Origin of the sequence: Streptomyces sp. NPDC012769, assembly GCF_042901205.1 — a bacterium.
Taxonomy (GTDB): domain Bacteria; phylum Actinomycetota; class Actinomycetes; order Streptomycetales; family Streptomycetaceae; genus Streptomyces.
Genome location: NZ_JBIBCP010000009.1, coordinates 1 through 56,108, shown reverse-complemented (window position 1 = coordinate 56,108; position 56,108 = coordinate 1). Strand labels below are relative to the sequence as shown.

General features: G+C 71.9%; 54 protein-coding genes and 1 pseudogene (1 of these 55 running past the window's edge). 27 read left to right on the top strand and 28 right to left on the bottom strand.

The window, feature by feature from the left end:
* On the bottom strand, positions 1-1,134 hold the 5' portion of the coding sequence (locus tag ACFY7C_RS34790) for a GNAT family N-acetyltransferase (RefSeq protein WP_389658951.1). It extends 123 nt beyond the left edge of the window; the window shows 1,134 of its 1,257 coding nt (coding positions 1-1,134); the start codon lies at positions 1,132-1,134; the stop codon falls past the left edge of the window.
* A gap of 147 nt (positions 1,135-1,281) precedes the next feature.
* Positions 1,282-1,899 carry an ABC transporter substrate-binding protein gene (locus ACFY7C_RS34785; protein ID WP_389658948.1) on the bottom strand — a complete coding sequence of 206 codons (618 nt, stop codon included), beginning with the start codon at positions 1,897-1,899 and terminating at the stop codon, positions 1,282-1,284.
* A 139-nt stretch (positions 1,900-2,038) separates the two neighbouring features.
* On the opposite strand from ACFY7C_RS34785, the gene dtd reads away from it, so the two are divergent.
* Entirely contained in the window at positions 2,039-2,464 is a 426-nt protein-coding gene (gene dtd, locus ACFY7C_RS34780; RefSeq protein ID WP_389658946.1) for a D-aminoacyl-tRNA deacylase, read from the top strand.
* Between the two features lie 67 nt (positions 2,465-2,531).
* Here dtd and ACFY7C_RS34775 read toward each other — a convergent pair whose 3' ends face one another.
* The 6 genes from ACFY7C_RS34775 to ACFY7C_RS34750 form a co-directional block, all read right to left on the bottom strand.
* Positions 2,532-3,497, bottom strand: a complete 966-nt coding sequence (locus tag ACFY7C_RS34775) for a YgfZ/GcvT domain-containing protein (RefSeq protein WP_389658942.1) — start codon at positions 3,495-3,497, stop codon at positions 2,532-2,534.
* 9 nt (positions 3,498-3,506) lie between these two features.
* Positions 3,507-3,944, bottom strand: a complete 438-nt coding sequence (locus ACFY7C_RS34770; protein ID WP_389658939.1) for a Fur family transcriptional regulator — start codon at positions 3,942-3,944, stop codon at positions 3,507-3,509.
* 38 nt (positions 3,945-3,982) lie between these two features.
* Entirely contained in the window at positions 3,983-4,555 is a 573-nt protein-coding gene (locus ACFY7C_RS34765; RefSeq protein ID WP_389658936.1) for an FABP family protein, read from the bottom strand.
* Between the two features lie 262 nt (positions 4,556-4,817).
* Positions 4,818-5,690, bottom strand: coding sequence for a hypothetical protein (locus tag ACFY7C_RS34760; protein WP_389658933.1), 873 nt, complete (start codon positions 5,688-5,690; stop codon positions 4,818-4,820).
* Entirely contained in the window at positions 5,687-6,535 is an 849-nt protein-coding gene (locus ACFY7C_RS34755) for a hypothetical protein (protein WP_389658930.1), read from the bottom strand. Before ACFY7C_RS34755 ends, ACFY7C_RS34760 begins: the two co-directional genes overlap by 4 nt.
* Complete coding sequence (locus tag ACFY7C_RS34750) at positions 6,532-7,386, bottom strand: hypothetical protein (RefSeq protein WP_389658927.1); 855 nt, start codon at positions 7,384-7,386, stop codon at positions 6,532-6,534. Before ACFY7C_RS34750 ends, ACFY7C_RS34755 begins: the two co-directional genes overlap by 4 nt.
* A 123-nt stretch (positions 7,387-7,509) precedes the next feature.
* Between ACFY7C_RS34750 and ACFY7C_RS34745 the strand changes: the two genes are divergently transcribed.
* On the top strand, positions 7,510-7,872 hold the full coding sequence (locus ACFY7C_RS34745) for a DsrE family protein (RefSeq protein WP_389658924.1): 363 nt from the start codon (positions 7,510-7,512) through the stop codon (positions 7,870-7,872).
* A 19-nt stretch (positions 7,873-7,891) separates the two neighbouring features.
* Here ACFY7C_RS34745 and ACFY7C_RS34740 read toward each other — a convergent pair.
* The 9 genes and pseudogenes from ACFY7C_RS34740 to ACFY7C_RS34700 all read right to left on the bottom strand — a co-directional run.
* Positions 7,892-7,975 (bottom strand): annotated as a pseudogene (locus ACFY7C_RS34740) (DUF3099 domain-containing protein); the annotation flags it as partial.
* A gap of 104 nt (positions 7,976-8,079) precedes the next feature.
* On the bottom strand, positions 8,080-8,343 hold the full coding sequence (locus ACFY7C_RS34735) for a DUF3099 domain-containing protein (RefSeq protein WP_389658921.1): 264 nt from the start codon (positions 8,341-8,343) through the stop codon (positions 8,080-8,082).
* A 120-nt stretch (positions 8,344-8,463) separates the two neighbouring features.
* Positions 8,464-8,751, bottom strand: coding sequence for a DUF1416 domain-containing protein (locus ACFY7C_RS34730; RefSeq protein ID WP_265867432.1), 288 nt, complete (start codon positions 8,749-8,751; stop codon positions 8,464-8,466).
* A 54-nt stretch (positions 8,752-8,805) separates the two neighbouring features.
* A complete protein-coding gene (locus ACFY7C_RS34725) occupies positions 8,806-9,651 on the bottom strand; it encodes a sulfurtransferase (RefSeq protein WP_389658917.1) in 846 nt (281 codons plus the stop codon).
* A gap of 159 nt (positions 9,652-9,810) precedes the next feature.
* Complete coding sequence (locus ACFY7C_RS34720; protein ID WP_385144913.1) at positions 9,811-9,891, bottom strand: putative leader peptide; 81 nt, start codon at positions 9,889-9,891, stop codon at positions 9,811-9,813.
* A 205-nt stretch (positions 9,892-10,096) separates the two neighbouring features.
* Entirely contained in the window at positions 10,097-10,789 is a 693-nt protein-coding gene (locus ACFY7C_RS34715; protein ID WP_389658914.1) for a DUF2993 domain-containing protein, read from the bottom strand.
* A 105-nt stretch (positions 10,790-10,894) separates the two neighbouring features.
* The gene (locus tag ACFY7C_RS34710; RefSeq protein WP_389658911.1) at positions 10,895-12,064 is read right to left on the bottom strand and encodes a hypothetical protein; all 1,170 of its coding nucleotides are present in this window, start codon (positions 12,062-12,064) and stop codon (positions 10,895-10,897) included.
* Between the two features lie 10 nt (positions 12,065-12,074).
* Positions 12,075-12,329 carry a MoaD/ThiS family protein gene (locus ACFY7C_RS34705; RefSeq protein ID WP_356699266.1) on the bottom strand — a complete coding sequence of 85 codons (255 nt, stop codon included), beginning with the start codon at positions 12,327-12,329 and terminating at the stop codon, positions 12,075-12,077.
* A gap of 56 nt (positions 12,330-12,385) precedes the next feature.
* Positions 12,386-13,258 carry an alpha/beta hydrolase gene (locus ACFY7C_RS34700; RefSeq protein ID WP_389658908.1) on the bottom strand — a complete coding sequence of 291 codons (873 nt, stop codon included), beginning with the start codon at positions 13,256-13,258 and terminating at the stop codon, positions 12,386-12,388.
* 220 nt (positions 13,259-13,478) lie between these two features.
* Here ACFY7C_RS34700 and ACFY7C_RS34695 point away from each other — a divergent pair, with 220 nt between their 5' ends.
* The 5 genes from ACFY7C_RS34695 (at position 13,479) to ACFY7C_RS34675 (ending at position 18,690) form a co-directional block, all read left to right on the top strand.
* Entirely contained in the window at positions 13,479-14,255 is a 777-nt protein-coding gene (locus tag ACFY7C_RS34695) for a response regulator transcription factor (RefSeq protein ID WP_389658905.1), read from the top strand.
* Between the two features lie 61 nt (positions 14,256-14,316).
* Positions 14,317-15,339, top strand: a complete 1,023-nt coding sequence (locus ACFY7C_RS34690; RefSeq protein WP_345486672.1) for a LacI family DNA-binding transcriptional regulator — start codon at positions 14,317-14,319, stop codon at positions 15,337-15,339.
* Between the two features lie 113 nt (positions 15,340-15,452).
* Entirely contained in the window at positions 15,453-16,502 is a 1,050-nt protein-coding gene (locus ACFY7C_RS34685; RefSeq protein WP_389658901.1) for a S1C family serine protease, read from the top strand.
* 20 nt (positions 16,503-16,522) lie between these two features.
* Positions 16,523-17,248 carry a response regulator transcription factor gene (locus ACFY7C_RS34680; RefSeq protein ID WP_389658898.1) on the top strand — a complete coding sequence of 242 codons (726 nt, stop codon included), beginning with the start codon at positions 16,523-16,525 and terminating at the stop codon, positions 17,246-17,248.
* Positions 17,245-18,690 carry a sensor histidine kinase gene (locus tag ACFY7C_RS34675; RefSeq protein ID WP_389658895.1) on the top strand — a complete coding sequence of 482 codons (1,446 nt, stop codon included), beginning with the start codon at positions 17,245-17,247 and terminating at the stop codon, positions 18,688-18,690. Before ACFY7C_RS34680 ends, ACFY7C_RS34675 begins: the two co-directional genes overlap by 4 nt.
* On the opposite strand, the gene ACFY7C_RS34670 is transcribed toward ACFY7C_RS34675, so the two are convergent.
* The 4 genes from ACFY7C_RS34670 to ACFY7C_RS34655 form a co-directional block, all read right to left on the bottom strand.
* Positions 18,655-19,527, bottom strand: coding sequence for a phosphatidylinositol-specific phospholipase C (locus ACFY7C_RS34670; protein WP_389658892.1), 873 nt, complete (start codon positions 19,525-19,527; stop codon positions 18,655-18,657). The two genes, ACFY7C_RS34675 and ACFY7C_RS34670, sit on opposite strands and share 36 nt — an antisense overlap.
* Positions 19,528-19,681: 154 nt before the next feature.
* Entirely contained in the window at positions 19,682-23,035 is a 3,354-nt protein-coding gene (locus tag ACFY7C_RS34665; protein ID WP_389658889.1) for a FlgD immunoglobulin-like domain containing protein, read from the bottom strand.
* A 94-nt stretch (positions 23,036-23,129) separates the two neighbouring features.
* On the bottom strand, positions 23,130-26,360 hold the full coding sequence (locus ACFY7C_RS34660) for a FlgD immunoglobulin-like domain containing protein (protein ID WP_389658886.1): 3,231 nt from the start codon (positions 26,358-26,360) through the stop codon (positions 23,130-23,132).
* Between the two features lie 200 nt (positions 26,361-26,560).
* Positions 26,561-28,396 (bottom strand): bifunctional metallophosphatase/5'-nucleotidase, encoded by a 1,836-nt coding sequence (locus tag ACFY7C_RS34655; RefSeq protein WP_389658883.1) that lies wholly within the window; start codon positions 28,394-28,396, stop codon positions 26,561-26,563.
* 242 nt (positions 28,397-28,638) lie between these two features.
* Between ACFY7C_RS34655 and mshD the strand changes: the two genes are divergently transcribed.
* The 11 genes from mshD to pstB all read left to right on the top strand — a co-directional run bounded on the left by mshD (position 28,639) and on the right by pstB (position 40,051).
* Complete coding sequence (gene mshD / locus ACFY7C_RS34650; protein ID WP_389658880.1) at positions 28,639-29,565, top strand: mycothiol synthase; 927 nt, start codon at positions 28,639-28,641, stop codon at positions 29,563-29,565.
* Positions 29,566-29,655: 90 nt separating this feature from the next.
* Positions 29,656-30,039 (top strand): GntR family transcriptional regulator, encoded by a 384-nt coding sequence (locus ACFY7C_RS34645; protein ID WP_389659246.1) that lies wholly within the window; start codon positions 29,656-29,658, stop codon positions 30,037-30,039.
* Positions 30,036-30,875, top strand: a complete 840-nt coding sequence (locus tag ACFY7C_RS34640; protein WP_389658877.1) for an ABC transporter ATP-binding protein — start codon at positions 30,036-30,038, stop codon at positions 30,873-30,875. Before ACFY7C_RS34645 ends, ACFY7C_RS34640 begins: the two co-directional genes overlap by 4 nt.
* Positions 30,872-31,858 (top strand): ABC transporter permease, encoded by a 987-nt coding sequence (locus ACFY7C_RS34635; protein WP_389658874.1) that lies wholly within the window; start codon positions 30,872-30,874, stop codon positions 31,856-31,858. Before ACFY7C_RS34640 ends, ACFY7C_RS34635 begins: the two co-directional genes overlap by 4 nt.
* Positions 31,859-32,090: 232 nt before the next feature.
* Positions 32,091-34,331 carry an RNA degradosome polyphosphate kinase gene (locus ACFY7C_RS34630; RefSeq protein ID WP_389658871.1) on the top strand — a complete coding sequence of 747 codons (2,241 nt, stop codon included), beginning with the start codon at positions 32,091-32,093 and terminating at the stop codon, positions 34,329-34,331.
* Positions 34,318-35,307, top strand: coding sequence for a CHAD domain-containing protein (locus ACFY7C_RS34625; RefSeq protein ID WP_389658868.1), 990 nt, complete (start codon positions 34,318-34,320; stop codon positions 35,305-35,307). Before ACFY7C_RS34630 ends, ACFY7C_RS34625 begins: the two co-directional genes overlap by 14 nt.
* Positions 35,304-35,717: an NUDIX hydrolase gene (locus ACFY7C_RS34620; RefSeq protein ID WP_389658865.1), complete on the top strand. Its 414-nt coding sequence runs from the start codon at positions 35,304-35,306 to the stop codon at positions 35,715-35,717. Before ACFY7C_RS34625 ends, ACFY7C_RS34620 begins: the two co-directional genes overlap by 4 nt.
* 227 nt (positions 35,718-35,944) lie before the next feature.
* Positions 35,945-37,081, top strand: coding sequence for a phosphate ABC transporter substrate-binding protein PstS (gene pstS / locus ACFY7C_RS34615; protein ID WP_389658863.1), 1,137 nt, complete (start codon positions 35,945-35,947; stop codon positions 37,079-37,081).
* Positions 37,082-37,208: 127 nt separating this feature from the next.
* Entirely contained in the window at positions 37,209-38,183 is a 975-nt protein-coding gene (pstC, locus tag ACFY7C_RS34610) for a phosphate ABC transporter permease subunit PstC (RefSeq protein ID WP_389658861.1), read from the top strand.
* Entirely contained in the window at positions 38,180-39,250 is a 1,071-nt protein-coding gene (pstA, locus tag ACFY7C_RS34605; RefSeq protein WP_389658858.1) for a phosphate ABC transporter permease PstA, read from the top strand. The genes pstC and pstA overlap by 4 nt, the downstream gene beginning before the upstream one ends.
* Before the next feature lie 24 nt (positions 39,251-39,274).
* Positions 39,275-40,051, top strand: coding sequence for a phosphate ABC transporter ATP-binding protein PstB (gene pstB, locus ACFY7C_RS34600; RefSeq protein ID WP_389658855.1), 777 nt, complete (start codon positions 39,275-39,277; stop codon positions 40,049-40,051).
* Positions 40,052-40,149: 98 nt separating this feature from the next.
* On the opposite strand, the gene ACFY7C_RS34595 is transcribed toward pstB, so the two are convergent.
* Both ACFY7C_RS34595 and ACFY7C_RS34590 read right to left on the bottom strand, forming a co-directional pair.
* On the bottom strand, positions 40,150-41,148 hold the full coding sequence (locus ACFY7C_RS34595; RefSeq protein WP_389658852.1) for an anion permease: 999 nt from the start codon (positions 41,146-41,148) through the stop codon (positions 40,150-40,152).
* A gap of 6 nt (positions 41,149-41,154) precedes the next feature.
* Entirely contained in the window at positions 41,155-41,775 is a 621-nt protein-coding gene (locus ACFY7C_RS34590; protein WP_026277555.1) for a DUF47 family protein, read from the bottom strand.
* 193 nt (positions 41,776-41,968) lie between these two features.
* Between ACFY7C_RS34590 and ACFY7C_RS34585 the strand changes: the two genes are divergently transcribed.
* Positions 41,969-42,328, top strand: coding sequence for a metal-sensitive transcriptional regulator (locus tag ACFY7C_RS34585; protein WP_389658850.1), 360 nt, complete (start codon positions 41,969-41,971; stop codon positions 42,326-42,328).
* A 151-nt stretch (positions 42,329-42,479) separates the two neighbouring features.
* On the opposite strand, the gene ACFY7C_RS34580 is transcribed toward ACFY7C_RS34585, so the two are convergent.
* From ACFY7C_RS34580 to ACFY7C_RS34565, 4 genes are all read right to left on the bottom strand, one after another.
* Positions 42,480-42,650: a hypothetical protein gene (locus tag ACFY7C_RS34580; protein ID WP_389659264.1), complete on the bottom strand. Its 171-nt coding sequence runs from the start codon at positions 42,648-42,650 to the stop codon at positions 42,480-42,482.
* A 119-nt stretch (positions 42,651-42,769) separates the two neighbouring features.
* The gene (locus tag ACFY7C_RS34575; protein ID WP_389658847.1) at positions 42,770-43,588 is read right to left on the bottom strand and encodes a hypothetical protein; all 819 of its coding nucleotides are present in this window, start codon (positions 43,586-43,588) and stop codon (positions 42,770-42,772) included.
* Positions 43,589-43,889: 301 nt separating this feature from the next.
* Complete coding sequence (locus tag ACFY7C_RS34570) at positions 43,890-44,606, bottom strand: phosphatase PAP2 family protein (RefSeq protein WP_389658844.1); 717 nt, start codon at positions 44,604-44,606, stop codon at positions 43,890-43,892.
* A 187-nt stretch (positions 44,607-44,793) separates the two neighbouring features.
* Positions 44,794-45,822 carry an NlpC/P60 family protein gene (locus ACFY7C_RS34565; RefSeq protein WP_389659243.1) on the bottom strand — a complete coding sequence of 343 codons (1,029 nt, stop codon included), beginning with the start codon at positions 45,820-45,822 and terminating at the stop codon, positions 44,794-44,796.
* Between the two features lie 310 nt (positions 45,823-46,132).
* On the opposite strand from ACFY7C_RS34565, the gene ACFY7C_RS34560 reads away from it, so the two are divergent.
* From ACFY7C_RS34560 to ACFY7C_RS34535, 6 genes are all read left to right on the top strand, one after another.
* Entirely contained in the window at positions 46,133-46,441 is a 309-nt protein-coding gene (locus ACFY7C_RS34560) for a hypothetical protein (RefSeq protein ID WP_046908545.1), read from the top strand.
* A gap of 115 nt (positions 46,442-46,556) precedes the next feature.
* Positions 46,557-47,351 (top strand): hypothetical protein, encoded by a 795-nt coding sequence (locus ACFY7C_RS34555; protein ID WP_389658841.1) that lies wholly within the window; start codon positions 46,557-46,559, stop codon positions 47,349-47,351.
* A complete protein-coding gene (locus tag ACFY7C_RS34550; RefSeq protein ID WP_389658839.1) occupies positions 47,341-48,708 on the top strand; it encodes a hypothetical protein in 1,368 nt (455 codons plus the stop codon). The genes ACFY7C_RS34555 and ACFY7C_RS34550 overlap by 11 nt, the downstream gene beginning before the upstream one ends.
* Entirely contained in the window at positions 48,705-50,258 is a 1,554-nt protein-coding gene (locus ACFY7C_RS34545; protein WP_389658836.1) for an SCO6880 family protein, read from the top strand. The genes ACFY7C_RS34550 and ACFY7C_RS34545 overlap by 4 nt, the downstream gene beginning before the upstream one ends.
* 20 nt (positions 50,259-50,278) lie before the next feature.
* Entirely contained in the window at positions 50,279-51,673 is a 1,395-nt protein-coding gene (locus ACFY7C_RS34540; protein ID WP_389658833.1) for an ATP-binding protein, read from the top strand.
* Between the two features lie 28 nt (positions 51,674-51,701).
* Positions 51,702-53,282 carry a type IV secretory system conjugative DNA transfer family protein gene (locus ACFY7C_RS34535; protein WP_389658830.1) on the top strand — a complete coding sequence of 527 codons (1,581 nt, stop codon included), beginning with the start codon at positions 51,702-51,704 and terminating at the stop codon, positions 53,280-53,282.
* A 22-nt stretch (positions 53,283-53,304) separates the two neighbouring features.
* Here ACFY7C_RS34535 and ACFY7C_RS34530 read toward each other — a convergent pair whose 3' ends face one another.
* Positions 53,305-53,865, bottom strand: a complete 561-nt coding sequence (locus ACFY7C_RS34530) for a GNAT family N-acetyltransferase (RefSeq protein ID WP_389658827.1) — start codon at positions 53,863-53,865, stop codon at positions 53,305-53,307.
* A gap of 205 nt (positions 53,866-54,070) precedes the next feature.
* Here ACFY7C_RS34530 and ACFY7C_RS34525 point away from each other — a divergent pair, with 205 nt between their 5' ends.
* Positions 54,071-55,309: a sensor histidine kinase gene (locus ACFY7C_RS34525; protein WP_389659240.1), complete on the top strand. Its 1,239-nt coding sequence runs from the start codon at positions 54,071-54,073 to the stop codon at positions 55,307-55,309.
* Positions 55,306-55,980, top strand: a complete 675-nt coding sequence (locus ACFY7C_RS34520) for a response regulator (RefSeq protein ID WP_389658824.1) — start codon at positions 55,306-55,308, stop codon at positions 55,978-55,980. Before ACFY7C_RS34525 ends, ACFY7C_RS34520 begins: the two co-directional genes overlap by 4 nt.
* Positions 55,981-56,108 lie beyond the last annotated feature (128 nt).

The window sequence follows — 56,108 nt, the reverse complement described above, 5'->3', positions numbered from 1 at the left end:
GCCGAACGCCAGCGGCGCCAGGTCCGCCACGTCCAGGACCAGATCGGCCGGCGCGGCCGTCGGCGTCACGGACGCCCCCTCCGGGCCGGCCTCCAGGAGATACCGCCCGCCCGCGAACCCGGCCGCGTCCCGCACGTCCAGGACGAGCACGCCCTCCGTCGCGTACGTCCGCGGCTCGAAGACCTTCGCCACGTCCAGGACCCGCAGCCACAGCATGTCGGCGTGCGTCAGCACCTGCGCCGCGCGCGGATCGGGCAGCAGCAGCGGCAGCACGTCGTCCGGCGCGCGGTTGCCCGACTTCACCCTCTGGATCCAGTCGATCGAGCACACGTACCGCCACAGCGCGCGCTCGGCGGCCGGGGTGGCCGCGACCAGATCCCGCACGCTCGCCGTGTTGACCGGCTGCTTCGCGTCGCTCCACTTGTCGTCGGCCCGGTAGGCGACATAGCCCTCGGCCTCGCCCGACTCCGAGCGGTAGACGGCGTAGAACGGCTCGGTCCACGGATCGGTGGTGTACGCGTTCCCGGTGCCGACGTCCCAGCCGCGGGCCGTGCGGTCGGTCACCCCGGCCCGCCGCGCGGCGACGCGGCGGTGCAGCTCCGGGCCCACCTTGCGGATCTCGTCGCCGTCCGACAGGTCGATCCGGCCGCCCTCGTCCCCCGCACCCGCCCCCGGGCCGGGCCGGTGACGGTCGAACCCGGCCCTCGTCACATCGATGGCCCACACGGTGGTCCAGCTCGCCACACCGAAGCCGAACCGCCCGTAGATCGGATACTCCGCGGCGATCAGCGTCGCGCAGGCGTCGCCCCGCTCCTTCGCCGCCGCGAGGTCGGCCGCCATCATCCGGCCGAGCAGCCCGCGCCTGCGGTGGGTCGGCGAGACCGTGACACCGGTGACGGCGTCGGCCACGAGGTCCGCGCCGCCGACCGTGCTCACCCGCTGCCCGTACGACTGGAAGGTGGCGATGATCCGGCCCCGGTCGAAGGCGCCGTACGTGCGGGACAGATCGGTGTGCGGCAACCGGTCCTTGATCTCCTCGTCGGGCACCACCGGTGGCAGGAGGAAGCCGATCCGCTTGGCTCGCTGCCACTCCCCGAACTCCGACTCGTCTATCGCGCGCACCTCAAAGCTCATCCTTCGAGGCTATGCGGGCGCCCACGGCCCCCGCACCCGACTTTTCGCGCGCCCGGAAGCCTCCGGAACAGCCTCCGGAACAGCCCCCGGAACGACCCCCGGGACAGCCCCGGAGCGACCCGCGGAACAGCCCCGGAGCGGCGCGGCTCACGCCAGCAGGTCGTCGACCTGCGCCTCGCCCTCCCGGTAGCGGCGGGCGATCTCCGCGCTGCAGTCGTCCGCGGTCCGCTGGAGCTGCTGCCGGCGCCGCGACACCTGCTGCTCGTAGCCCGCGAGCCGCCCCATCGCCGTGTGCAGCTCCTCGTCCGTACGGGCCGTCAGGTCCGACAGCTCGACCTCCGACAGCATCTCGGCCGCGAGCCGCCGGTACTCCTCACTGCGTGGCGTCGACAGCGTCACGTGCCGCGCCGAACGCGCCACCGCCCCGGGCCGCGACGGTGTGTCCGCCAGGATCTCCGAGAGCCGGTCGAGCACCGGCGCCTCCGGATCGCTGCGCCGCGCCAGTTCGGCCCGCAGGATGTCGATCCGCCCCTGCAGCATCCGCCGCACATAGCTCAGATCGGCCTCGTCGCCCTGTGCCTCGCGGCGCAGCGCCCGCAGCTCGGGCAGCCGCAGCGCGGCCAGGTCCGGCTGTGGCCGGTCCGACAGGCCCGGCGCGGCGGACCGCTGCACGGGCGGTCGCCCGACGCCACCTCCGACGGAGCCGCCGGCACGGATCAGCGGTACGGGACCGGACGGCGTATGCCCGGCGCCAGATGCACTCATGTGTATCGTCCCCTCGACCGGTGCGGAACCGCACCGCCTGACAGGCATGGTGCCACTCCCGCACCGGCCGACGCAGGCGCTCTGCACCCGTTCGGCCCTCCCCGTGTCGGTCCGTGGACAGCTCGGTAGGTTGGTCCGTATGCGAGCAGTGGTGCAGAGGGTCGACGGCGCGAGCGTCGTCGTCGCAGGGGAGACCGTCGGCGAGATCGTCGGCGAAGGGCTGTGCGTCCTGGTCGGGGTGACCCATGACGACACCCCCGAGAAGGCGGCGCAATTGGCCAGAAAGCTCTGGTCCGTACGGGTGCTGGAGGGCGAGAAGTCGTGCTCCGACGTGAACGCGCCGCTGCTGGTGATCTCTCAGTTCACCCTCTACGGAGACGCCCGCAAGGGCCGCCGCCCCACCTGGAACGCGGCCGCGCCCGGCCCGGTCGCCGAGCCCCTCGTCGACGAGGTCGTGGCCCGGCTGCGGGAGCTCGGCGCGCGCGTGGAGACGGGCCGGTTCGGAGCGGACATGCGCGTGTCGCTCACGAACCACGGCCCGTTCACAGTGCTGATCGAGGTCTAGCGAGAGTCCCGGAGAGGTCCTGGGAGAGGTCCGGGGCTCAGCGCCCGGGAGAGGTCGGGAGGGACGGTCAGGGCTCGACGACGGTCTCCTGCGCGGCGGCCGTCGTCCCCGCGATCAGATCGGCGTCCACCGGCACGTTCCGCTTCACCAGCGCCAGCGCGATCGGCCCCAGCTCGTGGTGGCGCACCGCGGTCGTCACGAAGCCCAGCTGGCGGCCCTCGGGGCCGTCCGCCGCAAGCCGCAGCGGGGTGCCGGGCGCGGGCAGGTGCACCTCGCTGCCGTCCAGGTGCAGGAAGACCAGGCGGCGCGGCGGCTTGCCCAGGTTCTGCACCCGGGCGACGGTCTCCTGGCCGCGGTAGCAGCCCTTCTGGAGGTGCACGGCGCTCCCGATCAGCCCGATCTCGTGCGGGATGGTCCGGTGGTCGGTCTCGCAGCCGAGCCGCGGCCGGTGCGCCTCCACCCGCAGGGCCTCGTACGCGAGGATGCCGGCGGCCGGGCCGTGCGAGCCCGCGAACGCCTCCAGGTCCTCCCGCGGCAGGAACAGGTCGCGGCCGTACGCCGTCTCCCGTACGACCACGTCCTCCGGCACCGGGGCGATGGACCCGGCCGGCAGGTGGACGACCGCGAAGTCCTCCGTACGGTCGGCGACCTCGACCCGGTAGAAGAACTTCATCGACTCCAGGTACGCGATGAGCTCGGCCTGCGTGCCCGGCTCGACGTGCGCCCAGACCGTCTCGCCGTCGTCGACGAGGTACAGCGCGTGCTCGATGTGCCCGTTCGCGGAGAGGATCAGCGCCTCGGTGGCCCGGCCGGCCGGGAGGTCGCTGACGTGCTGGGTGAGCAGCAGGTGCAGCCAGCTCAGCCGGTCGGAGCCGGAGACGGTGACGACCCCGCGGTGCGAGAGGTCGACGAAACCGGTGCCGTCGGCGAGGGTCCGCTGCTCGCGGAACAGGTCGCCGTAGTGCGCGGCGACACCTTCGTCGCGGCCTTCGGCGGGGACGGCGCCGGGCAGGGACAGCAGAGGGCTCTTCATGGGAAAAGCCTACGACTCGTCGGCGGTGTCCTTGCGGGAGCAGTCGGCGCACCGGCCGAAGATCGCGAAGTGCTTCATGTCGGTCTCGAAGCCGAAGGTCTCGCGCAGCTTCCCGGTGAACTCGGCGGCCACCTCCACGTCCGCCTCGATGACCTCCGCGCAGTCCCGGCACACCAGGTGGAGGTGGTGGTGCCGGTCGGCGAGGTGATAGGTCGGCGCCCCGTGCCCCAGGTGCGCGTGGCTGACGAGCCCGAGCTCCTCCAGGAGCTCCAGGGTCCGGTACACGGTGGAGATGTTGATCCCGGCGGCGGTCTTGCGGACCTCCACCAGGATGTCGTCCGGGGTCGCGTGCTCGAGCGCGTCCACGGCCTCCAGGACAAGCTGCCGCTGAGGGGTCAGCCGGTAGCCGCGCTGCCTCAGGTCGCTCTTCCAGTCGGTGCTCACCACGCCCCCAGTGTATGAGGGCGCGGTGGGCAGAACCGGTCCTAGCGGAAGAAGGCGATGCCGTCGTCCGGCATGTCGGGGAGGTTGCGCGCCATCTCGGCGACCTCCTCGGGCGTGACGACCTTCTTCAGGTGCGCCGACATGTACGGCCGCAGCGGGACCTCGGGGGTGGCCTTCTCGCCCACCCACATCAGGTCGCTCTTGACGTAGCCGTAGAGCCGCTTGCCGCCGCTGTACGGGCCGGAGGCGGCGGTGCGGGCCACGGCGTCCGTCGCCAGGTCGATCTGCGGCTTCTGGTCGGCGAGCTCGCCGTACCAGACCTCGACGATGCCCTGGTCGCGGACCATGACGACCTCGACCTTGCGGTCCTTGTCGACGCGCCAGTAGCCGCTCTCGCTCTCCAGCGGGCGGACCTTGTTGCCGTCGGCGTCCAGGACCCAGGAGTGCGAGTGGTACTCGATGAAGTCCCGGCCGTCGTGGCTGAAGGTCACGGACTGGCCGAAGTTGCACTTCTCGGCGCCGGGGAAGTCGGAGACGCCCGCGCCCTCCCACGTGCCGAGGAGGAACGCGAGGGGGACGAGGTCCGGATTGAGGTCGGACGGGATCTCGATCATGAGCAGCTCAGACGATCTGTGTAGGTCTGGAGACGTGGGGGGTTAGCGCTGGCCCTGGTACAGCTTCTTCACGGTCAGACCGGCGAAGGCGAGGACCGCGACGCAGACGAGCGCCAGCAGGACTTCGAAAAACACGATCACTTGGTGCTCCTCGGTGAGCGGTGAAGGCGGAACGGGCCGGACCCCAGCTTAGTGGGCGGGGGCCCGGCCCTCGCGGTGAGGTGGGTCTCGCGGCGCGCGACGGCGGCTCGGGCGCCGGCGGTCAGCCGAGCAGCTGGTTCTGCAGGGTCACCGTCTGCTGGAAGGGGACCTGGAGGGCTTCGCCCTTGCGGACCTGGGTCACGATCCCCACGGTGTCGCCCGCCTGGATGTACGCCCAGCGGGACTGCTCGGGCCCGTACGGCTGCTTCTCGCGGAAGGTGTACACCGTCGTGTCGGGTACGTCGATGACGGTGGCGAAGTCCTCGGGGACGACGGCCTCGACCCCGGCCGGCAGCACCTTCGGGTCGGAGGCCTCGCCCGCGTCCAGCGCCTCGTCCTTGAACGCCTCCGCGTACGCCACGGAGCCGAAGCGCAGCAGCTGGATCGTGGTCCGGGTGCCGTCCGGCATCGTCCAGGACCGCGCCGCGATGTGCCGCAGGGTGGAGTCGGCGAGCGCCTGCCGCAGGACGACCCGGTCCTCCTCGCCGTAGCCGGAGAGGAACGCCTCCGTGGTCGTCCAGCCGCCGTCGGCCTTGGGGTCGACCGTGGCCCCCGCGGGCGCGGGCAGCACGAGCCGGCGCAGGTCCGCGTGGTGGATCTCGCCCTCGTTGCCGGCGGTGAAGGGACGCGGGGAGCCCTCCGGCAGCGCCGGCAGGCTCAGCTTCGGGTACGCCCAGCGGCCGTCGGACTCGGTCGCGAGACCGGGCACGTCGGTGCGCTCCAGGGAGGTGATCCCGGCGGCGGTGCCGGCGCCGAGCCCGGCGCAGACGACGACGGCCGCGGTCCAGCGGGCGACGGCCCCGAGCACGCGTCGGGACCGGACGGGCGGTGCGGCGAGGACGGGCGGTGCGACGACGGGGGTCGGGGCGACGACGGGGGTCGGGGCGGGCGCGGCCTCGGGTGCGGCCTCGGGTGCCGTCTGCTGCTCGGTCATACGTACTCCCCCGGGGACTTGATGTGGTCGAGCTGCTTCTTCACGAGGTCCGCGACATCGGCCTTGTCGAACGGCACCGAGCCCGCCGCCGAGACCGAGACCAGAAGCTCGGAGTCGTACGCGGCGCAGCTCATGCCGCTCAGCGCGGAGTCCTTCTCGTCCTCGTCGTCGTCCTCCTCCCGGAAGTCCGGCATCAGGAAGCAGGACGAGTTCTTGTGGTCCTGGATCTTGGGGCCCTTGGGGAACTTCAGGATCTCGGCCAGCTCCCGCTTGACCTCGTACAGGTCGTGGATCCGCTTCTTGTTCTTCATGCGGATGATCTGGACCTCGACGATCAGGCCGTTGTCGTCCGAGGCGAAGGACCGCATGGCGATGCCCTGGACGCCCAGCTTGTCGATGCGCTTCTCGTAGTCACGTCGCTTCTTGCCGGAGAGCCCGCGGGCGTCGTTCTTCAGCAGGGCGACGGCCTCCTTCTCGCCCAGTTCGCCGTCGTTGCCGTGGGAGTCGATGTCCGGACCGAGCCGGAAGCCCACGGGCACGGGGAGCAGCAGCTTGCTCATCGGAGTGGAGGCGCGGCCCTTCTCGGCCGTGGTCGCGGCGGGGTCCTCGCCGGCCGCCTTGGGGTCCGGGGCCTCCCAGCCGACGGTCTCGGCCGAGCGGTCGGCGTTCGCCACGGTGACGGCGGTGTAGGTGACACCGCCGCCGGCGGCCACGAGGACGAGAGCGGCGGGCAGCACGGCGGTCAGGAGCCTGCGCCCCCGGCCCCGGCCCTGACTCGGCGCCTGGCTCTGCTCCTGGCTCTGCGCGGCCGGGGTGGGCGGCTCGGGAGTCGGGTGCTCGGTCACAGGCGCTCCAGCTGCTTCTCGGCCAGCGTGCGGATGTCGTTCTTGCTGATCTTCTTGGTGTCGAAGATGTGGATGTCGACCATCACGTCGCCGCGCTGGAAGATCGCGCGGGCCTGGTAGAGGTCCAGGTACCCGGCCTTCCGGTCCACCGGGTAGAGGTAGTAGCGGCCGTTGCCGCTGCCCTTGAGGGCGTCGCCGCCGTTGCCGGCGTACTTCTCCTCGTCCATGTAGCTCATCTGGTCCTCGGCGTGGTCGACCGCGCCGCGCAGATCGCTCGGGCGGAACTGAACCAGCTGGACCGTGGTCGTCCGGTGCTCGCCCGAGTCCCAGGCGCGGACGGCGATCCGGCGGACGGCGCTCTCGTTGAGGAACTCGAGCATCCAGCTCTCGTCCTTGAAGCCCGCCGCGTACGAGGCGAGGTCCTGCCAGCCGTCGTCCGGCGCGAACTCGGCCTCCCGCGCCCCGGCCGGCCGGGGCACCAGCAGCTTGCGCAGGTCACCGTCGGCCTTGGCCTGCCGGTCCTCCGCCGCCGACAGCGCCACCGGCTGCTGCCCCTTCGGCAGGGGCTTCGCCGGGTAGGCCAGACCCGGCTGGTTGAGGGCCGGGAGCGGTGTGGGCTCGCGGTCGGCCTGGATGCCGTAGCCGACGGCCGTGCCGCCGATGATGCCGAGGACGGCGGCGACGGCGATCAGCGCGACCGTACGGCCGACCCGGCGGCGCGGCGCCGCCGCCGGACCCGCCTCTGCCTCTGCGCCTACCGCTTCCGCTGCCTCTGCCTCGGAAACCGGCGTCGTTGCGGGTACCGGGGCCGGGTCCGGCGTGGGCGCCGGGGCGTTCTGAGCGGATTCCACCGCTTCTGTGGCTTCCAAAAGAGTCCCCCCACGAGACTAGAAGCGCGGATTCCGTCATCCGCGCACCCAGCTGACCCGCGAGGGGTGCATGAGGTTGCCACGCACCGCATTACAGTTCGGTATATGGCGAAGAAGCTCGTGATCAAGGTGACCGCCGGGGCGGACGCCCCCGAACGCTGCTCCCAGGCCTTCACGGTGGCCGCCGTCGCCGTCGCGAGCGGCGTCGACGTCTCGCTCTGGCTGACCGGCGAGTCCTCCTGGTTCGCCCTGCCGGGCCGCGCGGCCGAGTTCGAACTCCCGCACGCCGCACCGCTCCCCGACCTGATCGACTCGATCCTCGCCGCGGGCCGCGTCACCCTCTGCACCCAGTGCGCCGCCCGCCGCGAGATCACCGAGTCCGACGTCCTGAAGGGCGTCCGCATCGCCGGCGCGCAGGTCTTCGTCCAGGAGGCTATGGCCGACGACACCCAGGCGCTCGTCTACTGACCGGTCGACCGGGGCCCGCTCACGGCTCCCGGCGCTTCTTGCCGTCCAGCTCGTCCCACCACTCGTCCGACGTGGGGTCGCCCGACGGGTCGTCCCACCAGCGGCCCCACTCCTGACGCGCCCCTCGCACTGCTCGGCCCAGGGGGCCTCACAGGCTTCGGGCCGCTGCGCCGGACTCCGTCCGGCGACCGGTCGGCCGGGGCCCGCTCACGGCTCCCGGCGCTTCTTGCCGTCCAGCTCGTCCCACCACTCGTCCGACGTGGGGTCCCCCGACGGGTCGTCCCACCAGCGGTCCTCCGGGCCCCGGCGGTTGGCGATCATGGCGGCGACGGGCGGGATGAGCATGGCGACCACGCACATGGCGACGGCGGCCGGCACCGACCACAGGCGCACGACGGCCCAGGCGCCCACGAAGAGGGCCAGGCAGACGCCCATCATCCAGAAGTAGACGCGTCGACGCCGTGCGTACACGACTTCAGCGTACGACCGGGTCACCGCACGCGGACAGACCGAAGGGCCGTGCCTCAGGTCCTGGTGTGGCGTCCAACCCCCCAGGAGGCACGGCCCTCCGGCCGTTCGGTGGCGCGGGTGTCACACCGCGATCGCGACCTCCGCGAGGCCGCCGTGCTGGGCCACGACCTGACGGTCGGCGGTCCCGCCGGGGACCAGGGCGCGGACGGTCCACGTGCCCTCGGCCGCGTAGAAGCGGAACTGGCCGGTGGCGGAGGTCGGGACCTCGGCCGTGAACTCGCCGGTCGAGTCCAGGAGGCGGACGTAACCGGTGACGGGCTGGCCGTCCTTGGTCACGTAGCCCTGGATGGTGGTCTCACCGGGCTTGATCGTCGAGGCGTCGGGGCCGCCGGGCTGCGCTCCACACATGCTGGGAATCCTTACGGTCGAGGGGTACGGGTCGGTCGACGGGGACCCGGGGACTTACTTGGCGGGGCCGAGCTCGATCGGCACGCCGACGAGGGAGCCGTACTCGGTCCACGAGCCGTCGTAGTTCTTGACGTTCTCGACGCCGAGCAGCTCGTGCAGCACGAACCAGGTGAGCGCGGAGCGCTCGCCGATGCGGCAGTAGGCGACGGTGTCCTTCGCCAGGTCGACGTTCTCGGCCTCGTAGAGGGCCTTGAGCTCGTCGTCCGACTTGAAGGTGCCGTCGTCGTTGGCGTTCTTCGACCACGGGATGTTCTTGGCGCTCGGCACGTGACCGGGGCGCTGCGACTGCTCCTGCGGGAGGTGCGCCGGGGCGAGGAGCTTGCCGGAGAACTCGTCGGGCGAGCGGACGTCGACGAGGTTCTGGGTGCCGATCGCGGCCACGACGTCGTCGCGGAAGGCGCGGATCGAGGCGTCCTGGGCCTGGGCCTTGTACTGGGTGGCCGGGCGGCTGGGGACCTCGGAGCCGTCGACCAGGTCGCGGGAGTCGAGCTCCCACTTCTTGCGGCCGCCGTCGAGGAGCTTCACGTCCTGGTGGCCGTAGAGCTTGAAGTACCAGTAGGCGTACGACGCGAACCAGTTGTTGTTGCCGCCGTAGAGGACGACCGTGGTGTCGTTGGCGATGCCCTTCGCCGACAGGAGCTTCTCGAAGCCCTCCTGGTCGATGAAGTCACGGCGGACCGGGTCCTGGAGGTCCTTGGTCCAGTCGATCCGGATGGCGTTCTTGATGTGGTTCTTGTCGTAGGCCGAGGTGTCCTCGTCGACCTCGACGATGGCGACCTGCGGGTTGTCGAGGTTGGCCTCGACCCAGTCGGCGTCGACCAGGACGTCGCTGCGAGCCATGCTGTTCTCCTCCGGGGCAGTGTGCGGCGGTTCGTGCAGAGTGGTGCGGGTACGCGCCGTCGCGTGCGGGCGACGGTGATGCTGCTGCGCAAAGGCGGCCCCGACATCACGTCGTAGAGCCTGGGATTCCGAGGAATACGGGCGCCGGGAGCGTCCCGCTCAGATCGAGCGACAGAGCATGGCGGCGACGCGGCACAGGTCTACTGCCCGCCGCTTCGTGAGATCCGCCTGTCGCTTCATGCGGACGATCGTAGGGACGGACAGGCGGCCGTGTCACCGGTGTGTCGTATTTTGAGACGCGATCGTCCGGGATGCGAGATCGGATACGGGCACGGCTCGCCCCCGCGGGGTCCCGGACGCGGCGGACCCACCTGTGCATCTACGGATCGGACAGGCGCGTCTCAGAATGTGATCAGCTGGGCGGAGAAGGGGAGTTGGGGGGCGGTCAGCCGCCCGTCAGGACCACGTCCCGGCCGGTCACCGTCACGAGCAGACCCTCCGCGCGGGCCTCGACCTTCGTCAGCCGCATGCCCTTGGGCAGGCCCTCGATCCGGCGGTCGAAGTCGGTGCGGGCGCGCACCCTCTCCTCCAGGCCCGGGATGCCCTCGCCGGGCACCTCGTCCGCGCGCACCCGGATGGTGTCGCCGTCCACCAGGGTCACCGTGGACAGCACGCTGCGGGTCAGCGTCCGGCCGAGGATCCGCACGCCGCCGGTGACCTTCAGCTTGCCGTTGTCGCCGTACGCGACCGTGGCCTCCCGCCCCGAGGTGGCGGTCAGGTCCGCGTAGGAGATCAGCGCCGTGCCGTCGGCGCTGCCGGCCCGCTCGATCGCGTAGCCGTCGCCCAGGGTGACGTCGCGGAGGTCGGCGGTCAGCTCGCCGATGCGGACCGGACGGCCGCCGGCGGTCGCCTTGAACCCGGTCACCCGCACCTCGACCTCGTCGAGGCGCTTGCCCGCGAGCTGGGTGAGGAACGGGAAGCCCTTGATGTCCACCTCGGTGGACTCCGCCTTCGCGGTGCCGAGCCGCACGCCCTCGGCCGCCTCCGACTCCGCGTACGAGAGGGCGAGCCGGTCCGCGCCGACGAAGAGCCCACCGAGCACGACGGCCACGATCAGCACGATCCGCAGTGCTCGCATGTGCGTGGTCCCCCTAGACGAGTCCGGCCGACGAATCCGGCCCTCCGACACCAAGATCGACGTGTCGGAGGGCCGGTCGGTTCCCGGAGGTGCCGGTGCGAGCCGTTACGCGAGCGCCCGGCCCAGCAGCCAGACGGCCGGGACGGCGACGGTCAGCGGCAGCGCGACACCGGCCGTCATGTGGACGAACCGCGACGGATAGTCGTAGGCGGCGACCCGCAGCCCGATCAGGGCGCACACGCCGGCGCCCAGGCCCAGCAGCGCCCCGCCGGTGCCGAGGTCGGTGAACCCGCCGGCCGCGATGCCCGCGCCGGCGGCGGCCAGCAGGGAGACGACCACGGAGACCGGTCCGGGCAGGGGGACGGCCCGGGCGAGGGCGGCCGCGGCGACCGCGACCGCGCCGACGACCACCGCGTCCGGCTCGGCGCCGAGGTGACCGGCGGCCACGATCGCGAGGGCCGCCGAGACGACGGTCGCCGTCAGGCCGTACATGCGCTCGTCGGGGTCGGCGTGGCTGCGCAGCTGGAGCACGAGCGTGAGCAGCACCCAGACGCCGAGCGTGCCGATGATCGCGGCGGGGGCGTGCTCCCGTCCGGCGACGAGCAGCGCGACGTCGGCGGTGACGCCGCCGAGGAAGGCGAGCGCGATGCCCTGCCGGGCGGGCCACATGCCGTTGAGCCGGAACCAGCCGGCGGCGGTGACGGCCTGCAACAGCACCAGCGGCACCAGCAGCGCGTACGGGCCGACCGCCGCGCCCGCGGCGAGCAGCACGCCGAGCACGGCCGTCAGCGCGGCCGGCTGCATCCCGGGGTCGATGATCGGCGACCGGCCCTCGGCGCGGGCCCGCTGGGCGTCGGTGAGGCGGGTGTGGCCGGCGGTCGTCGGCGAGGAGTACGCGGGCCCCGCGGCGGCGACCTCGGGGGCCGGTGCCGGGGTCGGGGCCGGTGCCGCTGCCTCGTACGCGACCGGGGCCGGGGCGGGGGCCGCCGGCTCGTACGCCGGCGGGTGGGCCGTCTCCGGCGGCAGCGGCCGGCCGCCCGTGGTGGCGAACCCGGCCTCGCCGTTCCCGTACGCGTTCTCGTTCCCGTACGCGTACTGCCCCTGCGGCGGCAGGTACGCCGTGTCGTACGAGACGGGCGCCTGCGGCCGCACCGTCGGCTGGTACTGGGTGTCCCAGGTCTGACCCTCCCACGTCTGGGTGACGTTCGGGTCGTACGACTGACCGCCGGGCGGGCCGGCCTGCGGCTCGTACGGGTACTGCTGGTCACTGCTCATGGTGTGCGGTTCACCCTCCTGCGAACGGGGGGAGCACCTCGACCGTGCCGCCCTCCGCCAGCCGTACCGTCTCATGCGCGCGCGTGCCGACGGGGTCGCCGTCGATCAGGAACGAGCAGCGCTGGAGGACCCGTGCCAGCTCGCCGGGATGCCGCTCGCGCGCCGCGTCCAGCGCCTCCGCGAGGGTCTCGGCGGCGTACGGCTCCTCGGCGACTCCGGCGGCGGCCTTCGCCGCGGCCCAGTAGCGGATGGTTCCCGCTGCCATAGCGGCACTCCTCTCGTTCGTGTGCGCGCCGCCACCCATGATGGGCTATGGCCGGGCTACGGCTGGACGAGCCAGGCCCCGAGGCGGTCGAGCAGGCCGTCGGCCGCCGCGTTCTCGGCGTGGCCCATGCCCCGCTCGAGCCACAGTTCGGCGGCGCCGGCGGGGGCCGCGGCGACGAGGCTGAGCGGGTGGTCGACGGGGAAGTACGGATCGCGGTCGCCGTGGACGACGAGCAGCGGGGTCGGCGCGATCAGCGGCACCGCCTCGACCGGGGACAGCGGCACGGGGTCCCAGTCCCGGTGGTGGATGCGGGTGCCCAGGCCGTACCGGCCGACCAGACGGCCCATCGGCCGGGTGATCAGCCAGTGGACGCGCCGCATCGACGGCGTCCCCCGGTAGTACCAGCGGGCCGGGGCGGACACGGCGGCGACGGCGTCGGTGCGGGTGTCCGCGCCCCGCTCCAGGGCGGCGTGCCGCAGGACGACCGACCCGCCCATCGAGAAGCCGACCGTCACCACCCGGGCGTGGCCGAGCTCACGGGCCCAGCGGACCGCCGCCGCCAGGTCGAGGACCTCGCGGTCGCCGACGGTGGAGCGCCCGCCGGAGCGGCCGTGGCCGCGGAAGGAGAAGGTGACGACGTCCGCGTGGCGGCGCAGCACCCCGGCGGCGCGCCGCAGCGCGGGCCGGTCGACCGAACCGGTGAATCCGTGGGCCACGACGATCGCCGTGTCGGACGCCGTCAAGGACGCGGTAAGGGACGGCGCATGCGATGCCCCGCCGGACGCCGTATCGGTGACACTGGCCGTACGAGGTTCGTGAACCGCCTCGATTCGGACACCGTCATCGGTGCGCAGGATGGCCCGGCGGCGGACGGAAGTGAGCCAGGAAACATCCACCATGTGAAATCGACCCTCTGCCGCGGAAGTCATGTGGGCTATTCTGCTGTCAGAGGATCCGGGCAACGCAGCCCCCGGGTCCTTTTGTGTTTTCCGACCGTTGTTACGACCGGATGAACAAAAGCTCTCAGGGCGCGAGAGTGATACGCAGACGTCCTCGCAGGGACCGAGGAGGAACCGACGTCATGGACGACGAGCGAACGACGCACGACCGAGCGACGAACCGAGCGACGACCCGGGCAGGTGGGGCGCGATGAGTTCGCTGCTGCTCCTCACCAACGCCCTGCAGCCGTCGACCGAGGTGCTTCCCGCCCTCGGCCTGCTGCTCCACAACGTGCGCGTGGCGCCCGCCGAGGGCCCGGCCCTGGTGGACACCCCGGGCGCCGACGTGATCCTGGTCGACGGCCGGCGCGACCTGCCCCAGGTGCGCTCGCTGTGCCAGCTCCTGCGCTCCACCGGCCCCGGCTGTCCGCTGATCCTCGTCGTGACGGAGGGCGGTCTCGCGGCCGTCACCGCCGACTGGGGCATCGACGACGTGCTGCTCGACACCGCGGGACCGGCCGAGGTGGAGGCGCGGCTGCGGCTGGCCATGGGACGTCAGCAGATCACCGCCGACGACTCCCCCATGGAGATCCGCAACGGCGACCTGTCGGTGGACGAGGCCACGTACAGCGCCAAGCTGAAGGGCCGGGTCCTGGACCTGACCTTCAAGGAGTTCGAGCTCCTCAAGTACCTGGCCCAGCACCCGGGCCGGGTCTTCACCCGCGCCCAGCTGCTCCAGGAGGTCTGGGGCTACGACTACTTCGGCGGCACCCGGACGGTCGACGTCCACGTACGGCGGCTGCGGGCGAAGCTCGGGCCCGAGCACGAGTCGCTGATCGGCACCGTACGGAACGTCGGCTACCGCTTCGTCACTCCGGAGAAGGTGGAGCGGGCGGCGGAGGAGGCCCGCGCGAAGGAGGCCCGGGCGAAGGAGGGGGCGCGCGTCAAGGACGCCACGCGGGAACTCACTCCGGTGGAGGACCGCTGACGTGGCGTATGCCACAGTCCGACCTGCCGGTAGGTAGGTCCCCCCGCGTAGACTTCCGCGCGTGGCCAAGGTGACGCGGGATGACGTAGCGCGACTGGCGGGTACTTCGACCGCGGTCGTGAGTTACGTCATCAACAACGGACCCCGGCCGGTCGCCCCGGCCACGCGCGAGCGTGTCCTCGCCGCCATCAAGGAGCTGGGCTACCGGCCCGACCGGGTGGCCCAGGCGATGGCCTCGCGACGCACCGACCTCATAGGCATGGTCGTGCCGGACGCCCGCCAGCCCTTCTTCGCGGAGATGGCGCACGCGGTCGAGCAGGCCGCCGCCGAGCGCGGGAAGATGGTGCTGGTCGGCAACTCCGACTACCGGACCGAGCGCGAGATCCACTATCTGCGAGCCTTCCTCGGCATGCGGGTCTCCGGGCTGATCCTGGTCAGCCAGGGCATGAGCGAGCAGGCCGCGAGCGAGATCGAGGCCTGGGACGCGCGCGTGGTGCTGCTGCACGAGCGGCCGGAGGCGATCGACGACGTGGCCGTCGTCACCGACGACATCGGCGGCGCCCAGCTCGCCACCCGGCACCTCCTGGAGCACGGCCACCCGTACGTGGCGTGCATGGGCGGCATCCCGAACACGCCCGCGGTGGGCGACCCGGTCGCCGACCACGAGGAGGGCTGGCGCCGGGCCATGCTGGAGGCGGGCCTGTCGATCGAGGGCCGGCTCTTCCAGGCCCCGTACAACCGCTACGACGCCTACAAGGTCGCGCTCGAGGTGCTGTCGGGCCCGGACCGGCCGCCGGCCATCTTCTGCTCGACGGACGACCAGGCCTTCGGCGTGCTGCGGGCCGCCCGCGAGCTGCGGATCGACGTACCGACGGAGCTGGCGGTGGCGGGCTTCGACGACGTCAAGGAGGCGGCGCTCTCCGACCCGCCGCTGACCACGGTCTACTCGGACCGTCCGGCGATGGCCAGGGCGGCGGTGGACCTGGTGCTCGACGACTCGCTGCGGGTGGCGGGCTCGCGGCGGGAGCGGGTGAAGCAGTTCCCGTCGGCGCTGATCGTGCGCCGCTCCTGCGGCTGCGGCTGATCCTGCACGACCTTCCTTTACGAGGCCGTCCTTATTTCGGGCATACGGGCTTCTGTCGGGCTTCTCAGGCCGTCCTCAGACCGTTCTCATGTACGGCTCCGAGAGTCGTGGTCATGACGGACCACACGCAGCCCCAGCCGCAGCAGCAGCCGTACTACCCGCCGAGGCCGCCGTACGACCCGGCGCGGCCGATCAGCACGGAGCCGGGCACGACGATCTGGCCCTCGGGTGGGCACGTACCGCCGGTGGCGCCTCCCGCCGCCCCCGTCCCGCACCGCGGGGCCCGGCGCGGGGTCGGGCTCCTCGCGGCGGTGGCGATCGCCGCGGCGGCGGTCGGCGGCGGGACCGCGACGCTGGTCGAGCGGTGGACGGCCGACGGCACCACGGCCGCCTCGGGCGCCGTGAGCGGCACCAACGTGTCGGCGAGCAGCAAGGGCACGGTCGCCGGGGTGGCGCAGGCCGTGTCCCCGTCCATCGTGGAGATCTCGGCGAGCTCGAACTCCGGCAGGTCCACCGGCTCCGGCGTGATCATCACCTCCGACGGCGAGATCGTCACCAACAACCACGTCGTCTCCGGCGCCTCCACGGTCACGGTGCGGACCTCCGACGGCAAGAGCCACGAGGCGAAGGTCGTCGGCACGGACCCCGACAAGGACCTGGCGCTGATCAGGCTGGAGGGCGCCTCCGGGCTGAAGGCGGCCACGCTCGGCGACTCCTCCAAGGTGCGGGTCGGCGACGAGGTCGTGGCGATCGGCTCCCCCGAGGGCCTCACCGGCACCGTCACCAGCGGCATCGTCTCCGCCCTCGACCGCGACGTGACCGTCGCCAAGGACGACGGCCAGGGACACGGGCAGGGGCAGGACTACGACCCGCGGCAGGGCTGGCCGTTCGAATTCGGCGGGCAGCGGTTCAACGGCGACACCGGTTCGTCGAAGACCACGTACAAGGCGATCCAGACCGACGCCTCGCTGAATCCCGGTAATTCCGGCGGCGCGTTGATCAATATGAACGGCGAGATCATCGGAATCAATTCGGCGATGTACGCGCCCGGTTCTTCGAACGGCTCCGGTTCCACGGCCGGAAGCGTCGGTCTCGGATTCGCGATCCCGGTGAACACCCTCAAGGCCGACCTGGACGACCTCCGCTCCGGCGGCGACCGCTGAACCCGTGCGAGGCTGGCCCCATGACTGGCCCGGTGAACGAAGGCGAACGCATCCTCATCGTCGACGACGAGCCCGCCGTACGGGAGGCGCTGCGCCGCAGCCTCGCCTTCGAGGGGTACGCGACGCGGGACGCCGTCGACGGGCTCGACGCCCTCGCCGCGATGGAGTCGTACGCCCCCGACCTCGTCGTCCTGGACGTTCAGATGCCACGGATGGACGGCCTGACGGCGGCCCGCCGGATCAGGGCCTCGGGCTCGACCGTGCCGATCCTCATGCTGACCGCCCGCGACACGGTCGGCGACCGGGTCACCGGGCTCGACGCGGGCGCGGACGACTACCTGGTGAAGCCCTTCGAGCTGGACGAACTCTTCGCCCGGATCCGCGCGCTGCTGCGACGCAGCTCGTACGCGGCCCCGTCCGCGCCCGCCGCCGACGGCGACGTGCTCTCCTTCGAGGACCTGCGGATGGACCCCGCCACCCGCGAGGTGACCCGGGCCGGGCGGCCGGTGGAGCTGACCCGTACCGAGTTCACGCTCCTGGAGATGTTCCTGACCCATCCGCGGCAGGTGCTCACCCGCGAGCAGATCCTGAAGGCGGTGTGGGGCTTCGACTTCGAGCCGAGCTCGAACTCGCTGGACGTGTACGTGATGTATCTGCGGCGCAAGACGGAGGCGGGCGGCGAGCCGCGGCTCGTGCACACCGTCCGCGGTGTCGGGTACGTGCTGCGCGGCGGGGGCGCGGAGTGACCGGTCCCGTCTCCTGGTTCCGCTCCCGCCCGCTGCGCTCCCGCCTCGCGCTGCTCACCGCCCTCGCGGTCGCGGTCGCGGTGGCGGCGGTGTCGCTGGCCTGCTGGTTCGTGACGCGGGCGCAGCTGGAGAGCGAACTGGACTCGGGCCTGCGCAACAGCAAGGTGGACAACGGCTATCTGAACCTGGTGCTCGGCGGCTGCCGGTCGGACCGCCAGGCGCCCCCGCTGCCTCCGTACACGGTGCAGGTGACCCTGGCCGACGGCACGATCTGCGCCTCCGGTCAGGCGCCGATCCCGGCGCAGACCTCGGACCTGGCGGTGGCCCGCGGGCTGCTCGACGACACCCTGCACACGACGAAGGACGACGCCGGCCGGGAGATGCGGGTCTACACGTACGCCGACCCGAACCGGCCCGGCATGGCGGTCTCGCTCGCCCGGCCGCTGTCGGAGGTCGACAACTCGATGTCGACGCTCGGCTGGGTCCTGCTGCTGGTCTCGGGCATCGGTGTGGTCGGTGCCGGCGCGGCCGGCCTGTGGGTGGCGCGGACGGGTCTGGCGCCGGTGGACCGGCTGACCGGGGCGGTGGAGCACGTGGCGGCGACCGAGGACCTGACGGTGCGGATCCCGGTGGAGGGCGAGGACGAGATCGCCCGGCTGTCGCGGTCGTTCAACGCGATGACGGCGGCGCTCGCCACCTCCCGGGACCGGCAGGCGCGGCTGATCGCGGACGCGGGCCACGAGCTGCGCACACCGCTGACCTCGCTGCGGACGAACGTGGAGCTGCTCGCGCGCAGCGAGGAGACGGGTCGTGCGCTGCCGCCGGAGGACCGGAGGGCCCTGATGGCCTCGGTGAAGGCGCAGATGACGGAGCTGGCGGCGCTGATCGGCGATCTCCAGGAGCTGTCCCGGCCGGAGGCGGCGGCCCCCGGTCCGCTGGAGGTGGTGGCGCTGCACACGATCCTGCGGTCGGCCCTGGACCGGGCGCGGCTGCGGGGCCCGGAGCTGACCTTCGAGACGGACCTGGCGCCCTGGTACGTACGGGCGGAGCCGGCGGCCCTGGAGCGGGCGCTGGTGAACGTGCTGGACAACGCGGTGAAGTTCTCGCCGCCGCGCGGGACGGTGGAGGTGACGCTGATGCGGGGCGAGCTGACCGTACGGGATCACGGGCCGGGCATCGCGGCGGACGAGCTGCCGCACGTCTTCGAGCGGTTCTGGCGCTCGCCGTCGGCGCGCAGCCTGCCGGGTTCTGGCCTGGGTCTGTCGATCGTGGCCCGGACGGTGGGGCGGGCGGGCGGCACGGTCGCGCTGGCTCCGGCCCCCGACGGCCGTGGCGGGACGGTGGCGACGGTGCGGCTGCCGGGGGCGCCGACACCGCCGCCGGGCGTGGCCAGTGGGTCTCGCGGGTCAGTTGTGGCGGATGAGGGACTCGACGAGTCCTGAGCGGGTGTTGGGGTAGTCCATGGGGACGATCCCGAGGCCCTTCCAGCCGGCGCCCTCGCCGTCGATCAGGGAGTGGACCTGGGGGTTGAGGCGGTCGGCGTTCCAGCGGGGCGGGAGGCCGGCGGCGGTGGAGACGAAGTTGACGTAGAAGGGGCCGGGCCGTCCGGCGGCCTCGCGGAACTGGTCGCGGATCCTCGTCCACTTGGCGAAGGGCTCGGCCTGGTAGTCGTCCTGCACGTCGAAGTGGGCGCCGTCGGCCCAGCGCAGTCCGGGCAGGCCGCCGTTGTCGGCGAGGAGCACGACCTTGCCGCGGGCCTCGCCGAGGGTGGGGACGCCCGGTCCGATACGGAACAGGGGCCGCCAGCCGCGCTTGTCGAGGTAGTCGTCGAAGATCGCGCGGAAGGTGGCGTCGGACTCCGAGGAGTACTCCTGCTTGACCCGCATCAGGACGGTCTCGCTGGGGCGGGCGGCGAGGAAGTTCCAGCAGGCGACGAGGACGTCGCCGAACATCATGTTCTGGTAGAAGGCGCCGTGGTGGATCGCGAAGGAGCCTCCGGTCACCCGGCAGCGGATGTCCAGGAACCGGATGCCGCTGTCGAGTTGCTGCGCGATGGTCGTGTTCTGGCATTCGGTCCAGAGACCGCCGAAGCGGGCGCCGGAGTCGTGGGTGCCGGGGATCGTGAGCCTCTGGAGCGGGGTGGGGTCGCCGTGGGCGGCCATCCAGTCCCAGGTGCCCGTGACTGTGGCGGTGGAGGTGGCCGCCCGGGCGGAGGGGGTGCCGGCGAGCAGGGCGGCACCGGCTGCGGCGGCGCCCGCGAGGAATCGTCGTCGGTCCATGGGCCGCACTATGACAGGGTTGACGTGCCCCTGCCAGACTCGTGCTACCGCCGGGTACGACCGCGTACGACCGGCTACGAGAAGCGCGAGGGGCGGCACCCCGTCGAACGGGCGCCGCCCCTCAGGGACGTTCAGCTCACTGGGCTCGGTCGGCTCACTTGGTGTAGTAGCCGGCCACGTCGGCGAGCAGGTGCACGTAGGCGCTGTGGTTGTACAGCGACATCGTCCCCTCGTAGAGGGGGACGACCGCCTGGTTGGCCACCGTCTCTCCCGCCGCCACGTTGAGGTTCGACGTCGACGGGCGCGTCCCGAAGGGGTAGGCCGCCACGTAAGTGGCGGCCGTCGGCTGCGTGGCCGTCACGTTCATGACGACCGCGGAGACGCCGAGCGACGGCAGCTCGCCGCTGCCCGCGAGCAACAGATCCAGGCTGCGACCCGGCGCCACCTTGGCCTGCGGGGCGCCCACCCCGCCCATGGTGTTCAGCACCCGCGCCGGGGCCACCGGCTTGAAGCGGTCGCCCTTTCCGGCCACGTCCGTGAAGTACCCGAACACGTCCGCGAGGAGGTCCACCGAACCGGAGTGGTTGTAGAGCGTGATCCTGCCGTCCCTGACCGGCACGGTCACCAGGTTGGCCACCGTCTGCCCCGCGACCACGTTCAGGTTGGACGTGGCCGGACGGGTCGTCCCGTACGGGTACACCGACACGAACGAGGCCGCCGTCGGGTTCGTCGCGGTCACGTTCACCGTCACCGCTGTCACGCCGGTGGCGGGCACCCCGCCCCGGCCCGTGACCTGGAGGCTCACGGTCCTGGCCGCACCCAGCTTGGCCTTCGGCGCACCCACGCCGCCCAGCGTGTTCAGCAGCCGCGCCGGGGCCACCGGGGCGAACCGGTCGCCGTCACCGGCGAGCGTGTAGTAGCCCGCCACGTCCGCGAGCAGGTCCACCGAGCCGCTGTGGTTGTACAGCGACACCTTGCCGTCCCGGCCGACCGGCACGGTCACCAGGTTCGGCGCGGTCCGCCCCTTCGCCACGTTCAGGCTCGACGTGGCCGGGCGCGGCATCCCGTACGGGTACACCGACACGTACGTCGCCGCGGTCGGGTTCGTCGCGGTCACGTTCAGGACCACCGCCGTCACCCCGGGGCGGGTGACTCCGCCGCGCCCGGTGACCTGGAGCGTCACCGTGGCGCCGGGACCGACCTTCGTCTGCGGCGCGCCGACGCCGCCGAGCGTGTTGAGGATCCGGGCCGGGGCCACCGGCTCGAACGTGCCGAGGCCGGTGCTGGTCAGGAACACCTCACCGGCACGGCGCACCTCGGCCCCGACGCCGTCGGCGGGGACGACGGTCAGGTCCCACGCGTACGGCCCCTCGGCGAGTTCCGCACCGTTGTCGCCCTTGCCGTCCCACGCGGCCCTGACCAGGCCGCGGGTCTCACCTCCACGCAGCGTGCGCAGGGCGTTGCCCGTCCGGTCCTTGAGCGTCAGCGTCCACGACGCGGCGGGCTTGGACAGCCACCACCGGCCGGTCCAGCCGGCGGGCGCCTTCAGGTCGAGGATCTGAGGGGCGTCGGAGTCGATGACGGACAGGTCGGAGGCCGGGACGCCGGTGGGGACGGCGTGGATGCGCTCCTGGTCGTCCGTGTAGACGAGGGGGCCGCCGAAGCGGTCGATGCTCCACGCCGGCGCCTTCGCGTCTGCCGGAGTGATCACCCGCGGCCCGCTCTCTCCCCGCAACGGGGTGAGGACGGTGTCGGCCCCCTGCACGCTGAGGGCGAAGCCGTCGCCGAGCCGGGCGAAGCGGCCCGGGACGGCGGTCTTCCGCCCCGTCCTCAGGTCCTGCGCGGTGGAGGTGTCACCGCAGGACGTCAGAGCGTGCTCGCCCACGACCGACCAGCTGCCGAGCTCGCAGTCGGCGACCTTCACCGAGCGGATCACGGATCCGGAGTGCACGTCGACGGCCTTCAGCACCCCTCCGGCCGCACCCTCCCAGAGCGTGTCGCCGACGATGGCCGCGCCATGGCCGCCGTACGGGCGGCGCAGCACGACCGTGTGGGTGTCCAGGTCGAGTACCCGCGTCTCGGCGGCCGTCGCATAGGCGACGTAACGGCCCGACGCCGTGATGTCACCGGTCACGTCGTCGACGCCGGACACACGGGTCGCGGGCAGTTGCTTGCCGGGGTCGAGCACGTAGAGGCCGCCTCGGTAGCCGGCCTCGTGGAAGACGACCCGGCCGTCACCGGTCGGTACGCCGTTCCGGCAGTCGCCGCTGACCCAGCAGCCCCCTTGGAGGATGTTGGCGTCGGCGCCCAGGTCCACCCGTGGTCCGGCCGACAGCTCCCGGCCGGTGGAGAGCTCGATCGACCGCAGTCTGATGTTGCTGTACGCGACGTCGTCGACCGAGTGGACGACGCCCTGCGCCACGGCCGTGCCGTGGATGTGCGTGCGGGCGGGCGGCACCGCTCCGATCCGGGTGGCCACCGGCGCGGCGGCCGCCTCGGGCACCGCCACGGAATGCAGGGTGCGCTCCGTCCCTTCGCCCTGGCGGGCGATGACGAGCCGACCGTCGGGGCCCACCGGCGAGGCCCCGAAGACCCGGTCGAGCACCGGCAATTCGGCGGCGTCGGCAAAGGACCGTGCGACCAGGGTCTCCAGACCGTCCGAGGACGGCACCCGGGCCAGCACGTGGTCCCCGAGCACGGCGACCGGCGTGCCCCCGGACCAGGGAAGTTCCCTGACGGGCGCGGACCAGTCGCCCGTGACGTCCCAGACCTGGAGCTTGCCCTGCACCGGGTAGCGGAAGAGGAAGCGGCCCGCGGCGCTCGTCTTCCCGGACGTGTCCAGGGCGGGCAGCTTGATCGGACGGAAGGTGAAGGACCGGTCGACCCAGCCGACCGTCCCCCGGCCGTCCAGCACGTAGTGGAAGACGAACCCGTGAGGGCCGGGGTAGTACACCTGGTGCTGGGGCACCGCGCCGGCCGGAAGTCCCGCCAGCGGCCGGTCCACCACCGTCCCCTGGTCCAGGCTCAGCAGGTGGGTGCCGTAGGGCGTGGTCTTCTCCTGGGTGACGACCGCCGTCCCCAGGAACGTCAGGACGCGCTGTCCCTCGGGGACGCGGATGATCTGCGACGCGCCGCCCTTCGGGTCGCGGAACACGACCTGGAGCGAGCTCCGGTCGGCCATCAGATCGGTACCGGTCGCCTCGGGTCCGACCCAGCTGAACGGGTTGGTCCCGAACGGCTCCGTCCGCGCACCGTCGGCGTACGACACCCAGTGGTATCCCCCGCGGCGCCCGCCCTGCACGAAGCCGGTCAGGCCGGCGGCCGGCAGGCTGCCCGCCTCGGGATCCGCCGTGGACTCCGCCGGGATCACCACCTCCGTCGGTGTGTCGGCGGCCTCCGCCGCCACCGCCGTCCCCGCCCCCAGCGGGATCAGGCTCACGAGTGCCGCCGCCGTGGCGACGGCCGCCGCCACGGCGCGGCCGCGGCGTCTCTCGGAAATGCTGTGCACGTAGAGGTCCCTCCCCCTGGTGCCGGAGACCCGGAAAGGGGAGGGCCGCGCACCGCCGGAGCGGTGCGCAGCCCTCCCTATCGGAGAATCCGACTCACTTCGTGTAGTAGCCGGCCGCGTCCACGATCAGGTCCACGTAACCCGCCCGGTTGTAAAGGTCGAAGCCGCCCTCGGACGACATCGGGACCACGACCTGGTTCGCCACGGTCAGCCGCGGCACCAGGTTCAGGTTCGAGATCGTCGGTCGCTCCGTCAGCCACGGGTGGATCGCGACGTAGGTCGCGGACGTCGCGTTGGTGCCCGCCAGGTTCAGGACCAGCGAGTTCGCACCGGTCTCCGGGATGCCGCCGTAGCCGGCGACGCCGAGCGTGGCCGCGCTGTCCGGGCCGAGCTTGCCGTCCACCCCGTAGTCACGGGTGTCGAGGAGCCGGACCGGGTTCAGCGGCACGAAACGGTCGCCCTGACCGGCCGTGTTGGTGAAGTAGCCGGCGACGTCGCCGAGCAGGTCCACCGTGCCGCCGTGGTTGTACAGCGTCACCTTGCCGCTCTTCACCGGCACGGTCACCAGGTTGGCGACCACCTGGCCCTTGACCACGTTCAGGTTGGACGTGGCCGGGCGGGCCGTCCCGTACGGGAAGACCGAGACGTAGCTGGACGCGGTGACGTTGGTCGCGGTCACGTTCATGACCACCGCGGTCACGCCCGTGGACGGCACTCCGCCGCGGCCCGCGATCTGCAGGTTCACGGTCTTGCCCGCGCCCACCTTGGCCTTGGGCGCGCCGACACCGGCCAGGGTGTTGAGGATGCGGGCCGGGGTGACGGCCTTGAAGCGGTCACCGGCGCCGTCGAGGGTGTAGTAACCGGTCACGTCGACGAGCAGGTCGGCCGTGCCCCAGGCGTTGTACAGCGAGATCTTGCCGTCCTTGCCCACCGGGACCGTCACCTGGTTGGGGACGCTGCGGCCGGCCGGGACGTTCAGGTTCGAGATCATCGGCCGCGGGGTCCCGTACGGGTAGACCGCGAGCCACGTGCTGTTGCTCGGGTTGGTCACCGTCACCGTCAGCACGACCGCCGACACCCCGCTCGCCGCCACGCCGCCGCGCCCGGTGACCTGGAGGTCCACCGTGCCGCCCTGGCCGACCTTGGCCTTGGGCGCGCCGACACCGGCGAGGGTGTTGAGGATGCGGGCCGGGGGTACCGGCTTGAAGGTGGAGACGCGGCCGCGGGTCACGAAGACCGTGCCGCCGGTACGCAGGGTCTCCCCCACGCCGTCGGCCGGCGGGGCGGTGAGCTCCCAGGTGTAGCGGCCGTCGGCGACCGGGGCGCCGTTCGCGCCGTTGCCGTCCCACGCGGCCTTGACCGCGCCGCGGGTCTGGTGGCCGTCGAACGTGCGGACGACCTCGCCGGCCGGGTTCTTGAAGGTCAGCGTCCAGGACGCGACCGGCCGGGACAGCCACCACTGGCCGGACCACGCGTCGCCGCCCTCGACATCGAGGATGTCGGAGGAGACGGTCGAGTCGACGACGGACACCGGTGAGGCGGGGACGCCGCTCGGGACGACGTGGATGCGCCCGACGTTGTCGGTGAAGACGGTGTGGCCGCCGAAACGGTCCACGTTCCAGCCCGTTTCCCGCATGCCGTCCGCCGGACGGCCGATCTCGCGGGTCTGGCCGCCACCGCGCAGCGGCGTGACGTACAGGAGCTCGTCCTTCTCGTGCGTGACGAAGCCGTCGCCGAGGAGCGCCTGCGAGTGCCCGGGCAGGGCGGTGTGCACGTTCGTCCCGGTGTTCAGCACACCGGCCTTGGCGTCGCACTTCCAGTACAGGTCGGCGCCGACGGACTGCACGTCCTTGATGACGCAGTCGGCGGCCGTGACCGTACGGGTGGTGGCACCGGTGCGGACGTCGATCGCGGCGACGGCACCGGCGGTGCCGGTCGTGGTCCACAGGGTGGAGCCGTTGAGCGCGGTCGGGCCCGTGCCGAGGTTGCGGGTGAAGACGGCCTTCCTGGCGTCCAGGTCGAAGACCCTGCGCTCACCGCTCGTCAGGCGGTACGAGGCGTAGCGGCCGGAGGCCTCCAGGTCGCCCGCCACGGAGCCCGCCGCCAGGGAGGTCCCCGGCACCGACGCGCCCTCGGTGAGGACGGACAGCTCGGGGCCGGTCTTGCGGACGACCCGGCCGTCGCCGGTGGGCACCTCCCAGGACGTGTCGAAGCGGGTGTCGGTGCCGCGGTCGACGCGGTCCCCCGCGACGAGCGGCCCGCCGGCCTTCGTCTCGATGGACCGCAGCCGGTACTCGCCCGAGGGCATGTGGTCGACGGTGTGCAGGACGCCCTGCGCGGCGGAGATCCGCATCGGCTGGGCGATCTCGCCCATGATGGTGGCGATCTTCGTGGCGGCGAACTCGCCGTCCGCGCCGGCCGCGACGCGGTAGACCGGGCGGTCGGTGTTGTCGGTCTTCTGCGTCACGAGCAGATCGGACGCCGCCGCGAGCGGGGCCTCGACGAGTCCGTCGAGCACCGCCTTCTGCTCGCCGCCGGCGAAGGCGCGGGACAGCAGCGTCCGCGTGCCGTCCGCCGTGGCGGCGGTCACGCTCAGGACCCGGTCGCCGTGGAGGGCGACGGGCGTGTCGGTGCCGGACCAGTCGGTCTCGCGCAGGGGCGCGGACCAGTCCCCCTTGAGGTCCCACACCCGCAGCTTGCCGGCGGACGTGACGTGGAGCAGCACGTCGCCGTGGCGCACCGCGGTCTTGCGGTCGGCCAGCTCGGGGAGCGGCTTCAGCGCGGCGCCCGCCAGGTCGACCCATCCGAAGGCCCGGGCGCCGCCCACCTCGTAGGAGGCGAGGAAGCCGTACGCGGTCCGTGCGGAGATCTTGATGTTCGTGGCACCGGCCGGCAGGCCGGTGACCGTCCGCTCGACGGCGGAGCCGTTGTCGAGGGCGACCACGTGGAGCGTGCTGCTCGAGGTGCCGCCGACGGCGATGACGGTGCGTCCGGCCATGCCGATGACGGCCCGGTCCGCGCCGAGGGCGATCGTCTCCTGGGCGCCGCCACCGCCGTCCTGGAGGACGACCTTGCTCTGGGAGCCGTACCAGCGGGCGATGGTGTCCGTGTCGGTCGCGAAGAGGACGGCTCCGGCGTCGTCGAACGGGACGGACGTGCCGTCGGCGTAGGAGTACCAGGCGTAGTCGCCGTTCCGCCCGCCCTGCAGGAAGCCGGTCGCGCCGGGCCGTACGGCCCACGCGTACGGATCGGCCGTTCCGTCCGCCGGGATGATCAGCTCCGCCGGTGCGTCGCCTTCCGCGGCGTACGCCATACCGACGCCCACCGGCGTCAGCGAGATCAGGGCCGCGGTCGCCGCGGCCAGTGAGAGGGCGCTACGGCGCCTCGTCCCCCACCCATTTTTCACGTGTTGAACCCCTCCCCAGGCGTTCCAAGTCGAACGACTGTAACAGCAGTTCGAACCCGTTCAGAACGTAAAAAGGGGTGGTGCCCGCCGAAGCGGACACCACCCTCACCCGGGGGGTGTTACTTCACGACCGTGATCCGGTCGGCGGCCGGCACCTGCAGCGGCGCCGACGCCGAGGAGTGGGCCGCCAGGTAGGCGTTGAAGACGTCCAGGTCCGAGGCGCCGACCAGCTTGTTGGTGCCGGTCGCCAGGGCCGGGAAGCCGTCGCCGCCGCCCGAGAGGAACTCGTTCATCGCGACCCGGTAGGTCTTGGCCGGGTCGATCGGCTGGCCGTTCAGCTTGATGCTGCCGTCCACGACCCGGTCGGCGCCCGTCTTGGTCATGTCCAGGGTGTAGGTGAAGCCCTTGGAGACCTGGAGGATCTTCGGCGAGTTCAGGTTGGAGCCGCTGACCTGCTGCTTCAGCGCCGAGATCAGGTTGGCGCCGGTCAGGTCGACCACGTGCATCATGTTGGTGAACGGCTGCACGGTGAACGCCTCGCCGTAGGTCACCACGCCGTCGCCCTCGGAGCCCGAGGCCTTGTACACCAGGTCGGCGCGGATGCCGCCCGGGTTCATCAGCGCGATCTGGGCGCCGCCCTTGTCCGCCGGGGCCAGGCCCTCCAGCTGCGCGTCGGCGATCAGGTCGCCGAGCGGCTTCTCGTACGCCGTGGAGCCGCGGCCGTTGATGTCGGCGGCGATGAAGCCCTGCGGACGGTTCGCGACCGGGTCGGCGAGCACCTTCCAGTCGGCGATGAGCTTGCTCATGTCCTCGGCCTTGGGCACGTCACGGGTGACGACGTGGTTGGCCGAGCCGACCGCGGTGCGGACGATGTCCTTGGTGCGGCGGTCGTAGGTCAGCGTGGTGTCCGTGTAGAGCTTGCCGAACGCGGACGCCGAGGTGACCAGGCGCGGCTTGCCGGACGGGTCCGGCACGGTGCACACGTACGCCTGGTGGGTGTGGCCGGTGATCATGGCGTCGACCTGCGGCGAGACGTTCTTCGCGATGTCGACGATCGGGCCGGAGATGCCGTCGCCCGGGCCGGGGCTGTCGCAGTCGTAGTTGTACGCGGGGGACGCCGGGGCGCCGCCCTCGTGGACCAGGGCGACGATGGACTTGACGCCCTTGCGCTCCAGGATCTTCGTGTACTTGTTGATCGTCTCGACCTCGTCGCCGAACTTCAGGCCCTTGACGCCCTCGGCGGTGACGATGTTCGGGGTGCCCTCCAGGGTCACGCCGATGAAGCCGATCCGGACGCCGTCCTTCTCCCAGATGAAGGTCGGGTCGAGCAGCGGCTTGCCGGTCTTCTCGTTCGTCACGTTCGCCGCGAGGTACGGGAAGTCGGCGCCGCCGAAGGGCTCGAAGCCCTTCTCCGCGCCGAAGCAGCCGGCCGTCGGGTGACAGCCGCCGTTCTGCATGCGGGCCAGCTCGACCGCGCCCTCGTCGAACTCGTGGTTGCCCACCGAGGTGACGTCGAGGTCCAGCTTGTTGAGCGCGTGGACGGTCGGCTCGTCGTGGAAGAGACCCGAGAGCAGCGGCGAGCCGCCGATCAGGTCGCCGGCCGCGGCGGTGATGGAGTAACGATTCCCCTCACGGGCCTGGCGCAGGTGCGTGGCGAGGTACTCGACACCGCCCGCGTCGATCTTGGTCGTGGTGCCGTCCTCGTGGACGTGCGTGACCTGGCCGGAGGAACCGGCCGGCGGCTCCAGGTTGCCGTGGAGGTCGTTGAAGGAGAGCAGCTGGACGTCCACCATCCGGCCCCAGCCCTTGCCGTTGGTGCCGTACGCGGCGGCGTCGGCGCTGTCCTGCGACGCCCCGGCCGGCATCGCGGCGGCGAGCGCGCCCAGCGTCGCAAGTCCCGCTCCCGCGGCGAGGATCCGACGCCCCGCCTTGCTGTTCTTCCGTGTCGCTGCCATCTCTCCCCTTGATCCTGCCCCTGCGGCGGCATCGGTCATGCTTCCCCGTCTGCCGGTGCAGCCTAGAGTCAACGCGCGTAGCGCAACAGGGGGTGGCTGATTACGAGCTGGTTGCCTTTGTCCGACACCCGCCCCTCCACCGCCCGACGGCCACCCCTCCAGCGCCCGCGGGCCGTCCACCTGTCAGTCACGCCGGTGAGATCTCCCACGACCCCAGGCACCCCCGCCGTAGGCTCGTGCGCATGACTTCCGACGCGGCACCGGCCCTTGAACCCGGACGGCAGATCAACAGTTACGAAGAGCTGAGCCCCGAGCAGGTGAGGGACGTCCTCGACCTCCTCGAGGCCGCCGACCGCGCCGACGGCGTGCACGCCGTGTCCGAGCAGGGACGGCTCTACCTGCGCCACGGCCGGCGCGAGGGCGTGCGCCACTACCTGCTCACGGTCGGCTCCCACCTCTACGGCTACGCCCAGCTGGAGGAGACCGACCCGGTCGAGGCACCCGCCGCCGAGCTGGTCGTCCACCCCTCGCACCGGGGCCGGGGCCACGGCCGGGCGCTCGGCACCGCCCTGCTCGACGTGTCCGGCAAGCGGCTGCGGGTCTGGGCGCACGGCGGCAAGTCGGCTGCCCGGCACCTCGCCCAGGTCCTCGGGCTGACCCTGTTCCGCGAACTGCGCCAGCTGCGTCGCCCCTTGGTGCCGCTCGACGTGCCCGAGCCGACGCTGCCGCAGGGCGTCACCGTCCGCACCTTCGTGCCCGGCCAGGACGACACCGCCTGGCTCGCGGCCAACGCGGCCGCCTTCGCGCACCACCCCGAGCAGGGCTCGCTGACCCAGCGGGACCTGGACGACCGGATGGCGGAGCCCTGGTTCGACCCGAAGGGCTTCTTCCTCGCGGAACGGGAGGGGCGGCTCCTCGGCTTCCACTGGACCAAGGTCCACGCCGAGGAGCAGCTGGGCGAGGTGTACGTGGTCGGCGTGCTGCCCGAGGCACAGGGCAGCGGGCTCGGGAAGGCCCTGACCGCGATCGGCCTGCGCCACCTGGCGGCCCAGACGCTGCCGACGGCCATGCTGTACGTGGACGCGGACAACACGGCGGCGGTGACGGTCTACGAACGGCTGGGCTTCCGCACGCACGAGGTGGACCTGATGTACCGCACGGAGTCCTGAACCGGGCGCGAGAAGGGGGCGGTTGACACCGCCCCCTTCTTTGCACCACCCTTTCACTACTTGATTAGTGAAAGGGTGGTGAAAGCACACGTGCTCGCCTACCGCATCGACCGGCGCAGCGGGGTCGCCACCTACCTCCAGATCGTCCAGCAGACCAAACAGGCCCTCCGCATGGGCCTGCTGCAGCCCGGCGACCGGCTGCCCACGGCCCGCGAGGTCGTCGAGGCCACGGCCGTCAACCCCAACACGGTCCTCAAGGCCTATCGCGAGCTCGAACGCGAGGGGCTGGTCGAGGCCCGCCGCGGTCTCGGCACCTTCGTCCGCGCCACGCTCGGCGCCGCCCCGGCCGACTCGCCCCTGCGCGGCGAGCTCGCCGACTGGGCCCGCCGGGCCCGCGCGGAGGGGCTCGACCGGGACGACGTGGACGCGCTCTTCACATCCGTACTGAACGAATTCTTCGAGGGGGACGCATGACACGGGAGAACGCGCTGGAGGCCGAGGGCCTCGGCGTACGGTACGGAGGACGGACCAGGCCCTGGGCCCTGCGGGACTGCGACCTCGCCCTGCCCACCGGCCGGATCTGCGCCCTCGTCGGCCCCAACGGCGCCGGCAAGTCCACCCTCCTGGCCCTGGCCGCCGGACTGCTCCGGCCCACCGAGGGCCGGATCCAGGCCCCGGAGCGCGAGCGGATCGCGTACGTGGCCCAGGACAAGCCGCTCCACCCCCGGCTCACCGTCGCCGACACCCTGCGCATGGGCCGCGAGCTCAACCCCCGCCGCTGGGACGACGCCACCGCCCGGCGGGTCGTCGACGACGAGCTCGACCCGCGGGCCCTCGTCCGCGAGCTCTCCGGCGGACAGCGCACCCGCGTCGCCCTCGCGCTCGCCCTCGGCAAGCGGGCCGAACTGCTCCTCCTGGACGAGCCGATGGCCGACCTCGACCCGCTCGCCCGCCACCGGCTGATGGGCCTGCTCATGGCCGAAGCCGCCGAACACGGCACCACCGTCGTCATGTCCTCGCACATCCTCACCGAGCTGGAGGGCTCCTGCGACCACCTCCTGCTGCTCGCCGGCGGGCGGATCCGCCTCGACGGCGCCGTCGACGACCTGCTCGCCGCGCACGCCCTGCTCACCGGCCCGGTCACCGACCTCGCCCCGCACACCGTGATCGACTCCCGCACGACGGGCCGTCAGCTCACCGCCCTGATCCGCCGCGAGGGCCCCCTCGACGGCCCCTGGGACGTCAGCGCCCCCTCCCTGGAGGACCTCCTCCTCGCCCACCTGCGCCACCCCGAAGGAGCCGCCGCATGAGCACCCTCTCCCTGAAGGGCTCCTACTGGGTGACGGTCCGCCAGTACCGGCGCACCCTCTGGCTGGCGGTCGCCGCCGTCGCCGCCTCCCTCGCCGTGATCGGCGGCCTGCGGATCTGGGACGCGCAGACCCCGGACATGTGGGTGCAGGACGGGTATTGGATACCCTCCGACGGAAATCGCGGCTTCAGGACGCTGATGTGGGCGATGGAGTACGCGGGCGGGGGCCTGATCCTGCTGCCGCTGCTCGTCGCGGCCTTCGTCGCCGGCCCCCTCGTCGCCCGCGAGTACGAGTCGGGGACGTACCGGCTCTCCCTCACCCAGTCCGTGACCCCGGCCGTCTGGCTCCGCACCAAGCTCGTCGCCGCGGGCGCCGCCGCCCTCCTCGTCACCCTCGCGCTCGTGGGCGTCTTCCGGATCGGCTGGGGCCGGGTCTCCAGCCCCGGGAACCACGCCTGGGACCCGGGGCCGTACGCGGCCACCGGCATCGTCCTCTTCGCGTACCTCCTGGCCGCCGTCGCCGTGGGCGCCCTCGTCGGGCAGCTGATCCGCCGCACCCTCCTCGCCATGGCGGCCACCGGGGTCGTCCTCGGCGTGGTCCTGCTCGTCCTCGGCACGCTGCGCTGGTCCTTCCTGCCGACGCGGAGGGCCACCGGCCCGGCCTCGGAGCCCCTGTGGGCCCCGCACAACGGCCTCACGACGGACTCCGGCATGCTCACGTCCACCGGCGCCCGCTTCGACGAGGACGTCTGCTGGCGGGAGGTCGACCGCGCCACCGGTCACCTGGACGGCGCCGACCCCGACCTGTGGGAGCGGGTGCACGGCCAGTGCCTCGCCCGGAACGGCGTCACCAGCCGCTTCGTGGACTACCACCCGCCGTCCCACTTCTGGCCGACCCAGCTCATCGAGAGCGGCATCGTCCTCGCCCTCGCCGCCCTCGCCCTCTTCGCCGCCTTCCGCGTGCTGCGCGCCCGGCACCCGTAGCGGAAGCCCGGAACCCGGGGGCGGGCCCGCCACAGGCCCCGCCCCCGATTCCCTCAGGACACGTCCCCGTTACCAACCATTCAGACGCGCTTGCGACGCTCACGCAATGAAGCGCTCCGTGCCCGCGCCCACCAGGGCCCTCCCCCGAGGGAGACTTCCCAAAGGGAGACTTCCCTCCACCACGGCCCGCTCCGACGCGCCCACCGACCCCTTCGCGCGGAAGAATGGGGCCATGAACCAGCAGCCCGCCGAGGTCCCGGTCCCGTCGCCCACGCAGACCTCGCCCCAGCCGTCCCTCGGTTCCATAGCCGCGCACCGCCCGCACGTCGTCAACGGCGCGGCCGTGAGCGACCTCGAGCCCGACCTGGACTCCGACCTCGACGTCTACGAGGACGACGGCGCCGCGAGCGAGCTGCCCCAGGGCCGGTTCCTCGACCGGGAGCGCAGCTGGCTCGCGTTCAACGAGCGGGTCCTGGAGCTCGCCGAGGACCCGAACACGCCGCTGCTGGAACGGGCCAACTTCCTGGCGATCTTCGCGTCGAACCTCGACGAGTTCTTCATGGTCCGCGTCGCCGGACTCAAGCGCCGCATCGCCACCGGCGTCGCCACCCGCTCCGCCTCCGGACTGCAGCCCCGCGAGGTGCTCGACCTCATCTGGACCCGCTCGCGGGAGCTGATGGCCCGGCACGCCGCCTGCTTCCAGCAGGACGTCGCCCCGGCCCTCGCCGACGAGGGCATCCACCTCATCCGCTGGCCCGAGCTGACCGAGAAGGAGCAGGCCCGCCTCTTCACCCTGTTCCGCCAGCAGATCTTCCCGGTCCTCACCCCCCTGGCCGTCGACCCGGCCCACCCCTTCCCGTACATCTCCGGGCTCTCCCTCAACCTCGCCGTGGTCGTCCGCAACCCGGTCAGCGGCCACCGCCACTTCGCCCGCGTCAAGGTCCCGCCGCTGCTCTCCCGCTTCCTGGAGGCCTCCCCCGAGCGCTACGTCCCCCTGGAGGACGTCATCGCCGCGCACCTGGAGGAGCTCTTCCCCGGCATGGAGGTGCTCGCCCACCACATGTTCCGGGTGACCAGGAACGAGGACCTGGAGGTCGAGGAGGACGACGCCGAGAACCTGCTCCAGGCCCTGGAGAAGGAGCTCATGCGGCGCCGCTTCGGCCCGCCGGTGCGCCTGGAGGTCGAGGAGTCCATCGACCCGTACGTGCTCGACCTGCTGGTCCGCGAGCTGAAGGTCTCCGACTCCGAGGTCTATCCGCTGCCCGGCCCGCTCGACCTCACCGGCCTCTTCGGCATCGCGTCCCTGGACCGGCCCGAGCTGAAGTTCCCCAAGTTCATCGCCGGCACCCACCGGGACCTCGCCGAGGTCGAGTCCGCCTCCGCGCCCGACATCTTCGCGGCCGTACGGGAACGGGACGTGCTGCTGCACCACCCCTACGACTCGTTCTCCACCTCCGTCCAGCTCTTCCTGGAGCAGGCGGCGGCCGACCCCGACGTCCTCGCGATCAAGCAGACGCTCTACCGCACCTCCGGCGACTCCCCGATAGTGGACGCCCTCATCGACGCCGCCGAGTCCGGCAAGCAGGTCCTCGTCCTCGTCGAGATCAAGGCCCGCTTCGACGAGCAGGCCAACATCAAGTGGGCCCGCAAGCTGGAGGAGGCCGGCTGCCACGTCGTCTACGGCCTGGTCGGTCTGAAGACCCACTGCAAGCTGTCCCTGGTGGTCCGCCAGGAGGGCGAGGTGCTGCGCCGCTACAGCCACGTCGGCACCGGCAACTACCACCCCAAGACGGCCCGGCTCTACGAGGACCTCGGCCTGCTCACCGCCGACCCGCAGGTCGGCGCCGACCTCTCCGACCTGTTCAACCGGCTCTCCGGCTACTCCCGCCGCGAGACCTACCGGCGCCTGCTCACCGCGCCCAAGTCGCTGCGCGACGGCCTGGTCTCCCGGATCAACAAGGAGATCGCCCACCACCGCGCCGGCCGGCCCGCGTACGTGAAGATCAAGGTCAACTCGATGGTCGACGAGGCCGTCATCGACGCCTGCTACCGGGCCTCCCAGGCCGGTGTCCCGGTCGACGTCTGGGTCCGCGGCATCTGCGCCGTACGGCCCGGCGTCGAGGGCCTGTCCGAGAACATCCGGGTCCGCTCGATCCTCGGCCGCTTCCTGGAGCACTCCCGGATCTTCGCCTTCGGCAACGGCGGCGAACCCGAGGTCTGGCTCGGCAGCGCCGACATGATGCACCGCAACCTGGACCGCCGCATCGAGGCCCTGGTCCGGGTCGCGGACCCCGGCCACCGGGCCGCCCTCACCCGGCTCCTGGAGACCGGGATGTCCGACACCACCTCCTCCTGGCACCTCGGCCCGGACGGGAACTGGACGCGGCACGCGACCGACCCCGAGGGCCAGCCGCTCCGGCACGTCCAGGAGATGCTCATCGACGCGCGGAGGCGCCGGCGTGCACAACCCTGACATCACCTCCGAGGTCTCGGCCGGCGAGGTGCTCGCCCCCTACCTCCACGCCCGGGCCGCGGACTTCCTCCGCGGCCTGCGGCTGCACACCGAGAGCGGCGCCGACACGGCCGGCGCGGAGGAGGCCGCCCGCACCCTGCGGGCCGCCGCCCGCAGGATCAGCGGCACCCTCCACACCTTCCGGCCGCTCCTCGACGCCGCCTGGGCCGACCAGCTGCGCACCGAACTCGCCTGGCTCTCCGGCACCCTCGCCCTGGAGCACGCCTGCACCTCCCGGCTCGTCCGCCTGGTGGACGCGCTGTCCCGGCTGTCGAGCCCGGACCCCGTGCCCGCCCCGCGCGGCACGGAGAGCGGCCGGGGCCTGGCCGTCGGCGCGGCCCGCGCCGGCGCCCTGCTCGAACGCCAGCTCACCCTCGCCCGCACCCGGGCCCACTCGGCCGCGCTCCAGGCCCTCGGCTCCTCCCGCTTCCACGCCGTCGCCGACGCCGTCGCCCTGCTCGCCTCCGAGCTGCCGCTGGGCCCGGCCGGCAGCGCGCGGGCCGTCGACGTCCTGGACGCCTCCGCGTCGGTCGTCGAGCGCCGGCTCCTCGACGCGGTGGCCGCGCTCCCGCTGACCCGGGCCGCCCACCCGTACAACGCGGAAGCCCTCGCCCTGGCCGCCGGAGAGGCCCAGGACGCCCCCTGGCACCAGACCCGCAGCCTGCTGCGGCTGTACCGCTACGCGGGCGAGGTGCTGCACGGCGGGGCGAACGACGACCCCGTCCTGTACGAGGCGGGGCGGGCCCTCGACCGGCACCGGGACGCCGCCGAGGCGGCCGCCGCCGCGGCCGCGGCCGCCCGCACCCCGCGGATCGCCCCCGCCACCGCGTACGCCCTCGGCGTCCTGCACGCCGACCAGCGCCACGAGGTCGAGGCCGCCCGCTTCGCCTTCCAGCGCGCCTGGTCCCGGGCGACGGCCCCGGCGGCGGTGCCGTGACCCCGGCCGGCCCGGTCCTGGCGGCGGGCTGCGTGCTGTGGCGCCCGGCGGCGTCGGACGAGGGAATCGAGATCGCCCTCGTCCACCGCCCGAAGTGGGACGACTGGTCCCACCCGAAGGGCAAGCTGAAGGAGGGCGAGACCCTCGCCGACTGCGCCCTGCGGGAGATCCGCGAGGAGACGGGCCAGTCCTGCGTGCTCGGCGCCCGCCTCCCCACCGCCCACTACACGGTCGACGGCCGGTCGAAGCAGGTCACCTACTGGGCGGCCCGGGCCCTCGGGGGCACCTTCACCCCGACCCGGGAGATCGACGCGCTCGCCTGGCTCCCGCCCGCCCTCGCCCGCCGCCGGCTCACCCAGCCACGCGACCGCGAGCTCCTGGACGCCCTCCTCGCGACGACGCCGCGGTAGGGGTGTCTTCCGGGTGCGGGTGCGGCGTGCCGCACCCGCACCGCCACTTCCGGCACGGTTCACTTTCCGTTCACTCTCCCCCGTCGGCCGCTTCACCTGATCTGCCTAATTTCGGCCGTACAAGGTGCACAGCTCAGCGCCGCACCGGCCACTCCGACACGCGCCGCCGTAGAACGTTCAGGACAGCAAGGTCCACGCCTGGCGGCTTCTGGAAGGAACACCCGAAAGTGAAGCTTTCGCGCAAGAACGGGCTTCGCGCCTCCGCGATCGGTGCCCTCGTCGTCTCCGGCGCGCTCGTCCTCTCGGCGTGTGGTTCGGACGACAACACCGAGCCCACCAAGGACGGCGGCAAGACCTCCGCCGCCGCGTCGAACATCAAGTGCGACGGTGCCAAGGGCCAGCTGCTCGCGGCCGGCTCCAGCGCGCAGAAGAACGCCATGGACCTGTGGGTCAAGAACTTCCAGGCCGCGTGCTCCGGTGTCGAGATCAACTACCAGGCCATCGGCTCCGGCGGTGGCATCACCAAGTTCAACCAGGGCCAGGTCGCCTTCGCGGGCTCCGACTCCGCCCTGAAGGACGAAGAGGTCGCCGAGTCGCAGAAGATCTGCAAGGGCGGCAAGGGCATCAACCTGCCGATGGTCGGCGGCCCCATCGCCATCGGCTACAAGCTGGACGGCGTGGACAACCTGGTCCTGGACGCCTCCACCCTGGCCAAGATCTTCGACAACAAGATCACCAAGTGGAACGACCCGGCGATCGCCAAGCTGAACCCGGGCGCCAAGCTCCCCGACTCCAGCATCCAGGCCTTCCACCGCTCGGACGAGTCGGGCACCACCCAGAACCTCGGCAAGTACCTGTCGACCGCCGCGCCGGCCGACTGGAAGCACGACCCGAAGTCGAAGTCGTGGCCCGCCCAGGGCGGCCAGGCCGCCAACGGCTCCTCCGGCGTCGCCACCGCGGTCAAGGACGCCGAGGGCTCCATCGGCTACTTCGAGCTCTCCTACGCGACCGCCAACAAGATCTCCACGGTCAGCATCAACACCGGTGCCGCCGCCCCGGTCGCCGCGACCACGGAGAACGCCTCCAAGGCCATCGCCGCCGCCAAGGTCAAGGGCACCGGCAGCGACCTGGCCCTGTCCCTCGACTACGCCACCAAGGCCGAGGGCGCCTACCCGCTGATCCTCGTCACCTACCAGATCGCCTGCGACAAGGGCAACAAGGCGGAGACCCTGCCGACCCTGAAGGCGTTCCTGAACTACACCGCCGGCGAGGAGGGCCAGAAGGTCCTCTCCGACGCCGGCTACGCCCCGCTCCCGGCCGAGATCGCCACCAAGGTGCGCGAGATCGTCCCCACCCTGTCCTGACCCCCGGCCGGGCCCGGCCCCTCACCTCCCGTGGAGGGGCCGGCCCCCGGCATCCGGTGCACCGCCGCCAGGAGCCCGTACGACGCCGTGAGGCCCGTACCCGCTCCGCAGACCGGAGAAGAAACAGATGGCTACGACAACACCCGACATACAAGGGAGCCGGCGCCCCAAGGGCGCGTCCCGCCCCGGTGACCGCATCTTCAGCGGTCTGTCCCGCGGGTCCGGCATCACCCTCCTCGTGATCATGGCCGCGATCGCGGTCTTCCTCACCTACCGCGCCGTCCTCGCGATCTCCGAGGACAGCACCAACTTCTTCACCACCTTCGAGTGGAACCCGGCCGGCAGCCCGCCCGTCTTCGGCATCGCCGTCCTCGCCTTCGGCACGGTCGTCTCCTCGATCATCGCCATGGTCATCGCCGTGCCGGTCGCCATCGGCATCGCGCTGTTCATCTCGCACTACGCCCCGCGCAGGCTGGCCAAGCCGCTCGCGTACGTGGTCGACCTGCTCGCCGCCGTGCCCAGCATCATCTACGGCCTCTGGGGCGCGATCTTCCTGGTCCCGTACCTGGACGGCCTCAACAAGTGGCTCGACCAGTACCTGGGCTGGACGTACATCTTCGACAAGTCCAGCGACGGCGTCGCCCGCAGCCTCTTCACCGTCGGCATCCTGCTGGCGATCATGATCCTCCCGATCATCACCAACGTGACCCGCGAGGTCTTCCTCCAGGTCCCGAAGATGCACGAGGAGGCGGCCCTCGCCCTCGGCGCCACGCGCTGGGAGGTCATCCGCATGTCGGTGCTGCCCTTCGGCCGCTCCGGCATCATCTCCGCCTCCATGCTCGGCCTCGGCCGAGCCCTCGGTGAGACGATGGCGGTAGCCGTCGTCCTCTCCCCCAGCTTCGTGATCTCGGGCCACCTCCTCGACCCGGGCGGCGGCACCTTCGCCCAGAACATCGCCGCCAAGTTCAACGAGGCCAACGAGTTCGGCCGGGACGCCCTGATCGCCTCCGGTCTCGTCCTCTTCGCCATCACCCTGCTGGTCAACGGCGCCGCCCGCTGGATCATCGCGCGCCGCAAGGAGTACTCGGGGGCGAACGCATGAGCCACGCCGTCCAGGAGCGTCCCGTCACCGTGACCCCACGCCGCCCGCTCTCCCACGCGCGCCTCCCGCGCTGGACCCCCGCCGCCATCGCGGTCTTCTCGATCGCCGCGGGCTGCGGCATCGGCCTCGCCGCCGGCTGGCACAGCAAGGTCCAGTGGGGCCTGATCTCCGCGCTGGTCTTCGTCCTCACCACGTACGCCGTCACCACCAAGGTCGAGGGCTCCCGCCAGGCCAAGGACCGCGTCGCCACCAGCCTCATCTGGGTCAGCTTCGTCCTCGCCGTCGTCCCGCTGCTCTCCCTCGCCTGGGTCACGATCAGCAAGGGCATGGAAGTCCTCGACGGCTACTTCCTCACCCACTCGATGAACGGCGTCCTCGACGCCGAGGCCGGCGGCGGTGTCTACCACGCGCTGCTCGGCACGATCGAGCAGGTCGGCATCGCCACCCTGATCGCCGCCCCCATCGGCCTCCTGACCGCGGTCTACCTCGTCGAGTACGGCGGCGGAAAGCTCGCCCAGGCCGTCACCTTCTTCGTCGACGTCATGACGGGCATCCCGTCGATCGTCGCGGGTCTGTTCGTCCTCGCCACCTGGAACCTGATGCTGGGCTTCGGCCCCTCCGGTTTCGCCGGCGCGATGGCCCTCGCGATCCTGATGATGCCGGTCGTGGTCCGCTCCACCGAGGAGATGCTGAAGCTCGTCCCGAACGAGCTGCGCGAGGCCTCCCTGGCCCTCGGCGTCCCCAAGTGGCGCACGATCCTGAAGGTGGTCCTGCCCACCGCGATCGGCGGCATCACCACGGGCGTCATGCTCGCGGTCGCCCGCATCACCGGTGAGACGGCCCCCGTACTCCTCCTGGTGTTCGGTACGAAGCTCATCAACCCGAACCCCTTCGAAGGCGCCCAGTCCTCCCTGCCGCTCTACGTGTACGAGCAGTACGCGGTCGGCACCGACGCCGCCGTGGCCCGCGCCTGGGCCGCCGCGCTCGTCCTGATCGCCTTCGTCATGATCCTCAACCTGGTGGCCCGCGGCATCGCCCGCTGGAAGGCCCCGAAGACCGGCCGCTGACCGCGGCAATTGGAAGTGATTCAGATGGCCAAGCGAATCGACGTCAGCGGCCTCTCCGCCTACTACGGCAACCACAAGGCGATCGACGACATCTCCATGACCGTCGAGCCCCGCTCCGTGACGGCCTTCATCGGCCCGTCCGGCTGCGGCAAGTCCACCTTCCTGCGCACCCTGAACCGCATGCACGAGGTCACCCCCGGCGGCCGCGTCGAGGGCAAGGTGATGCTGGACGACGAGAACCTGTACGGCGCCGGCGTCGACCCGGTCGCGGTGCGCCGCACCGTCGGCATGGTGTTCCAGCGCCCGAACCCCTTCCCCACCATGTCGATCTTCGACAACGTGGCGGCGGGCCTGCGGCTCAACGGCTCGTACAAGAAGGCCGAGCTCGCCGAGATCGTCGAGCGCTCCCTCAAGGGCGCCAACCTCTGGAACGAGGTCAAGGACCGCCTGAACAAGCCGGGCTCCGGCCTCTCCGGCGGCCAGCAGCAGCGCCTGTGCATCGCCCGCGCCATCGCGGTCGAGCCGGACGTCCTGCTGATGGACGAGCCCTGCTCGGCCCTCGACCCGATCTCGACCCTCGCGATCGAGGACCTGATCGGCGAGCTGAAGGAGCGCTTCACGATCGTCATCGTGACGCACAACATGCAGCAGGCCGCCCGCGTCTCGGACCGTACGGCGTTCTTCAACCTGGCGGCCGTGGGCCAGCCCGGCAAGCTGATCGAGCTGGACGACACCGAGCGCATCTTCTCCAACCCGAGCGTCCAGGCGACCGAGGACTACATCTCCGGCCGCTTCGGATAAGAGAGTCGTACGGCGCTGCATGGCGGTGCCGCCGTACGACACGAAAGGGCCCGGCTCCCCCACAGGGGAGCCGGGCCCAACCACTTCCCGCGGCGTTCCTAACCGAAGAACAGCCGCACGATGTAGAAGCTGACCGCGGCCACCAGCGCCGCCGCCGGCATGGTGATGAACCAGCCCAGGATGATGTTCTTGGCGACGCCCCACCGCACCGCGTTGACGCGCTTGGTGGCGCCCACGCCCATGATCGCGGAGGTGATGACGTGGGTCGTGGAGATCGGCGCGTGGAAGAGGAACGCCGAGCCGAACATGATCGACGCGCCCGTGGTCTCGGCGGCGAAGCCCTGCGGCGGGTCCAGCTCGATGATCTTGCGTCCGAGGGTCCGCATGATGCGCCAGCCGCCCGCGTACGTACCGAGCGAGAGCATCACGGCACAGGCGATCTTCACCCACACCGGGATCTCGTCCCCGGCCTGCTGCACATCGGCGATGACCAGGGCCATCACCACGATGCCCATCGTCTTCTGGGCGTCCTGGAGACCGTGGCCGAGGGCCATGCCGGCCGCCGAGACGGTCTGCGCGATGCGGAAGCCGCGCTTGGCCTTGTGCGGGTTGGTCCTGCGGAAGATCCACATGATCGCGCACATGACCAGATAGCCGGCCACCAGACCGACCACCGGCGAGATGAACATCGGAATGACGATCTTCTCGAGCACACCGGACCAGATGACCTCGGTCCCGCCGGCCAGCGCCGCGCCCACCATGCCGCCGAACAGGGCGTGCGAGGAGGAGGACGGCAGGCCGAAGTACCAGGTGACCAGGTTCCAGATGATCGCGCCGACGAGCGCGGCGAAGAGGATGCCCATCCCCTTGTCGCCGGTCGGGGTCTCGATGAGCCCCTTGCTGACGGTCTTGGCGACTCCCTGCCCGAGGAAGGCACCGACGAGGTTCATGACCGCCGCCATGGCGAGCGCCGCCCGGGGGGTCAGCGCCCGGGTCGACACCGAGGTGGCGATGGCGTTGGCGGAGTCGTGGAATCCGTTCGTATACGTGAAGCCGAGCGCGACACCGATGGTGACGATCAGAGCGAAGGTGTCCACGAAGCCTCAGGACTCCTTGACCGCGATGGTCTCCACGGTGTTCGCCACGTGCTCGAAGGCGTCGGCGGCCTCCTCCAGCACATCCACGATCTGCTTGAGCTTGAGCACCTCGATGGCGTCGTACTTGCCGTTGAAGAGGTGGGCGAGCAGCTTGCGGTGGATCTGGTCGGCCTGGTTCTCGAGGCGGTTGACCTCGATCCAGTACTCGGTGAGGTTGTCCATCGTCCGCAGGTGCGGCATGGCCTCGGCGGTCAGTTCGGCCGCCCGCGCCAGGACCTCGATCTGCTGCTCGACGCCCTTGGGGAGCTCCTCGATGTTGTAGAGGACGACCAGGTCGACGGCCTCCTCCATGAAGTCCATGATGTCGTCGAGGGAGGAGGCGAGGGAGTAGATGTCCTCGCGGTCGAACGGCGTGATGAACGAGGAGTTCAGCTGGTGGAAGATCGCGTGGGTGGCGTCGTCGCCGGCGTGCTCCGCTGCCCGCATCCGCTCGGCGATCTCGGCCCGGGCGGAAGGTTCCGCTCCGAGCAGTTCCATCAGGAGCTTGGAGCCCGTGACGATGTTGTCCGCGGACGCGGCGAACATGTCGTAGAAGCTCGTCTCCCTGGGGGTCAGACGAAATCGCACGTGGGGTCCTCGGGGTGCTGGGTTTCGGTCAGGCTGATGCTAGGCGCATCATCCGGCCACGGCTAACCGGCGTCCCTTCAGTGTCGCCCATCAGGCACAGTGAACTGCACGGTACCCCGCCCCGATCGGCGGGGATCGGTACCATATACCCACGAGGGGTATACACACCCTTTCTGGACAGCGGGAGGACGCGATGACGACCACCGAGGCGGCGGCCGAGGTCACCCCCGACACCGCCGAGCCGTCGCCGGACCACGGCCACGACCACGGCGTGCACGGCTACCACAAGCAGAAGGACGAGCACCTCAAGCGGCTGCGCCGCATCGAGGGCCAGATCCGCGGGCTGCAGCGGATGGTCGACGAGGACGTGTACTGCATCGACATCCTCACCCAGGTCTCGGCGTCCACGAAGGCGCTGCAGTCCTTCGCCCTCCAGCTCCTGGAGGAGCACCTGCGCCACTGCGTGGCTGACGCCGCGACCAAGGGCGGCGACGAGATCGACGCGAAGGTCGAGGAGGCCACCAAGGCCATCGCGCGCATGATGCGCACCTGACGGGGGTACGGACGCCCTGAGCCGATGCCGGGTGCGGGCGCCGGCGCGAGTGCCTGAGGACCGGGCGCCGTCCCCGGCCGGTTCGGACCGGTCCGGCGCGGGCGTCTCGTACACCTGGCTGCGCCTCGCACGTCTCGCACGTCGCGTTCGACTAGTGCGTCTCCGCGCAGACCCGGAGCACCTCGTCGATCCGGTCGGCGCTCAGCCGCTCCTCCTCGACGGCCGAGGCCGCGATGATCAGCTCACCGCACAGTTCGATCTCGGCCAGGGCGACGCACTCGGGGTCGCTGAGCGCGGTCGGGATACCGAGCGGCGGGGCCATGCGCATTCACCTCTTCCTGCCGGCGTCGGTCTCCCAGCGTAGGGAGCGGCCTACGGACCGCACATGACACGTCCGGACCATTTGGCCCTGGCCCCTCGGCGCCCGCGCCCGGGACCCGATCAGACCTTGATCTTCCCGGCGTAGATGTCCTTCCGGTCGGGCAGCGTCACGGCGACCCGCGCCCCGAACCCGTACAGCAGCGTGGTCGAGGCGACCGCGACCGTACGGCCCTGGTTGCTGAAGCTGAACTGGTGGCGGACCTTGCGCAGCCGCCCCTCCCCGTCCAGATACGCGTCGAAGGGCACCGCGTCCGTGGTGAACCCTTTCGCCGCCGCCGCGAGCGCCCCGCGCACCTGCGGGGACGCGCGCCGGGCCGCCGCCGCGAGATCCGCGACGCCCCGATAGTGCCGGACCTTCACCCCGGCGAGGTCGACCTCGCCGACGTAGTCCACCCGCTGCGCCCCGCGCAGCAGCTCGGCCGCGGCGGCCGGGTCGGTGGCGCCGCCGGTGACCAGGTTGCCGTCGTCGAGGGCGGTGGTGTCGACCCGGACCCACTTGTCGTCGGGGACACCGGCGCCCCGGTTCTTCATGTAGAGCGCGCCGGGGGCGAGCAGCTCGGTGATGGGCCGGTGCGCGCTCTCGCCCGAGGCGGCCTTGGGGAGCACCACCTGGAGGCTGCCGGTGCGGCGGCGGAAGTCGTAGGTGCCCTCGCCCCGGATGGTGACCCGGGTGCCGCCGGACGCCATCTCCATGGAGGTGCTCGCCTTCGAGGACCCGGCGCGCGCCAGCACCTCGGCCGCGCCCCGCACGGAGGCCACGGGGTCGCCGCCCGGCTCCGCGTCCTCGCCCGGGTCCGCGCAGCCGCCGGCCGCCACCGCCCCGAGCAGCACCGCGGCGACGGCCCACGCCCCGCCCGAGCGTCCTTTCCGCACCACCATCGCCTGCCAACCCCCAACGCCGTACCGCTGCTGTCCGGATCCCGCCCGACCGGATAACGACGGTCGGGACGCCCCGTCACGCGCGCGCAGTACGGTGGTGAGTGTGCATCACACGGAGACCACGGAACGCGGCTCGTTCGCGATCGCCCGGTGCAGCTGCGGCTGGAAGGGCCCGGCCCGCCGATCCCGTGAGCGGGCCCGTGCGGACGCGGCGGAGCACAGGGCCTCGGTGACGGTGTAGCGCCGGCCCGGCGAAGCCAGGGAGCCCGGCCCTGGGGCCGGGCTCCCGACGGTCGGCGGACTAGGCCGCCAGGTCGCTCTCCCCGGACCCGTGCCGGGGCTCGGGGATGTCGACGGTCTCGGTCTCGGCGACGGCGGTCCGCTCGGCGGCGCGCCGCGAGCGCACGAGCCGGCCGGCGCGCGGGGAGCGGGCGACGGCGGAGACCACCGGGGTGAGCAGGGCCAGGGCGAGCGGGGCGAGCAGCAGGGCGACGGCGGTGCCGAGGGCGAGCCCGCCGATGACGTCGGTGGGGTAGTGGACGCCCATGTAGACCCGGCAGAAGCCCTCGGCGAGCGCGAGCCCGATGGCGGCGAGGCCGAAGCGGCGGTGGGCGACGAAGACGCCGACGGCGATGGCCATCGCCATGGTGGAGTGGTCGCTGACGAACGAGTAGTCGGTCTTGCCGGCGACGAGGACCTCAAGGCCCTGGTGGTCCTTGAACGGCCGGGGCCGTTCGACGAAGCCACGGATCGGGATGTTGACCAGGAGGGCGATACCGGCCGCGAGCGGGGCCCAGACGAGCCCGGCGAGACCGGTCACGGAGTCGCCGAGCGAACCCCTCCTGCGGATGCTCCACCAGCACCAGAGCACGACGAGGACGAGGCCGAGCATGATGCCGTACTCGCCGACGAACTCCATGACGCGGTCGAACCACGGCGGGGAGGCCTTCGCCAGCCCGTTGATGTCGTAGAGCAGGCTGACATCGGGGTTCGAACCGTCCGATGCGAGTCCAGCCATCTGCTGCGGCCCCTTGCTGTGTGTTGGTGTCCAACCCCCGTGGTCAGAGTGGTCGGATCGGGAAACGATCCGCCCGAGGGCAGCGTTCCGCTCTTCGCCCAAGATCACTACGACGTTACCGAAAGGTGACGGGCCGTCGCAGCTTCGGGCCCGAGCCTCACGGAGAGTTCCGTGACGGGGCCGGAGGTCATGGCTGCGGCAGGTGGGTCGGGAGCGCCGCCGCGCCGTCCTCGGTCACCCGGGTCGCCCCGAAGTAGTCGGGCGTGTCGATCGGGTCGAACCGGATGACGGCCCCGGTGCGCGGCGCGTCGATCATGTAGCCGCCTCCGACGTAGATGCCCACGTGCCGGATGGCCCGGGAGTTCGTCAGGTCGTCGGAGAAGAACACCAGGTCACCCGGCAGCAGTTCGTCCCGGCTGGGGTGCGGGCCCGCGTTGTACTGGTCGTTGGCCACGCGCGGCAGCTTGATGCCCACCGACTCGTACGCCGCCTGGGTGAGCCCGGAGCAGTCGAACCGGCCGTTCTGCGCCGCCGTGCCCGTACCGCCCCACAGGTACGGCGTACCGAGCTTCTGCTGCGCGTAGTAGATCGCCCCGGCGGCCTGCCGGGACGGATCGACCCGTCCGACGGGCCGGGCGAAGCTCTTCTCCAGCGACCGGATGATCCGCACGTAGTTCTGCGTCTCCCGGATCCGCGGCACCCCGCCGGACTTGATGACCCGATAGGCCCCCGCGTTGTAGGCGGCCAGCATGTTGTTCGTCGGGTCGCCCGGCACGTCCTTCACGTACCCGGCGAGCTCACAGTCGTACGAGGCGGCCGACGGGATCGCGTCCTTGGGATCCCAGACGTCCCGGTCACCGTCACCGTCACCGTCGATGCCGTGCCCCGCCCAGGTCCCGGGGATGAACTGCGCGATCCCCCGCGCGTTCGCCGGCGAGACGACGGTCGGGTTCCAGCCACTCTCCTGGTACAGCTGCGCCGCCAGCAGCGCCGGGTTGATCGCCGGACACAGGTTCCCCCACTGCTGCACGAGCCCCTGGTACGCGGCCGGCACCGCCCCCTTGGCCAGCGCCACGGTCCCGTTCTTGCCGTTCCCGGCGCCGCCGAGCAGCCCGGCGGCCGCGGAGTACGTCCCGACGACGATCAGCGCGACAAAGCTGAGGCAGACCCCGAACACCCCGCCGGCCACCAGCCACGCCCCGCGCGCCTTACGCACCGTCAACCACCCCTCGGCTCCTGGCAGTACGTCCCGCCGCGCCAGTCTAGGCGCCGCCCCAAAGGTGCCACAACGACAATCATTGCCCGGAGTCACCCTCCGTGATACACAGAGTGACCATACGCGTCCTCGCATCCAAACCGGCCACACCACCGCAGGTCAAGACGGTCAGATCGGTCAAGTGTGCGGGGATCGGGTAAAGAGAGCCGTCAAGCCGTCACACGCGAGCGGTTTCATCAGCGAAGATAGGGTCGACGACCCATGCCATCCGGCAGGGGCGACGAACTACCCAACAGGGGCGGTGAGTTACATGTACCTGGCGGCCGAGAAGGGCGACATCACCACCATCATCGGTGGAATCGCCCCGAACTGGGGGCCTTTCGGGAGCCTGGGCGCCGAGGCCAAGGTGATGATCGAGGTCGTGATGGCCGTGGCCATCCTGCTCTGCCTCGGCATCGCCATCTGGGGAGCGGCCAAGCAGCGCATCGGCGCCACGGCCCTGCGCGACACCTTCAGCGCCGAGCAGGGCAAGGGCCTGATCGTGGCCGGTCTGACCGGGGTCTTCATCATCGGGTCTCTGGGGACGCTCTTCACCATCGTGTACGGGATGGCCGTCTAACCCGTTTCTCACCACCGAGGTCGCGTTCCCTGATGTCCAGTCACCACGCCGCGCCCGCGCGGAAACCAGCACGGCTTTCGTCGTACCCGCGAACGGTTGAGGGGGCGTACCCGGCATGAGCCTCGGCGACGAACACGACGGCCAGACCCGCACCCGCCTCCCCGACCCCGGCACCCCCCGCCCCCCCGCCCGCGGTTCCCGCTCCCTCGTGGCGGTCGTCGGCGTGGTGGTCCTCCTGGTCGCCGCCATCGCCCTCACCAACCGCGGCGACGGCCCCTCCCCCTCCGACGCCACCGGCCCCGACACCAACCCCCACTCCGCCGCCCCCACGGCGGCGACCGGCGTCCGCCCGGTCACCGGCAAGAACGGCACGATCCCGTCGGGCTTCGCGAGAGACGAACAGGGGGCGCAGAGCGCGGCGGCGAATTACGCGGTGGCGCTGGGGTCGGTGGACATGTTCCAGCGCGGACCGCGCGAGAACATCGTCCGCGCCATCCACGACCCGGCCGTCGTGGATGGCCTCGTACAGCGGCTGAACGACTCCTACTCGCCCGCCTTCCTGACCACCGTGGGCCTCAACGCCGACGGCACCGCGCCCACGGGGCTGACCTTCGTGTCCCGCACGATCCCCGTCGGCACGAAGATCAAGGACCACACGGGCGACACGACCACCGTCGAGGTGTGGTGCACCGGGCTCGTCGGACTGGCGGGAGAGGGTTCGACCAAGCCGGTCACGTCGACGTGGTTCACCATCACCGAGAAGCTGCGGTGGGTCGACGGCGACTGGCGAGTGGTCAGCTCGGCGCAGGCCGAGGGACCCACACCCGTCAACGGTGACAACCGCGCCTCCGTCGCCGACGACATCGCCCAGGCCGTCGAGGGATACGGAGGCTTCACCTATGCCCGCTAGCCGACGCCCCTCCCTGCGCGCGCTGGCCCCGCTGAGCGCCGGCGTGGCCGCCCTCCCGGCCGCACTCGTACTGTTCGCCTCGCGCGCGTACGCGGCCCCCACGCCCACGCCCACGCCGCCGGCCGGCACTCCGTCACCGAGCGCCAGCAACAACCCCTGCGACCTCATCGTGGGCCAGGCCCGCGAGTACTGCGAGAACGGCCAGAACGGCGGCGGCGGATCCCGTACCCGGCTCGACGATCCCGCCACCGCCCTCGACCCCCTCTCCTCCCTCGCCAACGGCTGCGCCAAGGCCGCCGCCTGGGTCGTCGACACGCTCTCCCAGGCCGTGAAGGAGACCGCCGACGTCGACTTCACCAACCTGGAGTTCCTCGGCCGCTACGCCGTCGTCTTCGCCGCCGCCACCTTCCTCACCCTCCTCCTCTGGCTGCTCGCCGTCGCCAAGCGCGCCATCCGCGGCGTCCCGCTCACCACCGCCATCTCCGAGGCGATCGGGTTCCTCTGGCTGACCGTCCTCGCGTCCGCGTTCACGCCGCTGATCCTCTACACCGTCGTCAACGCCACCGACGCCATCACCGAGGTCATCGCCTCCGGCACCGGCCAGCAGACCGACGTCTTCTTCGGCAGCTTCAAACAGGCCCTGGAGAAGGGCGACAGCATCGGTGGCGGGCCCATCATGCTGATCATCGTGTCCCTGGTGACGATCCTCGCGGCCGGCGTGCTCTACCTCGAGCTCGTCCTGCGGGCCGTGCTGCTCTACGTCGGCGCGCTGCTCGGCGTGGTCGTCTACTCCGGGCTCGTCGACAAGAACATGTGGGGCCACGTCCGCCGCTGGGCCGGAATCATGATCGCGGTGATCCTGGTCAAGCCGGTCATCGTCATCGTCCTCGGCCTCGCCGGCGCGCTCTCCTCCGGCACCGGCCCCGACGCGTTCTCCGCCGTCGTCTCCGGCCTCGCGATCATCCTGCTCGCGATCTTCGCCTCCGCGATGATCTACCGCTTCGTCCCCGGCTTCGGCGACGAGATCGTCGCCTCCCGCAACAACCGCCTGCACCGCGCCGGCGAGAACGCCGCGGCCGCCGTCATCTCCTCCCCCGCCTCCCTCGTCTCCCAGGGCATCAAGACCCACAGCACCCGCGGCGACGGCGGAGCCCAGGGCGGCGGCCAGGGCAGCACCCCCCGCCCCGCCAACCCGCTCTCCGGCGGCGTCGCCGCCCACAGCAGCCGCGGCACCGGAGGCGGCACCGGACCCACGCCCCCGCCCGCGCCCCGCAGCGGCAGTCCCACCGCGGGAACCCCGCACACCAGCCGTAGCAGCAACAGCAGCACCAAGCACACAGGAGGTGGAGGGCGTTGACGACCCAGTCCCAGCCGGTCTCGCCCCGCCGCACGTATCTCATCGGCCGCGCCCGGCCGAACGCGATCGTCGGCAAGAACCGCGAGACCGGCGAGATCGCGCTCATCATCGCCGGCGCCTTCCTCGGCATGATGAGCGGACTGATCGTCCCCGTCCTGTCCCTGCGCATCGTGCTGCTCATGGGCTTCCCGATGATCGCCCTGGCCGCGGTCTACGTCCCGTACAAGCACCGCACCTTCTACAAGTGGTTCGAGATCAACCGCAGCTACAAGCGGATGCTCAAGCGCGGCACCGCCTACCGCTCCGGCGCCGTCGAGGCCGGCACCCGCCTCGACGGCCGCGAGGTCGAGGTCGGCCCGCCGCCCGGCATCGGCCGGATCAGCTGGCTCTCCGCCCCCTTCGGCCCCGACGAGATCGCCGTCCTCCTGCACGCCGACCGCCGCACCGTCACCGCCGCCATCGAGATCGAGGGCCCCGGCGTCGGCCTGCGCGACTCCGAGGACCAGGAAGCCCTCGTCGACCGCTTCGGCACCCTCCTCAAGCACGTCGCCAACGGAGACGGCTTCGTCACCCGCCTCCAGATGCTCGCCCGCACCCTCCCCGCCGACCCCGACGCCCACGCCAAGGACGTCGCCCAGCGCGGCGACCACCAGGCCCCGGCCTGGCTCCAGGAGTCGTACGACCAGCTCCAGTCCATGGTGTCCACCTCCAGCGAGCAGCACCGCGCCTACCTCGTCGCCTGCATGCACTACACCCGCGAGCTCGCCGCCGAGGCCAACGCCATGGCCCGCGCCGCCCGCCACGCCTCCGGCGCCCGCAAGCTCGACCGCGACGCCGGCCTCGCCGTCGTCATGGCCCGCGAGCTCACCGACATCTGCGCCCGCCTCGCCGAGGCCGACATCCGCGTCCGCCAGCCCCTCGGACAGTCCCGGCTGGCCTCCCTCGTGCACTCCATGTACGACCCGGACCACCCCATCGACCACATCCAGGCCATGACGAAACGAAACGCTTGGCCGGCCGAGCTGGACGCGATGGAGCCGACGTACCTGCAGGCCAAGACCCGCGAGTCCGCCACCCGCGCGCCCTGGTGCCACGCCACCGCCTGGATCAAGGAGTGGCCGATGACCCCCGTGGGCGTCAACTTCCTCGCCCCGCTCCTCGTCCACACCCCCGACGTCATCCGCACGGTCGCCGTCACCATGGACCTGGAGCCCACGGAGGTCGCCATCGAGCGCATGCTCACCGAGAAGACCAACGACGAGGCCGAGGCCTCCCGTCAGGCCAAGATGAACCGCACCGTCGACCCGCGCGACATCGCCGCCCACGGCCGGCTCGACCAGCGGGGTGAAGATCTCGCCAGCGGCGCGGCGGGCGTCAACCTCGTCGGGTACATCACCGTATCGTCGCGCTCCCCCGAGGCCCTCGCCCGGGACAAGCGCACGATCAGGGCCTCCGCCGGCAAGTCGTACCTGAAGCTGGAGTGGTGCGACCGCGAGCACCACCGGGCCTTTGTGAACACCTTGCCGTTCGCGACCGGCATCCGCCGCTAGGGCCGAAGGGGCACAGACCGATGCGAGATCCGCTGTCCGTCCTCACCGAAGCCTTCACCTCCTTCCTCTTCGGGAAGGTGGAGACGACCCGCCTGCCCGTCCGCACCTCCACCGGACAGGCCCAGGCCGTCTACCTCCCGACCGCGGCCCCCGGCCTCGGCGACTCCGGCGTGATCATCGGCCGCGAGGTCTACAGCGGCAAGGGCTACATCTACGACCCCTTCCAGCTGTATGGGCAGCAGCTCCCCGCCCCCCACTGGCTGGTCCTCGGCGAGTCCGGAAACGGCAAGTCGGCGCTGGAGAAGACCTACGTCCTGCGCCAGCTCCGCTTCCGCGACCGCCAGGTCGTCGTCCTCGACGCCCAGGGCGAGGACGGCGTCGGCGAATGGAACCTCATCGCCCAGGAGCTGGGGATAACCCCCATCCGCCTGGATCCCATGGTCGCCAACGACGCCGGGATCCGCCTCAACCCGCTCGACCCGTCCATCACCACCACCGGCCAGCTCGCCCTCCTGCGCACCATCATCGAGGTGGCGATGGGCCACGGCCTCGACGAGCGCTCCGGCTTCGCGCTCAAGGTCGCCCACGCGTACGTCAACGAGCACATCACCGACCGCCAGCCGATCCTCACCGACATCGTCGAGCAACTGCGCCACCCCGAGGCCGAGTCGGCCGAGGCCATGAACGTCGACATAGACGATGTACGGGCCTGGGGCCTGGACGTCGCCCTCGTCCTCGACCGGCTCGTCGACGGCGACCTGCGGGGCATGTTCGACGGCCCGACGACCGTCGGCATCGACCTCGACGCCCCGCTGATCGTCTTCGACCTCTCCCACATCGACCGCAACTCCATCGCCATGCCGATCCTCATGGCGATCGTCGGCGTGTGGCTGGAACACACCTGGATCCGCCCCGACCGGAAGAAGCGCATCTTCCTCGTCGAGGAGGCCTGGCACATCATCAACAGCCCCTTCGTGGCGCAGCTGTTCCAGCGCCTCCTGAAGTTCGGCCGCCGGCTCGGCCTGTCCTTCGTCGCCGTCGTCCACCACCTCTCCGACGTCGTCGACGGAGCGGCGGCCAAGGAGGCCGCGGCGATCCTCAAGATGGCCTCCACCCGGACCATCTACGCCCAGAAGGCCGACGAGGCCCGCAACACCGGCCGGGTCCTCGGCCTGCCCCGCTGGGCGGTCGAGATCATCCCGACCCTCACCCCGGGCATCGCGGTCTGGGACGTCAACGGCAACGTCCAGGTGGTCAAGCACCTCATCACCGAGAAGGAACGCCCCCTCGTCTACACCGACCGCGCCATGACGGAGTCGTCCCTGACCGACGAGGAACTGGAGTGGGAGGCGGAACAGCGGGCGATCCTCATCGAGCAGCAGATGAACGACTCCTCGCAGTCGACGGTGGCGTGAGGACGGACCGACATGGAGAAGGCCTGACATGGAGAAAGAGGTACGGCGGGAGGGCGGCATCCCCGACGGTCTCGTGGTCGGACTGCTCGCCCTCCTGCTGAGCGTCGCCGTCCTCGTCTGGACGGCGACCGGCCTCGCCGGCCTCCTCGCCCACGGTGCCTGGCCGGACGGCGTCACCTTCGGCCGCACCCCGCTCGCCCTGCGCTCCCTGCTGTCCGCCCCCACGGACCTCCCCGCCGCCTGGCCGGGCACCCCACCGGGCGCGCTGTCGGGCCACGGGCTGTTCTGGGGCCTGGTGATCGGCGAGGCGATGGTCCTGGTGGTCCTCGCGGTGTTCGTGCTCGGCACCCTGGCCCGCTGGCGCGCGGTCCGCGCGGGCCGACGGGCGGGCACGTACGCGAAGGGGCGTGGGCGGCGCGTTCCCGATGACGGGTACGACGGCAGGGCGTACGAGCAGACGGGGCCCTACGACCGAGCGGCACAGGCCCAGGCACAGGGCGAACCCGTCCCAGGCCCCGCCCCGCGCCTGCCCGCCCAGAGCGGCCCGCACGACTCGTACGGCCCGCACGCCCCGCACGACTCGTACGACTCGTACGACTCGTACAGCCCACCGGCACCACACGGCCCAGCCGTCCCACCCGCCCCGGCCGCCCCACCCGCCACTACCGCCCCACCCGCCCCTACCGCCCCGCGGATCGTGTACGGCCCCGCCGCCACCCGCCGTCCCCTCGCCGTGCAGGCGGTGCGGGACGCCGAGGGCGCCGTGCTCGTCGTCACCTCCGACCCGGCCCTGTGGGCCGAGACCAAGGACGCCCGCGGCAAGCTCGGTCCCGTCCTCGTCTACGATCCGGGCCACCTCTGCGACACCCCCGCCCGGCTGCACTGGAGCCCGGCCGAAGGATGCGAGGACGCGACCGTGGCCCAGGAGCGGGCGACGGCACTGCTCGCGCCCGTACGGCCCCAGGCCCGTCTCGACGCAGCACTCGCCGACACCGCGGAAACGCTCCTGCGCTGCTGGCTGCACGCCGCCGCCACGGACGGCCGCCCCTTCAAGCAGGTGCACCGCTGGGCGCAGGGCGCCGACGCCCACGATCCCGTACGGATCCTCCGCACCCACCCCAAGGCCGCCGCGGGCCACGCCGGACTTCTGGAGTCCGCGCTCACCGCCCACCCCGAACGCCGCCGGGCCGCGCAGGAACTGACGGCCCGTGCCCTGTCCTCCCTCTCGTCGATCCACATCAGGGAGGCCTGCACGACGAATCGAACGGATTCGCTCACGCTGGCATCATTCGTCGCCGAACAGGGCACTCTTTACGTGGTGGGTGAACCGATCGAGGATCCGCGCACCCACCCGGGCGCGATGCCCCTGCTGACCGCCCTCGCCGCAAGCGTGGTCGAGCACGGCCGCCGCATGGCCGCACGGTCATCCGACGGTCGGCTCGACCCACCACTGAGCCTCGTCCTCGACGACATCGCCGCCGTCGCGCCGATCCCCGGGCTCCCCGACCTCGTCGCCGAGGGCGCCGACCGCGGCCTGCCGGCCCTCGCCCTGATGCGCTCCCCGGAGCAGGCCCGCTCCCGCTGGCCCGAACCGCTCCCCCACGCCTAGCCGAGGTCCCCCCGGCAAGGTGTCAGGCCGGCCGCGGGACCTCGTACTCCAGCTCGAACTCCGTCTCGCTCCCCGGCATCGCCACCTTGTCGCCCGTCGGCACGAACCCGAAGCGCCGGTAGAAGGCCGCGGCCCGGGCGTTGTCCTCGTGGACGTACAGCCGCACCCGCCGGATCTCCGGCTCCGGCAGCGTCCACGACCACTCCACCGCCGCCCGGAACAGCGCGTCGATGACGCCTCCGCCGCGCGCCTCCGGCCGGACGAACACGCCCACCAGATGCGTCTGGTCGACCTTCGCCGGCTCCCCGAACCGCACGTCGTCCGACGGCCGCTCCACGAGCACCGTCACCGTGCCGATCCAGCGCCCGTCCGGCGTCTCCGCCACGAACTGCCGCACCCGCCCCGGACCCGTCTCGGCGCTGCCCGCCGCCCGCTCCTGCCAGAAGCCGTCGGGCCGGCCGGCGGCATCCTCGTACGTCTCCAGGAAGGCGATGGCCGCGACCGGGTCCTGAAGGGCCGCCAGCCGCAGCTCGCGCACCTTCTCCCACTCATCGGCGCGGATCATGCGTATCGAATAGTCCATGCGGGGATCCTCGCCATCCCCGCACCTCCCTGACAAGGCATTTCCTCCCGGCGTCGTACCCCGGTACTACGCCCGCCGCCCACCTCCCACCCCCGGTCCGACGCCCCGCCGCCGCCCGCTCCCTAGCGTCGACGTCATGATCCGAGCGGAAGACTCGAACGTACGAGGATGACCGGGTGAGGATGATCGAGTGACCAAGGAGACCATGGGAACGGCTACGGGGCCGGGGACCACGGGATCGACGGGGCCGAGCCGGTACGTCCAACGGGTGCTGGTCCGGGCCCGGGCCTTCGACGCGGTCCGCCCGTGGGTGTGGGACGCCGTGCTGACCGCCTGCTGGACGCTGGCCGCGCTCGTCGACGCCTCCGGCGGCTGGCGGACCATCGCACGGGACCCCTCGCTGCCGACCTGGCTGGTCGTCATGACCAGCCTCACCCTGGCCCTGCCGCTCTACTGGCGCCGCCGCCGGCCGACCGCCGCCCTCGCCGTCATGGCGTGCGGGGCCCTGGTCAGCGCGGCCTCGGGAGCCTTCCTCCAGGCCGCCTTCCTCCAGGCGATACCCGTGTTCCACATCGCCCTGAACCGGCCGCCCCGCGCCCTCCTCTGGTCCACCGCCCTGATCCTGCCACCCCTGCTGACGGGCGCGTTCCGCTTCCAGGCCGACACATGGGACCAGCACGTCGTCCCGAACCTCTGGGCCTACGCGTTGGTCGCCCTCCTCGGCATCACCGTCCGCTCCCGCCGCGAGGAACGCGACCAGGAGGTCCGCCTCGCGGCGGCGGCCGAACGCGCCCGTATCGCCCGCGAGATGCACGACATCATCGGCCACAACCTGTCGGTCATCACCGGCCTCGCCGACGGCGGGCGCTACGCGGCCGCCAAGAACCCCGAACGCGCCGTCCAGGCCCTCGACGCCATCGGCACCACCAGCCGCCAAGCCCTCTCCGAACTCCGCCGCCTCCTGGGGGTGCTCAGGGAGGAGGACGACGCCACCGAGGCGGCCGACCGCACCCCACAGCCCGGCCTCGCCGACCTGCCGGCCCTGATCGACGGCGTACGGAAGGCAGGCCTCCGCGTCCACGCCGAACTCCCCTCCGAAGAACCGGAACTGGCGCCGGGCGCCCAGCTGACGGTGTACCGCGTCCTCCAGGAAGCGCTGACGAACACGCTGAAGCACGCGGGCGCGGCGGCAGAGGCGACGGTGACGCTGACGTACGGCGCGTACGGCTCCGGGCCCCTGGTCCTCACCGTCACCGACACCGGCCCCGCCACCGACACCGGCAGCGGCCCCTCCGAACCGGCCCAAGGACAGGGCCTGGTGGGAATGCGTGAACGCGCGGCGCTCTACGACGGCACACTCGAATGCGGCCCGACACCGGCCGGCGGTGGCTGGCGGGTCCGGCTCACCCTGCCCCGTCCGACCCGGGAGGACTCCCCCTCGTGACCACGGTCCTGATCGCCGACGACCAGCCGATGCAGCGCTTCGGCTTCCGCATGCTGCTGGAGAGCCAGGACGACATGACGGTCGTCGAAGAGGCCGGCAACGGCACGGAGGCGGTCCGCATGGTCGACCGCCACCACCCGGACGTCGTCCTCATGGACATCCGCATGCCCGGCCTCGACGGCATCGAGGCCACCCGCCGCATCATCGCCACGGGCGCCCGCACCCGCGTCCTGATCGTCACGACCTTCGACCTCGACGAGTACGCGTACGCCGGGCTCCGCGCCGGGGCGAGCGGCTTCCTGGTGAAGGACGCCCAGCCCGAGGAGCTCCTCGCCGGCATCCGCGCGGTCGCGAGCGGCGACGCGGTGGTGGCCCCGAGCCTCACCCGACGGCTCCTCGACGCCTACATCCACCATCTCCCGACGTCCCCCACGGCTCCGCCGCCCACTCCTCCGGACGACTCGCGCCTGTCCTCCCTGACCGAACGCGAGCGGGAGATCCTCACGGTCATCGGCCAGGGCTGGAACAACACGGAGATCGCCACGCGTCTCCACCTCGCCGAGTCCACGGTGAAGACCCATGTCACCCGCATCCTCGCCAAGACCGGCTCCCGCGACCGCGTCCAGGCCGTCATCCTCGCCTACGACACGGGCTTGGTGACGCCGGCCTGAGGCCCCCCGGGCCCCCTTTACGGGGCGGGCCGTGAACGCAGAAAAGCCCCGCACCATAAGGTGCGGGGCTTTCCCACAATGATTGTTCGGCGGTGTCCTACTCTCCCACAGGGTCCCCCCTGCAGTAC

Excerpts from the sequence above, each read along its gene's own strand:
- ACFY7C_RS34785 (WP_389658948.1), bottom strand. The coding sequence starts at position 1,899 with ATGAGTGCATCTGGCGCCGGGCATACGCCGTCCGGTCCCGTACCGCTG.
- dtd (WP_389658946.1), top strand. The coding sequence starts at position 2,039 with ATGCGAGCAGTGGTGCAGAGGGTCGACGGCGCGAGCGTCGTCGTCGCA.
- ACFY7C_RS34775 (WP_389658942.1), bottom strand. The coding sequence starts at position 3,497 with ATGAAGAGCCCTCTGCTGTCCCTGCCCGGCGCCGTCCCCGCCGAAGGC.
- ACFY7C_RS34765 (WP_389658936.1), bottom strand. The coding sequence starts at position 4,555 with ATGATCGAGATCCCGTCCGACCTCAATCCGGACCTCGTCCCCCTCGCG.
- ACFY7C_RS34760 (WP_389658933.1), bottom strand. The coding sequence starts at position 5,690 with ATGACCGAGCAGCAGACGGCACCCGAGGCCGCACCCGAGGCCGCGCCC.
- ACFY7C_RS34745 (WP_389658924.1), top strand. The coding sequence starts at position 7,510 with ATGGCGAAGAAGCTCGTGATCAAGGTGACCGCCGGGGCGGACGCCCCC.
- ACFY7C_RS34730 (WP_265867432.1), bottom strand. The coding sequence starts at position 8,751 with ATGTGTGGAGCGCAGCCCGGCGGCCCCGACGCCTCGACGATCAAGCCC.
- ACFY7C_RS34725 (WP_389658917.1), bottom strand. The coding sequence starts at position 9,651 with ATGGCTCGCAGCGACGTCCTGGTCGACGCCGACTGGGTCGAGGCCAAC.
- ACFY7C_RS34720 (WP_385144913.1), bottom strand. The coding sequence starts at position 9,891 with ATGAAGCGACAGGCGGATCTCACGAAGCGGCGGGCAGTAGACCTGTGC.
- ACFY7C_RS34715 (WP_389658914.1), bottom strand. The coding sequence starts at position 10,789 with ATGCGAGCACTGCGGATCGTGCTGATCGTGGCCGTCGTGCTCGGTGGG.
- ACFY7C_RS34710 (WP_389658911.1), bottom strand. The coding sequence starts at position 12,064 with ATGAGCAGTGACCAGCAGTACCCGTACGAGCCGCAGGCCGGCCCGCCC.
- ACFY7C_RS34705 (WP_356699266.1), bottom strand. The coding sequence starts at position 12,329 with ATGGCAGCGGGAACCATCCGCTACTGGGCCGCGGCGAAGGCCGCCGCC.
- ACFY7C_RS34700 (WP_389658908.1), bottom strand. The coding sequence starts at position 13,258 with ATGACTTCCGCGGCAGAGGGTCGATTTCACATGGTGGATGTTTCCTGG.
- ACFY7C_RS34695 (WP_389658905.1), top strand. The coding sequence starts at position 13,479 with ATGAGTTCGCTGCTGCTCCTCACCAACGCCCTGCAGCCGTCGACCGAG.
- ACFY7C_RS34685 (WP_389658901.1), top strand. The coding sequence starts at position 15,453 with ATGACGGACCACACGCAGCCCCAGCCGCAGCAGCAGCCGTACTACCCG.
- ACFY7C_RS34680 (WP_389658898.1), top strand. The coding sequence starts at position 16,523 with ATGACTGGCCCGGTGAACGAAGGCGAACGCATCCTCATCGTCGACGAC.
- ACFY7C_RS34670 (WP_389658892.1), bottom strand. The coding sequence starts at position 19,527 with ATGGACCGACGACGATTCCTCGCGGGCGCCGCCGCAGCCGGTGCCGCC.
- ACFY7C_RS34655 (WP_389658883.1), bottom strand. The coding sequence starts at position 28,396 with ATGGCAGCGACACGGAAGAACAGCAAGGCGGGGCGTCGGATCCTCGCC.
- mshD (WP_389658880.1), top strand. The coding sequence starts at position 28,639 with ATGACTTCCGACGCGGCACCGGCCCTTGAACCCGGACGGCAGATCAAC.
- ACFY7C_RS34640 (WP_389658877.1), top strand. The coding sequence starts at position 30,036 with ATGACACGGGAGAACGCGCTGGAGGCCGAGGGCCTCGGCGTACGGTAC.
- ACFY7C_RS34635 (WP_389658874.1), top strand. The coding sequence starts at position 30,872 with ATGAGCACCCTCTCCCTGAAGGGCTCCTACTGGGTGACGGTCCGCCAG.
- ACFY7C_RS34630 (WP_389658871.1), top strand. The coding sequence starts at position 32,091 with ATGAACCAGCAGCCCGCCGAGGTCCCGGTCCCGTCGCCCACGCAGACC.
- pstC (WP_389658861.1), top strand. The coding sequence starts at position 37,209 with ATGGCTACGACAACACCCGACATACAAGGGAGCCGGCGCCCCAAGGGC.
- pstA (WP_389658858.1), top strand. The coding sequence starts at position 38,180 with ATGAGCCACGCCGTCCAGGAGCGTCCCGTCACCGTGACCCCACGCCGC.
- pstB (WP_389658855.1), top strand. The coding sequence starts at position 39,275 with ATGGCCAAGCGAATCGACGTCAGCGGCCTCTCCGCCTACTACGGCAAC.
- ACFY7C_RS34585 (WP_389658850.1), top strand. The coding sequence starts at position 41,969 with ATGACGACCACCGAGGCGGCGGCCGAGGTCACCCCCGACACCGCCGAG.
- ACFY7C_RS34580 (WP_389659264.1), bottom strand. The coding sequence starts at position 42,650 with ATGGCCCCGCCGCTCGGTATCCCGACCGCGCTCAGCGACCCCGAGTGC.
- ACFY7C_RS34575 (WP_389658847.1), bottom strand. The coding sequence starts at position 43,588 with ATGGTGGTGCGGAAAGGACGCTCGGGCGGGGCGTGGGCCGTCGCCGCG.
- ACFY7C_RS34570 (WP_389658844.1), bottom strand. The coding sequence starts at position 44,606 with ATGGCTGGACTCGCATCGGACGGTTCGAACCCCGATGTCAGCCTGCTC.
- ACFY7C_RS34560 (WP_046908545.1), top strand. The coding sequence starts at position 46,133 with ATGTACCTGGCGGCCGAGAAGGGCGACATCACCACCATCATCGGTGGA.
- ACFY7C_RS34555 (WP_389658841.1), top strand. The coding sequence starts at position 46,557 with ATGAGCCTCGGCGACGAACACGACGGCCAGACCCGCACCCGCCTCCCC.
- ACFY7C_RS34550 (WP_389658839.1), top strand. The coding sequence starts at position 47,341 with ATGCCCGCTAGCCGACGCCCCTCCCTGCGCGCGCTGGCCCCGCTGAGC.
- ACFY7C_RS34540 (WP_389658833.1), top strand. The coding sequence starts at position 50,279 with ATGCGAGATCCGCTGTCCGTCCTCACCGAAGCCTTCACCTCCTTCCTC.
- ACFY7C_RS34535 (WP_389658830.1), top strand. The coding sequence starts at position 51,702 with ATGGAGAAAGAGGTACGGCGGGAGGGCGGCATCCCCGACGGTCTCGTG.
- ACFY7C_RS34530 (WP_389658827.1), bottom strand. The coding sequence starts at position 53,865 with ATGGACTATTCGATACGCATGATCCGCGCCGATGAGTGGGAGAAGGTG.
- ACFY7C_RS34525 (WP_389659240.1), top strand. The coding sequence starts at position 54,071 with ATGGGAACGGCTACGGGGCCGGGGACCACGGGATCGACGGGGCCGAGC.